Annotated in this window: 49 protein-coding genes and 1 tRNA gene (2 of these 50 only partly in view); 17 read left to right on the plus strand and 33 right to left on the minus strand. The window is 60.6% G+C overall.

Features of this window, described 5'->3' with window-relative positions:
* Positions 1–50, minus strand: partial view of a hypothetical protein gene (locus R3F07_13025; GenBank protein ID MEZ5277298.1) — the beginning only. It extends 619 nt beyond the left edge of the window; 50 of the gene's 669 nt are visible here — the first part of the coding sequence; it begins with the start codon at positions 48–50; its stop codon lies off the left edge, out of view.
* A gap of 260 nt (positions 51–310) precedes the next feature.
* On the opposite strand from R3F07_13025, the gene R3F07_13030 reads away from it, so the two are divergent.
* From R3F07_13030 to thrH, 4 genes are all read left to right on the plus strand, one after another.
* A complete protein-coding gene (locus tag R3F07_13030) occupies positions 311–724 on the plus strand; it encodes an RNA-binding protein (GenBank protein ID MEZ5277299.1) in 414 nt (137 codons plus the stop codon).
* Between the two features lie 200 nt (positions 725–924).
* Positions 925–3498, plus strand: coding sequence for a DUF3516 domain-containing protein (locus R3F07_13035; protein MEZ5277300.1), 2574 nt, complete (start codon positions 925–927; stop codon positions 3496–3498).
* A 121-nt stretch (positions 3499–3619) separates the two neighbouring features.
* Positions 3620–4426, plus strand: a complete 807-nt coding sequence (locus R3F07_13040; GenBank protein MEZ5277301.1) for a nitroreductase family protein — start codon at positions 3620–3622, stop codon at positions 4424–4426.
* Positions 4427–4577: 151 nt separating this feature from the next.
* On the plus strand, positions 4578–5189 hold the full coding sequence (gene thrH / locus R3F07_13045; GenBank protein ID MEZ5277302.1) for a bifunctional phosphoserine phosphatase/homoserine phosphotransferase ThrH: 612 nt from the start codon (positions 4578–4580) through the stop codon (positions 5187–5189).
* A gap of 121 nt (positions 5190–5310) precedes the next feature.
* Here thrH and R3F07_13050 read toward each other — a convergent pair whose 3' ends face one another.
* The 8 genes from R3F07_13050 to R3F07_13085 form a co-directional block, all read right to left on the minus strand.
* Entirely contained in the window at positions 5311–7629 is a 2319-nt protein-coding gene (locus tag R3F07_13050; protein ID MEZ5277303.1) for a VCBS repeat-containing protein, read from the minus strand.
* Positions 7630–7636: 7 nt separating this feature from the next.
* Positions 7637–9454: a DUF3352 domain-containing protein gene (locus R3F07_13055; GenBank protein ID MEZ5277304.1), complete on the minus strand. Its 1818-nt coding sequence runs from the start codon at positions 9452–9454 to the stop codon at positions 7637–7639.
* A gap of 56 nt (positions 9455–9510) precedes the next feature.
* Entirely contained in the window at positions 9511–10458 is a 948-nt protein-coding gene (locus tag R3F07_13060) for a trypsin-like peptidase domain-containing protein (protein ID MEZ5277305.1), read from the minus strand.
* A 97-nt stretch (positions 10459–10555) separates the two neighbouring features.
* A complete protein-coding gene (locus R3F07_13065) occupies positions 10556–11455 on the minus strand; it encodes an aldo/keto reductase (GenBank protein MEZ5277306.1) in 900 nt (299 codons plus the stop codon).
* 69 nt (positions 11456–11524) lie between these two features.
* Positions 11525–12220 (minus strand): energy transducer TonB, encoded by a 696-nt coding sequence (locus R3F07_13070; GenBank protein ID MEZ5277307.1) that lies wholly within the window; start codon positions 12218–12220, stop codon positions 11525–11527.
* Positions 12221–12396: 176 nt separating this feature from the next.
* Positions 12397–19332, minus strand: coding sequence for a hypothetical protein (locus R3F07_13075; GenBank protein ID MEZ5277308.1), 6936 nt, complete (start codon positions 19330–19332; stop codon positions 12397–12399).
* A gap of 153 nt (positions 19333–19485) precedes the next feature.
* Positions 19486–21807, minus strand: coding sequence for a von Willebrand factor type A domain-containing protein (locus tag R3F07_13080; protein MEZ5277309.1), 2322 nt, complete (start codon positions 21805–21807; stop codon positions 19486–19488).
* A gap of 2 nt (positions 21808–21809) precedes the next feature.
* Positions 21810–22328: a sigma-70 family RNA polymerase sigma factor gene (locus R3F07_13085; protein ID MEZ5277310.1), complete on the minus strand. Its 519-nt coding sequence runs from the start codon at positions 22326–22328 to the stop codon at positions 21810–21812.
* 410 nt (positions 22329–22738) lie between these two features.
* Between R3F07_13085 and R3F07_13090 the strand changes: the two genes are divergently transcribed.
* Together R3F07_13090 and R3F07_13095 are read left to right on the plus strand one after the other, a co-directional pair.
* Positions 22739–23737: a hypothetical protein gene (locus R3F07_13090; protein ID MEZ5277311.1), complete on the plus strand. Its 999-nt coding sequence runs from the start codon at positions 22739–22741 to the stop codon at positions 23735–23737.
* A gap of 92 nt (positions 23738–23829) precedes the next feature.
* The gene (locus R3F07_13095) at positions 23830–24366 is read left to right on the plus strand and encodes a GNAT family protein (GenBank protein MEZ5277312.1); all 537 of its coding nucleotides are present in this window, start codon (positions 23830–23832) and stop codon (positions 24364–24366) included.
* Between the two features lie 38 nt (positions 24367–24404).
* Here the strand turns inward: R3F07_13095 and R3F07_13100 are convergent, their stop codons facing one another.
* The 7 genes from R3F07_13100 to R3F07_13130 all read right to left on the minus strand — a co-directional run bounded on the left by R3F07_13100 (position 24405) and on the right by R3F07_13130 (position 28898).
* Positions 24405–24965, minus strand: a complete 561-nt coding sequence (locus tag R3F07_13100) for a flavodoxin family protein (protein MEZ5277313.1) — start codon at positions 24963–24965, stop codon at positions 24405–24407.
* A gap of 296 nt (positions 24966–25261) precedes the next feature.
* Positions 25262–26701 carry a cardiolipin synthase gene (gene cls / locus R3F07_13105; GenBank protein MEZ5277314.1) on the minus strand — a complete coding sequence of 480 codons (1440 nt, stop codon included), beginning with the start codon at positions 26699–26701 and terminating at the stop codon, positions 25262–25264.
* 125 nt (positions 26702–26826) lie between these two features.
* Positions 26827–27078: a type B 50S ribosomal protein L31 gene (locus R3F07_13110; protein ID MEZ5277315.1), complete on the minus strand. Its 252-nt coding sequence runs from the start codon at positions 27076–27078 to the stop codon at positions 26827–26829.
* A gap of 20 nt (positions 27079–27098) precedes the next feature.
* Positions 27099–27224: a type B 50S ribosomal protein L36 gene (gene ykgO / locus R3F07_13115; protein ID MEZ5277316.1), complete on the minus strand. Its 126-nt coding sequence runs from the start codon at positions 27222–27224 to the stop codon at positions 27099–27101.
* A 90-nt stretch (positions 27225–27314) separates the two neighbouring features.
* Positions 27315–27875, minus strand: a complete 561-nt coding sequence (locus tag R3F07_13120; protein MEZ5277317.1) for a YqgE/AlgH family protein — start codon at positions 27873–27875, stop codon at positions 27315–27317.
* Between the two features lie 2 nt (positions 27876–27877).
* Positions 27878–28351: a deaminase gene (locus R3F07_13125; GenBank protein MEZ5277318.1), complete on the minus strand. Its 474-nt coding sequence runs from the start codon at positions 28349–28351 to the stop codon at positions 27878–27880.
* Between the two features lie 88 nt (positions 28352–28439).
* Positions 28440–28898, minus strand: a complete 459-nt coding sequence (locus R3F07_13130) for a lytic transglycosylase domain-containing protein (protein ID MEZ5277319.1) — start codon at positions 28896–28898, stop codon at positions 28440–28442.
* A 321-nt stretch (positions 28899–29219) separates the two neighbouring features.
* Here R3F07_13130 and R3F07_13135 point away from each other — a divergent pair, with 321 nt between their 5' ends.
* Together R3F07_13135 and R3F07_13140 are read left to right on the plus strand one after the other, a co-directional pair.
* Positions 29220–29876: a hypothetical protein gene (locus R3F07_13135; protein ID MEZ5277320.1), complete on the plus strand. Its 657-nt coding sequence runs from the start codon at positions 29220–29222 to the stop codon at positions 29874–29876.
* Positions 29873–30886 carry an NAD(P)-binding protein gene (locus R3F07_13140; GenBank protein ID MEZ5277321.1) on the plus strand — a complete coding sequence of 338 codons (1014 nt, stop codon included), beginning with the start codon at positions 29873–29875 and terminating at the stop codon, positions 30884–30886. Before R3F07_13135 ends, R3F07_13140 begins: the two co-directional genes overlap by 4 nt.
* Positions 30887–30903: 17 nt before the next feature.
* Here R3F07_13140 and R3F07_13145 read toward each other — a convergent pair whose 3' ends face one another.
* The 10 genes from R3F07_13145 to R3F07_13190 all read right to left on the minus strand — a co-directional run bounded on the left by R3F07_13145 (position 30904) and on the right by R3F07_13190 (position 39702).
* Positions 30904–31338, minus strand: a complete 435-nt coding sequence (locus R3F07_13145) for a YbaY family lipoprotein (GenBank protein ID MEZ5277322.1) — start codon at positions 31336–31338, stop codon at positions 30904–30906.
* Positions 31339–31412: 74 nt separating this feature from the next.
* Positions 31413–31955: a CoA pyrophosphatase gene (locus tag R3F07_13150; protein MEZ5277323.1), complete on the minus strand. Its 543-nt coding sequence runs from the start codon at positions 31953–31955 to the stop codon at positions 31413–31415.
* Positions 31956–32262: 307 nt separating this feature from the next.
* Positions 32263–33051 (minus strand): glutamine amidotransferase, encoded by a 789-nt coding sequence (locus tag R3F07_13155; protein ID MEZ5277324.1) that lies wholly within the window; start codon positions 33049–33051, stop codon positions 32263–32265.
* A 64-nt stretch (positions 33052–33115) separates the two neighbouring features.
* A complete protein-coding gene (locus R3F07_13160) occupies positions 33116–33763 on the minus strand; it encodes a phosphoribosylanthranilate isomerase (protein ID MEZ5277325.1) in 648 nt (215 codons plus the stop codon).
* Positions 33764–34025: 262 nt separating this feature from the next.
* Entirely contained in the window at positions 34026–35120 is a 1095-nt protein-coding gene (locus R3F07_13165; protein ID MEZ5277326.1) for a DegT/DnrJ/EryC1/StrS family aminotransferase, read from the minus strand.
* Between the two features lie 277 nt (positions 35121–35397).
* A complete protein-coding gene (gene cobA, locus R3F07_13170) occupies positions 35398–36924 on the minus strand; it encodes a uroporphyrinogen-III C-methyltransferase (GenBank protein MEZ5277327.1) in 1527 nt (508 codons plus the stop codon).
* Positions 36924–37796: a hydroxymethylbilane synthase gene (gene hemC / locus R3F07_13175; GenBank protein MEZ5277328.1), complete on the minus strand. Its 873-nt coding sequence runs from the start codon at positions 37794–37796 to the stop codon at positions 36924–36926. The genes cobA and hemC overlap by 1 nt, the downstream gene beginning before the upstream one ends.
* Before the next feature lie 213 nt (positions 37797–38009).
* Positions 38010–39038: a ketol-acid reductoisomerase gene (gene ilvC, locus R3F07_13180; protein ID MEZ5277329.1), complete on the minus strand. Its 1029-nt coding sequence runs from the start codon at positions 39036–39038 to the stop codon at positions 38010–38012.
* A 96-nt stretch (positions 39039–39134) separates the two neighbouring features.
* Positions 39135–39605 carry an acetolactate synthase small subunit gene (ilvN, locus tag R3F07_13185; GenBank protein MEZ5277330.1) on the minus strand — a complete coding sequence of 157 codons (471 nt, stop codon included), beginning with the start codon at positions 39603–39605 and terminating at the stop codon, positions 39135–39137.
* A 20-nt stretch (positions 39606–39625) separates the two neighbouring features.
* Positions 39626–39702 (minus strand) — tRNA-Val (locus R3F07_13190).
* Between the two features lie 418 nt (positions 39703–40120).
* On the opposite strand from R3F07_13190, the gene R3F07_13195 reads away from it, so the two are divergent.
* The 3 genes from R3F07_13195 to R3F07_13205 are packed head-to-tail and all read left to right on the plus strand — an operon-like array spanning position 40121 to position 42981.
* A complete protein-coding gene (locus R3F07_13195; GenBank protein MEZ5277331.1) occupies positions 40121–40555 on the plus strand; it encodes an EamA family transporter in 435 nt (144 codons plus the stop codon).
* Between the two features lie 19 nt (positions 40556–40574).
* A complete protein-coding gene (locus R3F07_13200) occupies positions 40575–41825 on the plus strand; it encodes an NAD(P)/FAD-dependent oxidoreductase (protein ID MEZ5277332.1) in 1251 nt (416 codons plus the stop codon).
* 58 nt (positions 41826–41883) lie between these two features.
* Entirely contained in the window at positions 41884–42981 is a 1098-nt protein-coding gene (locus R3F07_13205; protein MEZ5277333.1) for an alpha/beta hydrolase family protein, read from the plus strand.
* 45 nt (positions 42982–43026) lie between these two features.
* Here the strand turns inward: R3F07_13205 and R3F07_13210 are convergent, their stop codons facing one another.
* Together R3F07_13210 and R3F07_13215 are read right to left on the minus strand one after the other, a co-directional pair.
* Positions 43027–43488: a copper-binding protein gene (locus tag R3F07_13210; protein ID MEZ5277334.1), complete on the minus strand. Its 462-nt coding sequence runs from the start codon at positions 43486–43488 to the stop codon at positions 43027–43029.
* A 160-nt stretch (positions 43489–43648) separates the two neighbouring features.
* Positions 43649–44983, minus strand: a complete 1335-nt coding sequence (locus R3F07_13215) for a DEAD/DEAH box helicase (protein ID MEZ5277335.1) — start codon at positions 44981–44983, stop codon at positions 43649–43651.
* 381 nt (positions 44984–45364) lie between these two features.
* Here R3F07_13215 and R3F07_13220 point away from each other — a divergent pair, with 381 nt between their 5' ends.
* Positions 45365–46105, plus strand: a complete 741-nt coding sequence (locus R3F07_13220; protein ID MEZ5277336.1) for a metallophosphoesterase — start codon at positions 45365–45367, stop codon at positions 46103–46105.
* Here the strand turns inward: R3F07_13220 and R3F07_13225 are convergent.
* The 3 genes from R3F07_13225 to R3F07_13235 all read right to left on the minus strand — a co-directional run bounded on the left by R3F07_13225 (position 46077) and on the right by R3F07_13235 (position 48823).
* Entirely contained in the window at positions 46077–46562 is a 486-nt protein-coding gene (locus R3F07_13225; GenBank protein ID MEZ5277337.1) for a cyclic nucleotide-binding domain-containing protein, read from the minus strand. The genes R3F07_13220 and R3F07_13225 overlap by 29 nt on opposite strands.
* Positions 46563–46631: 69 nt before the next feature.
* Positions 46632–47408, minus strand: a complete 777-nt coding sequence (locus R3F07_13230) for an aldolase/citrate lyase family protein (protein MEZ5277338.1) — start codon at positions 47406–47408, stop codon at positions 46632–46634.
* 128 nt (positions 47409–47536) lie between these two features.
* A complete protein-coding gene (locus R3F07_13235; protein ID MEZ5277339.1) occupies positions 47537–48823 on the minus strand; it encodes an enolase C-terminal domain-like protein in 1287 nt (428 codons plus the stop codon).
* A gap of 135 nt (positions 48824–48958) precedes the next feature.
* Between R3F07_13235 and R3F07_13240 the strand changes: the two genes are divergently transcribed.
* Positions 48959–49792, plus strand: a complete 834-nt coding sequence (locus tag R3F07_13240) for a sugar phosphate isomerase/epimerase (protein MEZ5277340.1) — start codon at positions 48959–48961, stop codon at positions 49790–49792.
* A 101-nt stretch (positions 49793–49893) separates the two neighbouring features.
* Positions 49894–50964, plus strand: a complete 1071-nt coding sequence (locus R3F07_13245) for a zinc-binding alcohol dehydrogenase (protein ID MEZ5277341.1) — start codon at positions 49894–49896, stop codon at positions 50962–50964.
* A gap of 47 nt (positions 50965–51011) precedes the next feature.
* Here R3F07_13245 and R3F07_13250 read toward each other — a convergent pair whose 3' ends face one another.
* Both R3F07_13250 and R3F07_13255 read right to left on the minus strand, forming a co-directional pair.
* The gene (locus tag R3F07_13250; protein MEZ5277342.1) at positions 51012–51773 is read right to left on the minus strand and encodes an SDR family oxidoreductase; all 762 of its coding nucleotides are present in this window, start codon (positions 51771–51773) and stop codon (positions 51012–51014) included.
* Positions 51774–51803: 30 nt separating this feature from the next.
* Positions 51804–52706, minus strand: a complete 903-nt coding sequence (locus R3F07_13255; GenBank protein MEZ5277343.1) for a hypothetical protein — start codon at positions 52704–52706, stop codon at positions 51804–51806.
* A 212-nt stretch (positions 52707–52918) separates the two neighbouring features.
* Here R3F07_13255 and R3F07_13260 point away from each other — a divergent pair, with 212 nt between their 5' ends.
* The 3 genes from R3F07_13260 to R3F07_13270 form a co-directional block, all read left to right on the plus strand.
* Positions 52919–54847: a Gfo/Idh/MocA family oxidoreductase gene (locus R3F07_13260; GenBank protein ID MEZ5277344.1), complete on the plus strand. Its 1929-nt coding sequence runs from the start codon at positions 52919–52921 to the stop codon at positions 54845–54847.
* Between the two features lie 169 nt (positions 54848–55016).
* A complete protein-coding gene (locus R3F07_13265) occupies positions 55017–56423 on the plus strand; it encodes an MFS transporter (protein ID MEZ5277345.1) in 1407 nt (468 codons plus the stop codon).
* A gap of 86 nt (positions 56424–56509) precedes the next feature.
* Positions 56510–57671 carry the 5' end (the start) of a heparinase II/III family protein gene (locus R3F07_13270; protein ID MEZ5277346.1) on the plus strand. Its footprint extends 1166 nt past the window's final position, so only the first 1162 of its 2328 coding nucleotides appear in the window; it begins with the start codon at positions 56510–56512; its stop codon lies beyond the right edge, outside the window.

The following is a 57671-nucleotide window of genomic DNA, read 5'->3' on the forward strand; positions in this document are numbered from 1 at the left end:
AGCTCGCGCAGCTGCCCGACCGTCGCTTTCCCTGTTTCTTTTCGAAGCATCCATTGAATATAGTGAACATCTGTTCACATTGTCAAACCCTGGTGGAAAAGATCGCCCGCTCAGGCGTGTAAAATTCAATGCTTGCACTCCCATCGGGACCTGTGCTTAGTGGGCCTCGCAAATTCAGAGCCCATGGGGGTATTGGTAGATTGCTAGTTGTGGTCAGAGGCGGAGAAACCCGCGGAAGTGCAGTGGCAATTTGAAATCCGACGGTCGGAAACAAGCTACACAAGAGCTCCGTAATTCGCAAAACTCAGTAATGTCTACGAAACTCTACGTTGGAAATCTTTCCTTCGATTCGACCGAACAGGATCTTCAGGATCTTTTTGCAGAAGCTGGTGCCGTCACCGATGTTGTCATCATTCAGGACAAGTTCACTGGCCGCTCGCGCGGCTTTGGCTTTGTCACCATGAGCAGCGCCGAAGAGGCCCAGAAAGCCGTGACCATGCTTCACGGTAAGAATGTTGGTGGCCGTGACCTGACCGTCAATGAAGCCCGTCCGCGCGAAGAACGCAGCGGTGGTGGTGGTGGCGGATACGGTGGCGGTGGTGGCGGCGGCCGTGGCTTCGGTGGTGGCGGTGGCGGCGGCCGTGGTGGCCGTGGCGGCCGCGGCGGCGACCGTGGCGATCGTCGCGGTGGCGGCGGCGGCGGCGGCGGCGGTGACCGCTGGTAGTCCAACCCATCCAGCTGATTCAGCTCTCAAGCGCCCGACCTTTCCGGTCGGGCGCTTTTTTTGTCCTGAAGGGGTCATTGCTTGACTCTTGACAAAAGCAGAATCGCTTTTGTCAAGAGTCAAGCAATGACCCCTTCTGCGTCCCCTGCTGCGTCGACCCTGAGCTTGTCAGTGGGGGCCACATGCGCCCTGCTATCTGCGTGACTTTCCACTCGCGATCCGACGCCCCTCTGGGGCCGCTCCCGGACCAGCCCCCACCCGATCTCGTCCTTGATCGCTTCATTGCCGTCATGGCGGAGCGGGGACTCGCCCTCTATCCCGAACAGGAGGAGGCGATTCTCGAGTTGTTTGCGGACCGCAATGTCATTCTCAATACACCGACCGGATCCGGAAAGTCCCTCGTCGCGGCCGCCTTCCATTTCAAGATGCTCTGCGCCGGTGAGCGCTCGATCTACACCTGTCCGATCAAGGCCCTGGTCAATGAGAAATTCCTCGCTCTCTGCCGCGACTTCGGTCCGGAGAATGTCGGCATGATGACTGGCGACGCCAGCGTCAATCCATCCGCGCCGATTCTCTGCTGCACCGCCGAGATCCTCGCCAATCTGGCCCTGGCCGGCGGAGACCGGGGCGATATCCGTGCCGTCATCATGGATGAATTTCACTATTATTCGGATCCGGAACGCGGGGTGGCCTGGCAGGTTCCGCTTCTCACCATGCCCCGCTCGCAGTTTCTTCTCATGTCGGCCACCCTGGGCTCGACAGCGGCAATCGAGAAGGACCTCGAACGTGTCACCGGCCGCACCACCCTGACCGTTCGAAGCGACCGCCGGCCGGTTCCGCTCGCCTTCGAGTATTCGGATACTCCCCTGACCGAAAGGGTCGCCGCCCTCGTCACGGAGGGCCGGGCCCCGGTCTATCTCGTCTTCTTCACCCAGCGCGCCGCCGCCGAGGCCGCCCAGAGCCTGATGAGCCTCAACGTCTCCTCCCGCGAGGAAAAGGCGGCCCTGGCCACCGCTCTTGAAGAGGTCCGTTTTACCAGTCCCTATGGAAAGGATATGCGCCGCTGGCTGCGCAGCGGAATCGGAGTCCACCATGCCGGGCTTCTCCCGCGTTACCGCATACTGGTCGAGCAATTGGCCCAGAAAGGTCTGCTTAAGTTGATCTGCGGAACGGATACCCTCGGGGTCGGCATCAACGTGCCCATCCGGACCGTTCTCTTCACCCAACTCTGGAAGTACGACGGGCGAAAGGCCGCCGTCCTGACCGTCCGCGATTTCCGACAGGTCGCCGGACGGGCCGGCCGGAAGGGTTTCGACGATCAGGGTTATGTCGTGGTCCAGGCGCCCGAGCATGTCATCGAGAACAAACGGGCCGAGGAAAAGGCGGCCAACGATCCGAAGAAGAAACGCAAACTGGTCAAGCGCCGCCCGCCCGACGGCAGCGTCAGCTGGGATTCCAAGACCCTTGAAAAGTTGCAGACAGCCGAGCCGGAAGGTCTCAATTCGCAGTTCTCCGTTTCTCACGGCATGCTCCTGCAGGTCCTCAGCCGGGAAGGTGACGGTTGTCGCGTCATGCGCGACCTGATCGCGGACTCCCACGAATCGGACATCTCGAAAAAGCGCCTTCGAACCCGGGCCTGGCAGCTCTTCCGCGCCCTTCTCGATCGGGAGATCGTGGCATGGATTCCGCCGGAACCGTCCGGCCGCAAGTTGCGGGTCAATGTCGACCTCCAGACCGATTTCTCCCTGCACCAGGCCCTGTCCCTCTTTCTGATCGATGTCATCGGGGAATTGGACCGGGAAAGCACCACCTACGCCCTCGATGTCCTCACGCTCTGCGAATCGATTGTCGAGGACCCCGAACCGATTCTCCGGCGCCAGGTGGACAAGCTGAAGACGGCCAAGCTCGAGGATATGAAGGTCGAGGGGATCGAATACGAGGAGCGGATGAGCCGCCTCGACCAGATCGAGCATCCCAAGCCAATGCGGGATCTGCTTTACGGCTTCTTCAACGCCTTTGCGGAAGCCCATCCCTGGGTCGGAGAAGACACCATCCGTCCGAAATCCATCGCCCGCGAGATGCTTGAGCGCGGCCAGTCCTTTGCCGAGTATGTCCGCGAATACGGCCTCCAGCGGATCGAGGGCCTGCTCCTGCGTCACCTTTCCCAGGTCTGGAAGGTGCTGGCCCAGACCGTTCCCGATAACGCCAAGACTGAACCGGTCGTCGAGATGGAGCTCACCCTGAAGGAGCTGATCCGCGGCATCGACTCGAGCCTGCTCGAGGAATGGGAGCGCCTGTTGCATCCCGAAGCCGTCCTTCCGGATCCACTGGAGTCGCCTCCGGTCCTCAAAGCGATGGATGTGACCGCGGATCCCGAAGCGTTCCGGCGCCTGGTCCGGGTGACCGTCTTCGGTTTCCTCCAGCAGGTGGCAACCGGCGATTGGGACAGCGCACTCGCGCTCCTGGAGACCGGCCAGGCCATTGGTGATGCGGAACCGGATACACTCTCGTCCGCCGGGCGCGATCTCAGGAGCGCCTTCGAGGCATTCTTTGAAGCTCGCCGGCGATTCGTGCTCGACGTTGAAGGTCGATCGAAGAAGCACTCCCATTGGATCGAGCAGGACGAACCCGGCCGACTCGGCCTGGCCCAGGTTCTCATCGATCCGGAGGCCAAAAATGACTGGGAAGTTCGGTTCACCGCCAACCTGCCTGAATCCCGCCAGGCCGGCCGGGCCATCGTCCGTTTTGTATCGGTCGGCCCGGTCGGTGGGTGAGGAAAATGCCCCCCGCCCGCCTGCCCCATCGTATTCGTCGAAAACGTGGGGATGACCGGATCCCTTCTTGAGCCGGAACGTGGTCTGAGGTTGGCTGGGCTCCTCTAAAACCCGATTGACCATGACAGACCCGGAAACCCCACCCTCCGCCTTCACCGAGTTGAAGCACCTCCTCCACCGCCGGCGTTCGATCCGAGCCTACAAGCCCGATCCCGTGGAGGATGCACTCGTGCAGGAAATCCTCGAGATGGGCATCCATACCTCGAGTTCGGGAAACATGCAGACCTACTCGATCATCGTGACCCGGGATCGCGCGATCCGCCAGGCCCTCTACGAACCGCATATGAACCAGAACATGGTTCTGGACGCTCCGGTCCTCCTGACCTTCTGCGCCGATTTTCACCGCATGCGCCGATGGGCGCTCCTCAGCGGTGCCGCCGACAGTTTTGACGACATGATGGGTTTCATGGTGGCCGCCATCGACGCGACCCTCGTCTCCCAATCCGTGGCCTTGGCGGCGGAGGCCCGGGGCCTGGGCATCTGCTATATGGGAAGCACCATCGCCAACTGCGACCGGATCGGGAAAATCCTGAAGCTTCCGAAGAACGTAGTCCCGGTCGTGGGTTTCTCACTCGGCTATCCGGCTGAGGACCCGGCCCCGCGCGATCGCCTTCCCTTGGACGGTTTGGTGCATCGGGATACCTACCGCGACTATTCGGACCAGGAAATACTCGATATTTACCGGGAACGCGAAACCAACGGGTGGAAGCGTTACATGGGATTCGAGAAGCTCCGGAAGATGATCGAGGAATCGGGAGTGACCAATCTGGCGCAGGTCTACACTCAGCTGAAGTACACAAAGAAGGAACACGCTGTCTTCTCGAAGCAGATCCTGGATTACCTGAGAGCGCAGGACTTCATGAACTGAACGGCCTCTTCCCGCACCTTCCTTCAATCGTGGGGATGCGCCGAGGTGCGCCCCACAAAAAAGCCTTCCCTGCCGGAAACGCTCAACGCGTTCAAAAATCTTCGCTTCCGGGCACCATCATCCTTGCCTCCCCCCCCGGATTGCCGATCACATGCTATCCGTGAAGCAGAGCATCGTCACCCTGGACATGGAGGGCGTCCTTACGCCGGAAATCTGGATCGCCGTCGCCGAACGCACCGGGATCGACGCCCTGCGACTGACGACCCGCGATGAGCCCGATTACGACAAACTGATGCGGCATCGGCTCAAACACCTCGCCGCCCATCAGATCACCCTCTCGCGAATCCAGGAAGTGATCGGCGGACTGGCTCCACTGGCCGGAGCGGTCGATTTTCTCGATTTCCTGCGCAGGGACACCCAGGTCATCATCCTCTCCGACACCTTCGAACAGTTCGCCCAACCCCTGATGCGGCAGCTCAATTGGCCCACCCTCTTCTGCCATCGCCTCATCGTCGAAGCAGATCGAATCACCGGTTACCAGCTGCGCATGCCCGATCAGAAGCGGCACTCCGTCCTCGCGCTGAAGCAGATCCATTTCAACGTCATCGCCGCAGGTGATTCCTTCAACGACACCACCATGCTGGCTGCCGCCGATCACGGTTTTCTCTTCAAGTCCCCGGACAATGTGGCCAAGGCGTTCCCCCAGTTTCCGGCCCTGGAAAAATACGAAGACCTGCTGAGCCGGATCCGGGCGTTGCTCTGAACCGGGTGTTTCGGGAGGGCGTGGCACCTGTCCCGGACGGCCAGATGACTTCGGGAAGCCCGGTCCCTGAAGAGTCTTCCACGTTTCCGTGCCTCTGTCAGAACCTCTCCCCTCGAAGCCTTCACTCCCCCTCGTTCGGGTAAAGAAGGACCCGGTCGTGGACCAGAAGCACCAGGTCTTTGCGGCCATCTCCAGTCAGATCGACCACGAGGGTTTCACGCGGCTCTCCCGATTGGCTGCCCCGGGCCTTGACATTGGGGTCACTCTCAAAAACCAGAAAATGAAGGGAACTCTCTACCCTGGACTCCACCCGGGTCAAAATCTCGATCAGATTGCGACGGGGATCAATCGCGACATAGTCATCGATCCCGTCGTTGTTCAGATCGCCGATCGCCACATCCCCATAACGCACATTTTCGATATCCGTTTCATAGGAAAAAACAACCTCTGCCCGCCGGCCGGGAACTCCCATCGGCAGGAGCCAGAAACGGTCCTTGCCGAGAAAAAAGAGATCCTCCCGTCCATCCCCGTCAAAATCCAGCTGGTGCCCCGCCACCAGGCTGATTGAGCCGACCGGCACAGCATCTGCATAGACGTAAACCCCGCGCTCATTTCGGCGGAGGACTTCGATTTCCCGATTACGCTGGTCAAAGAGGAGGATCTCGCGCTCGTTGTCTCCATCCAGATCGACCGCAAAGGCGGCCGATATCTCGGTTGTCGCCTCCCGGGCGTTGAACTGGTCAACCACCTGCAGAGCTCCCTCGTCGTCCACCTCGATGGCCCGTGCGAATCCCGGTCCGGATACCAGGATTGTTGACGACCCCAGACCATTGGTCCGGGCCATGGTCAGGGCGGAGGGATCGAGCTTGTCCACCAGGCCGCTGCGATAGCCCGGTCCGCGTGAGATGTCCACGAAAGTCCCGTCCTCCTGCTGGAGGAGGATTCGCAGCGCTTCGAACGGCACAAATACCGCCAGATCGTCGCGCCCATCGTGATTGGCATCGAGGAACCGGACGCATTTGGGATCGGTCCGAAGATTCTCCAACTCCAACGATTGCGTCGTGACCAGTGCGGCCCCGGACTTTTCCATGAACTGAATGCTCCGCTTCCCGCCGCTCTCGACCGCCACCGCGAGAAGAGGTCCGGATCCTTTGAGGCCGGGGCTGCCCGAGACCGCCAGCGGTTTGCCTTCGATTTCCACCGGCCGTGGAAAATGCAGGCGTCCCTCGTCCCCGAGAACCGTCGCCCCAAGAATGCGTTCCTTCGGACTGGCCAGGTAGATTTCAGCACGGTCCATGCCCTCCCAGGTCACCGCGGCAATCGACCGGCCGTCGGTCAGGGAGGGAAAACGCTGAGCCTCTCCCAATTGGCCGACTTCATCCTGGAAATAGCAGATTACCTGGGCCCCATCCGGGTCGGTCAGCGCCAGGTCCAGTCTCCCATCCCCATCGATGTCTCCAAAAGCGTAGTCCGGCGGATTGCGGGATCCGACTCCGGTCGAGTAAACCCGGGGGTTGATCGCGTCAACTCCACCGGCCACGGCCGGATCCTCCACCAGGGAAACGACCGTCAGGAGGGCTGTCCGACTCCGGATATGAGCCAACCCCGGCGGATTTCCCTCTCCAAAGTTGATCAGCTCCATTGATGTCATCGAATTCTCGATACGGTAGGGATTTTCCGGACCGAGACGCCCGGTCACGCCCTGGAAGCGGACCCGCAGCGAATCGCGGCTGTCCGATGCCAGATAGAGAACATCCTTGCGTCCGTCCTGATCGAGATCGGCGAGCCGAAGCGAGTGGTTGCTCCCGTCCGAGAAAGCGTATCGTTCGGGCGCTTCCAGTTTCCCGTCCCCATCCTGCCGGAGAACCACGAGGTCCTTGTCCAGGATGACAATGAGGTCGGCACGGTCATCGCCGTCGAGATCCTCGATCAGCAGGCAGGTGATATAGGGCGAGGGCGCACCGATATCGATGACCTGACTCTCTTCCCAGCCGCCGTCTTCGGATTGAAGTCGAATGGTCAGGGAATCGGGAATCCCCGTATAGGCCAGATCGGTCCGGCCATCTCCGTTGAGATCACCCGCGGCCAGGTCAAAAACCGTAATCCCGACAGTCAGGGGAAGCTTGTCAAATCGGGAATCCTCCAGCACCGGTTCCCATCGGTTGGTCTGCACGCGACGATTTGCCGGCGGAGTCCCCCGCGCGGGGTCCCGCTGAATGAGCATCTCGATCCGGGCCCGGTCATTGTTGATCAGTGCGAGATCCATCCGGCCGTCCTGGTTGAAGTCGGCCGGAACCAGTCGACGGGTGTTCCAGTCGAGTTTGATGATCTCCGGGCCGCCGAGAACCGGCGGCGATCCTTCATTCCCGGACAGCGGAGAGTGGACGGTCAGAGCGGCCACCAACGCCAGGGAGCAGCCCCATCGGAGAAACGCACGCATCAAGTGATTATTCCTCTTCGGGATCTCCATGAATGAGGTAGCCGACGCTCCGGACACCATCCGGATCGAAGTAGATTGCCGACGACATCGGCCCCCAATGACGGGACATGATTTCGGCCGAAGGCCTGGCACTCGGATCGAATAGAGGCTCCGCTTCTCCTTCTTCATCGGATCGGTTGAAACGACCGGCGGCCTGGATCAGTATATTGACCACCGCGACGATCATCTGCTTTGTGTCCTGATACGCGATGACGCTCTCGCCCGAAGGCAACCGGGAGAGTGCCTCCACCACCTTGGGACTTGACCAGATCGGATTCGAAGCCCCGCCCAATCCCTGGATGGCCGTCTCCACCATGGACGAATTTCCGACGCCAAAGAAGATGGCGCGGCTGGTGATGGCATAGGAGAAACCACTCGGCCGGGGCATATCGGGGAGGCTCGGGGGAACCAGGGAATAGATGGTCTCGCCGAGATACTCCCGACTGGTGATCGCCTCGCTCAATCCGGGTGCCATGGCCATGACCGCATCGATCATTCGCCGGGCGGTGTCGGCGTCATGGATCGAAACGGAGAAAAATTGGTTGGTCGGGGACGGGCTGGCACCCTCTGCTCCCGGCTCGATCAAAGTCTCCGCCTGAACGATCTGGTCGCCGAAATTGCCGATGAGATCCCTCTCGATATCGATCCCGAGCGCCTGGTTGATCTCCGCCGACCGCATCTCCAGAAGCGCGGACAGGGCCGGGCTGAGATTCCGCAGAATGTCCTTTAGGCCCTGATACGCATCACTCAGGCTGAACCGGGCGGTCGAAACGCTGACCCACGTATCCGGAATATACTCGGGCCTGGGAGCGGGGGGCGCCCCGTAGGCCAGCAGTCGCATCAGATCGGGACGCTCGGTCCACTTGAGACCGGAGACCGCCCGGGTCGACGTCTCCCCCATCTCCAGGATCCCGTAGGCCCAGGTGAGGTGGTGCAGGCCGAATGCCTGAATCAGGCCCTCAGGCGTCAGCCCCAGGGCCGCGAGAGCAGAAGGCCCTGCCGAGTCGCGCTCCGCTTCCGCCCGGTTCAACCCGCTGACGATGGATGGAACGATGGCCTGGAAATTCAGCATAAGGGACACCTGGCCGTCGGGGCTCTCCTGACGAATCGCCTCAAAACCTGATGAAGCGGCAAGCGAATCAGTCGCCCCGCCACGCTTCAGGTTATCGATCACCTGCTGGACCGCAGCCTTGGCCGCTCCCAGGATGAGAACCCGGTCAACCAGGGACCAGGTGACTGACGGGGTCGGTCCATCATCTTCATCGGAGAGCGATTCGACGATGCGCAGGGTTTCACCCTGAAATTCTTCCTCCCGGACCTGCTCGTCTTCATCGAGCAACCGTGCGAGAAGGGACTCCATTTTCGAGGTATCCTCCCCCAGCTCGGCGAGAACGACGATCGGCGCCTCAACGGCATCTTCATCGAGAAGCTGCTCGAGATCGAGCACTGCAAGAAGAACCTCGCCGGGAAGCAGATCGAGCAATTCAGAAAACGTCAGTCCGGTTTCCGAGCGGATCAGTTCGGTCAATCCACCGTCGTGCTCTTCCCGAAAACGCTCGATCGCCGGCGAAAAAAAGTCCTGCACCTCGGGCTCGGCCCAGGTCTGTGCCAACGGATTATGGGACCACTGCTCCCGCACCTCCGGGACACTGCGGACCCGCAGGATGACCGCGGTCTCCGCAGGAAGAACCCCGGTCAGATCAACCCGGCCTTCGCCGCGAGCCGGTGTTGAAAGGAGGACCGCGGCGAAGCCGGCGGCAATACTCAAAGCGCATGGAACATTCATGATAAAAGCAGTGGGTTGAACAAACCCCGAAGGGATCGTCATGATTTGAGAAAAGATTATCTCGCGTCGACTCCGTTGTCCGGTCGCGGTGGCTCGAGATAGCGAAAACCTGAGTTGGGATTCCGCTCGTCGAATGCAAAGGCGTCACGGTTTCGCAGAAAGGCTTTCAGGGTCGCCGATGGAATGGCAAAGCTGACGCCCTCGACTCCAACCATCATCGCCTTCATGTTGTTCACGCCCACCACCTCGCCCCGGAGATTGAAAAGAGGGCCTCCCGAATTGCCCGGATTGATTTGGGCAGTCGTCTGGGTGTAAAGGCGACCTCCCAATGAACGGTAGCGAAGACTGACGATTCCCTGTGAAACGGTACGCTCGAGACCCAAAGGGCTGCCGATGGCAAAGACGGTCTCGCCCCGCTCCAATTCGTCGGAATCCCCGATCGATACAGGGACAAAAGGGAATCCTCCCGAGGACTCGATCTTGAGCAGGGCAAGATCGATGGCGGGTTCAAAGGCGAGAATGCGGACATTATCGAAGGGCTTCTTTTCCAGGGAAGAACCCTTCTGCTCATAGACCGTCACGGTGATGGAGTATTCGCCCGCGATCACATGGGCATTGGTGACCACATAGCCCTCCGGATTGATGATGAAGCCGGAACCCAACCCCGTAGGAGTGCTTACCTGGACGACTGCGGAACCCAGTCGCGAAACGTTGGCCGCAACGCTGGAAAGGCGGTTTTCCCCACCGACGTGAAACAATTCATCACCAGTAACCGGCGCCGGCGTCCCGTCCTCCATCAACTCCGAAACATCGAGAACCTCCGCCATGGGAATGGACAGGACGGAATAGCCCAGATCGACCACGACCCGATCGGTGTTCCGGTCAATCAGATCGGCGGAAATCTCCGCCCCGCTGCGCAGGTGGACGGAGACGGGCTGGCCCGAAAGGACCGTCCCCAGCCCAATCAACCCGAGAAGCTGACCCGAGAAGCCAATGCACCGCATCCGCCTACACTTGCCGTCTCTCTCCCGGCGTCAAGAAAACCGCATTGGAATACGGCACGGTGAGCAAATCCCGCCTCGTTCTCCTGATGCAGTCGGACTACCGGCTCGAAAAGATCGGGGCCACTTCCCGAGCCGATTCGAGAAGGGCGGTTCTCTCGTCCGCCGACAGGGGCTCGAATGCCGCCGCCAGATCCGTGGCGAGGCGAAAGAGACGCTCCTCACCGGGCGGAAGAGCCGCCGTAATCGGTTCCGACAGGGTGAACCTCAGGGCCCGGGCCACCAGGTCGAGATCGTCGATCGGTCGATACCAGGTCTTCGGATAGACCCGTTCCTCCTCCTTCGCCCACGGCGTGTAGGCCAGCCCCTTGAGGGCGAGCCGGGCCACCCCCAATTCCCGGGCTTTCGCCACCACGGCCGGCCCGAAATCGCCCTGAGCGTAGCAGACGTAATTGATGGGGAAGAGAATCGAATCAAAGGGAAAACGGTCCAGCATGGCCAGCGCGGCTTCCTCGGAATGGGCGGAAAACCCCAGGTACCGCACCTTGCCGGATTCCCTCGCCGCCAGGTACGTCTCCATGGCGCCCCCCCTGGCAAAGATTTTCTCCACATCCTCCAGGGAGGTCACGGCGTGAAACTGATAGAGATCGAAGTGATCGGTCTTCAGCCTCTTCAGGGATTGCTCCAGCTCGAATCGGGCACCCTCGGCATCCCGTCGTCCCGTCTTGCAGGCGAGAAACGAGCGATCCCGAAAGGGTTGCAAGGCAATGCCCAGCTTGATCTCGGCCTCACCGGCATTGTAGCTGGGCGCCACATCAAAGTAATTGATCCCGCGATCAAAGGCCCGGGCCACCTCGTCATCGGCATCGCCCTGTTCCTGTCCGTTGACCACGATCCCGCCGAAACCCACAATGGACAGCTCGATCCCATCGCGATAGGCGCGTCGCGGGACGGGTCGGCTACGTCCCCTGGCCAAGAGGTTTTCTGCTTCGCTGGTCATGACCGATTGTCACCGAAAATCATGCGCTTCGTCGAGGGGATTTCCGCAATACCGGAAATCGTCCACGCCTCACCATTTGCGTGCGACCACCGCGAAGTTGAAAGGAATCTCCATCTGCACGCTGACTGTTTTCCCGTTCTTGATTCCGGGCTCAAATCGCCATTGGCGAAGAGCTCGAACGGCACTTTCAGCCAGTTTCACGTGGGGTGATGACTTGACATGGGCCAGGACCACGCGACCCCTGGGATCGCAGACAAAGGAGATGACGACTGATCCTTCAAACCCCGCTTCCTTGAGTTTGTAGGGATAAGCAGGGGCCACCTGGTATTTGACGCGGGGGATGCGGTCCACTTCATTCAGGTTGAAGATGACCTCGAGTTCATCGATCGATTCGACTTCAAAGTCCATCGAGAAGGCACCCGGATAGACACCGCCCGTTCCCGGATTCAGGGCCACTTCGATCTGGGACAGCGAGAGCCGGGCCAGCGTTTCCTGCAATTCGGGAGGTTCTTCCCGGTCCTCCTCTTCCGGAGGTGGTGGTTCCGCTTCCTCGATCATGGGCGGAGGCGGCAGCGACAATTCGGTGGTCATGACCTCCCGGACCGGATGCCAATACGCGGAAATCGATTCAAAGAAAGGAAGGGCAAGAAACAGCACGGTCGTCACGGCGATGCCCAGGATCCACGCGCCCACCCCACTGACTCGGGAAACCGCCTTGTGCCGGGCATCGCAATAGACCATTCTCGACTCGCTCTCAGGACGCATTCGATAAACGGATAACCAACCCCGTTCAGGCACCGGGATGGCACCTGACATCTCTTCGAACTGAAGGTCCCAGTATTTGCGATTCAACCCGGGAAACGCAAGCCGCAATCGGCAATCCGGAGGCAGGCACCCGAGGCCTGCCAATCGGATTGCCGCGGTGGCCCGATCGCGCAAAATCAGCCGATCCTTTTCTCTTTTCTTTCGGGAACCAGAACGAAGGCCAGGATGCCGATACCGATCAGGACGGCCGCGATTGCCAGGAATCCCGTGCGATCGGTCCGTTCGATATCCAGGCCCAGACTCAGAGGTGCGCTCCCATCGAACTGCAGACTGCGATTGAAGACAAGCACCCGACCACGTTCCGGCATGGTGACGTCGATCGCTACCGCTGTGGGCTCCGCCGCCAGCTGCTGTTCCACCAGTTTGGCCGCAATCCCGCGCAGCGCCGCATTCTCCTCCGCCGTATTGCCCATCAACAGTTGATCCACCTGGTTTGGGTCGAAATTGAGCCGACCCTGCATGAACGGATTGACCGTGGCAGCCTGCTCAAGCTGCTCGTTTCGTGCGGCATCCGTCCGATTGTCCAGATAGAGCTTCTGGCGTCGGGTATTTAGACCAAGCACCGCCTGCTGGGTCTTGAGAGCGCGCAGCTGGACACGGGCATCTTCATTCGAAGCCTCATCGAGTCCCTGCGCACTTGAAGCCCGCTGGAGGATTTCGCCGGCCTCCTGTTGACGGCCGCTCTGGAGCAGGCTGCTTGCCTGTTTCAGAAGCGCCACCCCTTCCTCCATCTCGGCAGACCGGGCTGAACTGGTGATGGCCTGGTACTTCTCCAGTCCATAACCACCCGTTTCATTGCCGCCCAGCAGGCGCAGCCCGCCTTCAAAATCATCCAGTTCGTAGCCGGGAGGAAGAACCACCCGCCAGGTCACGTTCTCAAGGGGAGAGCTCAGGCTCGGACCCGCCAACTCAATCCGCCCGGACTGAGGCTCGTTCAACGCATAGACAAAGTGGACAGTCGCACTCGAGTCGGATCCGGTCTTCGGGAAGACATGGAAGAGATGGGTGCCGTCGTTGAGAACCGGATCGGTCGAGGCACCGTTGACCGATACCGAAAAGAGTTGAGCGCCTTCCGGCAGCCTGAGCTCGAGAGTTCCTTTCTCCAGCACATCCAGTTGCAGATCCACCGCGGTCAAAAACGATCCGCCGACCGAAAACACCGTGGTCAATTGGGCCGCCGTCACCCGAAGTCTGAGCGCGTCCGCCACCTCGTGACGACTGGCTTGCAGGGTCACCCCTCCATCAGCCTCGGTCACCCGAAAAGCCAGGGCGGGAATGCTTCGATTCGTGCGGTCCTGAAGACCCGCCGGGATGGCCGCCCAATCTATCCGCTGCCACCCCTTGGGCAATCGACTCACCCCCAGTTCGAGCCGCCCACCCGCCCGCACCGCGACATAAAGTCCGCTCGTCCGCGAATCCGGAAATGCCGGAGTCATCACCTCGATACCTCCACCTCCGGTCGAACCGACCCCCTGGTACTCGACCTGCACATCGGTCTCACCGAAGATGCTCCGCTGAAACCGGATTTCCCAAAGGTCGGGAACCTCCGCGACCGCCACAAAATCCGCCACTGCTGATCCAGACATCCGCAGGGTACGCCGCTCGTCCGCACTCAAACCCGGCAGAATCAGGCGAACCTGCCTGACTGCGGCGTTCTCCACCTTGAACAGCAGACCGATCCGGGTCAGCGTCTGCCCTTCACGAACCGTGACATCCTGCAGGGCCTGCACCGTGACCCATGGGTCGAGGATCTCGATACCGATGCCGAGAAACCAATTCTTCTGAAGAAGCCGAAAGCCCAACGTTCCCGGCTGGAATCCGCCGATCGACCTGGGATCGAGAGGAGTGGCATCGCTGCGATCCACCGCACGAAGCCGGATACCCTTGCCGGGAACAATGAGGATTTCACCCGTCTGTCGGGTGGCTTCGCGAACAACCAGCCGGGGAACAGACCACGAAGCCTGGGCTGACGGAGCGGGACCGGAGAGCGAGAACGCAAAGGAATGCTCGCCGAGCGTCCTTCCGCGCAAATGCAGGGTCACTATCCGATGTCCAGCCTCTTCACTCTCCGTCCATTGGTGGAGAGCGGAACCGCTCAGGCTTTCCACTTCGAGCCCCTCCGGCAGTTCGAAACTCAGCCGGAAAAGGCCGACCCGTGCGATGTTCAGGTCGAGGGTCCCTGCCAGGACCATCCGATCATCGTCGATGGACAGGACCTGACGCCCGCCGATCCGCACTTCCGGCTCCACCGCCGCCGCGGTGAACTCGACCCGTCCGTCTTCATTCCCATAGCGCCAGACTCTCTGAATGGCGGCTGGCGGTCCTCCCTCAGGGTTCACGGGAACCGCCACCAGCTTGAAATCGTCGATGCTGATCGATGACAGACCCGTCGTCCGGACGTCTTCCGCCCGGGCGTCGTCACCGAAAGCAAGTGCGACCATGCCGACCTCACCTGCGGTGTCCTCAACCCGCAGCGGAACCAGGGACAGGTCAGCCGGAAGGGCCGGAGTCGCCATCTGGGCCTCGATGGAGAAGGCGAACGGATCCGCCTGCCGCGGTTCAATCGAGACCCGGAGAAGACGGCCGACCGGGTCGAAACTCCAGGCTCCGATGGGTCCATCCATGACATCACCCACGGTGAATCCCTCCGGGATTTTCACCCGGATTTCCGCTACACGCCCCTGGGATGGACGGATCAGGATGCGCGAACGCAGATCGACGGACCCGGGTCCCGGCAGGAACAGGTGGGCCGACTCGGCGAAGATGACTGCAGGGACATTGTCCTCATCCCGCTGTTTCGACCGGAGGCGGATCTCGGCATCCGCGCCTGGAGACAGAATCAGGACAGCCACGCTGTGATCCGGCGCGGCGGCCGCCTCCGTCGTCGCCACGACCGCCGAGGGCGAACTCATCTCCCATCCTCCCTCGTCGAGATCGACCCGGATTCTCTGCACGGCAGCCAGACCGGTCGGCACGACGAAACGGCCGGCTTTCACATCAACCGCCATCTCATAGCTCAGACGGGCGGTCCATTGGCCCGCTTTTTCCAAGGCGACACGGTAGCTGATCATGCCTTCATCCTCGGTCTTCAAAACCCGAAGTCCGTCTCCGGAAAACGAACTCAGGACCGCCGGCGACCGCAGGAGGACAAAGCTGTCGCCAACCACTCCCCTCGCCGTAATCGTGGCCTCGGCCCGCAAGCGTCCATCGACAATCCACCAATCCTGGTCGATCCGTTCGAGCGTGGCTCCCGCCCTCAATTCTGCAGGCGGGATCGCCGGCCTTTCCCGTGCGTCGAGATCCACCGGACCGAAGGCCGACCAGCCCATCCATCCCAAAACCAGGCTGGTGACAACAGTTGAGGGCATTGAACCCGGTCCTGAAGATGTACCCCTGCCTCGGTTTCGCAGCCATCCGACCAATCGCCCCAGCGCGATCAGCGCCAGGATGAGTGCGATCAGTCCGAAGAAAAGAACCGCACCCGATCCCTGCAGAAGCAGCCCGGTCGAACCGAGCACCCCGCCAAGGGCAATCACCAGTCGTGACCGACCCGCCCGCCTGAAGGCGTAGAGGATCACGACGGCGCCGGCAGCGATCAGGGCGATTCCGGGCCGGGAATAGACCATCTGCCCGGCTTCGACATTGGCCACGTGAATGGTCATCGGCTGACCCGGCGGAAGCACTGACGAGGTGTAGCTCAATACCGACGCCGCTCTGCCGCCAGTCAGTCCGGCTTCAGCCATGAGAATCAGTGCGGCAAAGCAGGCCAGACCGAGAACCAGGGTCCCGACCGGAACCCGCCAGCCGGATCGGGCCCGAAGAAGCAGACCACCGGACAAGGCGAGAGCAAACAGCAGCCCCACCCTGGTGGCCGCCCGGCCGGACATCCACCTGATCCCCCCTATCATCGGATTGGCACCGTTAAGGTCGGCATTTCCACCCAATGGAAGCAGGATGCGGTCCGGATCACCGCGAAGCGTCCATTCAACGATGACGGTGGATGCGAACAACTGCGGGGCGGTCAGCCGGACATCCGATCCGTCACCGCCTTGCTGTTCCTGACCGAACCGCATGGACACCTCAACCGAATCGTTCGGATTCAACCGTGCCGGCAGGGGAACGAGAATCTGCGCAGCGTCCGAACGCGCATTGACAATGGCTCCGTCCACCCGGGTTTCCCAAAGTTGCATGTCCTCCGGCATGAGGAGACGCAATGCCTTGCGTCCGCGTGTCTTTACAAAAAAACGCCCCTCGGTGACCACCTGACCGTCACGTGATATGACGCTCACAAAATCCGCGAAATCCACCACCTGTTCCACCGTCTCGGCCTGCGGATACCACTCCAGGTCAAGTTCCAGCTCAAACGGCCGGGCCGTGTACTGAAAGACGGCCAGGGACGGCGCATTGGTCAGCAAGCGGTATTCGGCCGGAAGCTCGAGAGGTTCTAGTTTGAGCAGTCCGCCTTCCATCCGTCGGACCTCGTCCTTCACCTGATGCGGACTGACCACCTGCACATAGCCCCTTTCCCCCTGAACACCGACCGGGCGGACCACACCGGGACTGAGACGGCCACCGAGCGCGCTCATCGATTCCTCGAACGTGAGAAGGAGCGTGGCCGCACCGAGAACCGGCTGATGGAGAGTCACGATGATCTCGTCGCCGTTCCGCCGCCAATCGCGGCGGACGTTCTGTCCGACAACATCGAGATTCCCCACTGTCCGGGGGACCGCGATCCGCCATTCCGACGCCGGTGCGCCGACCACGAAGTAGTTGATGAGGATACTGGCGTAGGCGACTCCATCCTTGATTGTATAGAGGTGAAAAACGTCCGCCTCGACGCTTTGTGCCATGGCTTCGATTCCGACCACTGCCGACCAGGCAGCGTCCCGGATCCGCCAAGCCTGCTGAAGTGCGGCGGATTGTCTCGGAAACTGGCTCAACGGGATTTCGACAAGATGGTCGGTCGACCCTGGATTCAAGCGGTATCCAGGCGTCGCCAACACGCCAATATGCCCGCGGACGGATTTGGCGTCGAAGAAACGGAGCGGCAAAAGAGTCCAGGCTTCCGCTGCGGCCGGAAGATTGCGCTCAAGACGCAATCGGACAAGCTGGCGGCCCTCCACCGCCGTGTGAAAGAGAACCTTCAACCGGCGGTAGCCGTCACTGACCACTGTCTCCAGTCCATAGTCTTCCACCGGTCCACCCATGACCGAAACAACGGCGTAGTCGGCCGGTATGCCCACCGACCATTCCCGCAGGGGCGCTTCCCGGATATCGAGCTCGAGATCCGCCAGGATGATCCGGTCGGTTTCCCCGATCTCATAGGTCACCACCTGGGACACACCGACTTCGGGCTGGATCTGTTCAGCGGCCATTCTGTATTCATAATCAGCCGACGGGAATCGATAGGCAAAGACCTGGCGCAAGCCTTTCTCCGGCTCACCACCGGCAAACTGTCCGGGGGCCAGCTGAAGCAACCCTCGCGATTCACTAACTTCAATCCGCACGGACCCGCTGTTGGCCAGGCGGATCATCCCGGAATGCCGGATGGTTCCTGCGGGCACCAGCCGCAGGCCTTCGACCTGGACCGGGAAGGCACCCAACGCCTCCTGGCTGCCGATGACCAGTTCACTTCTGCCCGCGATCGGTCGACTGAACTGGATTTCCAGGCGACGGCCATAGTCCGCTTCGACCACCTTCCATCCGAGTATGTCCTTACCCCCGACCGAAAGAATCTCCCCTCCGCCCCGCAACTCCAGCGACACCCGGGCCAACTCGCCCTGGAGAATGCGGATTTCAAAGCTCGATGATTGACGCAAAAGCCCCGGTCCGATTCGAACATCGGTCAGTTCGGTGCTGGAGAAAAAGAGCGCCTCTTTCTCCGCCCGGCGGCTCTCCTTCCAGGCGAGAGTGGCTTGCCCACCGGCCGGCAGATAACCCCGCCATTCTCTGTCCGCCGCCGCCGGCACGACTGAGCGATTCGGATCGAACTCGATTTCGCCCTTCAATCCGCGCAACTCCAACGGAACCACCGCCGCCGCCGGCATCCAGAGTCCGATCTTCCGCCAGTCTCCTTCTTCCTTCACGCCGACCGCAAACGCGAGATCAATGGGGAATTCACCCTCACGGTCCACGACCAGTTCATAGAAAAGTCCTGCGTCGCCTTGCCGCAGTTCGACCCGCCAGTCCCGACCGGCCGGAATCTCGGTCAGGCCGACTCCGCCTCCCAGAATGGGCAGGCGGGCCCCTCCAACCTTGCGGACCACAAACTGGCCCCGGAGCCGGAAACCGACACTGTGCCCGTCCGCAGCCACCGTGCCGGTCAATCCCGCACCCTGGAGCTCAGCCTCCGCGGGAATGCCGCCCCGAAGAGCCAGTTGCAGATGCAAAGCCGCCTCGCCCGAACCTGCCAATTGGATACTCCGGTCCCTGAGTTCTGTGCGGGTGACAGGCAGAAGACCGCTCAGCGAGGATACCCGGATATCGAGTCCATCGTCGGGGTTGACCCGGATGGTCGAAGCAAAGCCGATCGCCTCGCCCGGGGTGATCAGCAGAATCGCGGCCAATCCCGGGACCGCCGGTTCCCGTATTAGTGTATGGACGACAAGATTCAGAGGAGGCTGTGCTTCCCCTTCCGGCACCGGCACCGGGTGAAGATCCAGAAAACGGCGGCCATCGGTGAGTTCCCGGACAGCCCAGCTGAGAAGCCCGCCGCCCGAGACCGAGAACACCTCGCCGTCGCCGGAAAGGCCGAGGGACATGACTTCCGGCCTTCCCTGCACAACCTTGAGACGCACATCAATCTCACCGGCAATGGCATCGAGACCGATGGAGATCCGATGATCACACACTGCGGAAAAGAAAACCGGCACTTCCGGCCTGGCGTCCTCGACCTTGATGACCAGGCGGTTGCCGCCGCTCTCAGGAACCGCTGTCAGACGCCCTCCCTGCAGGGGAGCCCCGTTGAGTGATCCGGCCAGAAAAGCTGCCAGCGCCAGATGCGCCATCACCCCGAAGGTCGGCCTGAGTCGGGTCTTGGTTTGGTTTTTCATATCATTTCCTGTCTTAAGGTTTCTGTTTCATCTTCCAGGGGTGGGCCTTGATCCCCGTCGGAGCGGGCGGAGACCGCAGCCCGGGATCCGGACCGGAACTTTGCAGGAATCCACACCTTTCTCATGATACGTTCCGGTGGTTGTCCGCCGCTGCTATTGCATCCGATCGAGTTCTTCAATCATCCGGACTAGATCGCCGACCCGGCTCTCCGGCCCGAAATGCCGGCTGAGTTCGCGTGAGATGCGGAGGAACTCGTCCATATCAATCAGCTCGCCGACAGATCGTCCCGTCAATCCCTCCGCGAGAATCGCGGCCATCCCGGCCAATTGAATCCGGGCCGGTGCCAGATCAAAGGCTGGTGCCTGTGGATCAAACGGAATCGTCCAGGAACGCTCGACCATCCGCCCGCTCTCGTTGTCCCGGAACCGGACGAAGACCTCGCCGAGTTCCCCTTCACCCTCCGGAAGCGCTTCCACCTGGTAAACGGCAACGGCGCCCTCCTCGGCGGCCAGTTCGGCCGCGTCGACAGCGTCATTCCTGAAATCTTCCGCGTTGAGCCGGTGCTTCTCAAAGCCGATCAATCGGTAACCGCCAACCCGCGATGGATTGAAGCGGACCTGCACTTTCACGTTGGAAGCGGCCGGACGAAATGCCCCGGCCAGTTGCCGCGCGAATCCCTCACCCGCATCCTCCGGCCGATCGATCACGTAGTAGCGGCCGTCGCCCTTGCGGGTCAGCGCCTCGAGAACGGCGTCATTCAACCCATCCGTCCCAACCCCGCAGGCGTCGAAGGCGATTCCATGCTGCCGGGCGTCCTCAATCATCCCGGACAACATTTCGGGATCGGCGTTGCCGAGGTTGGCGGCCCCGTCGGTGATCAGGACGATGCGGTTCTGGGCCGAGGGGTCCCGATGGCGCTCGGCCAGCTCGCGGGCCAGGCGAAGGGCTTCCTCGAGGTTGGTTCCACCCTCCGACGGCGTCAGGGACGCCGTTTCCACCAACCGGGTTGCTTCATCACCCGGGACGGCCTCCTCAAGCAGGTGCGGTTGGCGGGCAAAACCGATCAGTGAGACGAGATCGTCCGGACCCAGAAGGGTTGCAAGAACCTGCAACGACGCCTCGACCGATGCCCTCCGGTCTTCCCGTTGCATGGATCCTGAAGTATCCAGAAGGACGGTCAGGTGGAGAGGCTGTCCGGCGCCACGACCGGTCGAGGCCAACTTGAGGGCAATCCGCACGAGGTTGCGCTGTTGCAAATAGGGATGGGCCGCCTGCTCGACCCGGCCCGTCACCTTTTCGCCCGCCATCGGCGCAGGGTCGCCGTAATCAAAGGCATTGTAGAATTCCTCCGGGCGGATGGTCGCTGGATCGGGATACTCTCCCCGGTCAATTGCCGCGAGAGCCAATCGGAAGGAGACATCACTTACATGCAGGGAAAAAGTGGATACCGGGTCCTCAACCGCCTGGACCTCGGGGAATTCCTCGGAAACGGATTTCAACTGTTCGATGGTTGCCCTAAATCCTTCCTGCTTCTCCTTGCTCAGAAGGCTCCCGTCCTTCTTGCCAGACCCAACCGGAGCGTCCAGGGGAACAGCCTCCTCCAAACGGTCCTTCATCCGGCTCCCCGCGATTGTATCGGTCGCGACATAGCCGGCCTCAAAGTCCCGCTCGACCTCAAACGGAGACAGCGTCAATGACTCATCGCTCGCAGATTGCGACTGCCGGTCACGCCGACTCTCTCGAGGCTGAGCCGCGGCTTCGTTGGATATCGAAGGACTTGGTTCGCTGAAATGGAAACTCGATGGTGCCGCCAGAACAACCTGCCCCTGCGGCGCACCATCGGATCCAGCCTGCCTATACTTTCCGCCCTGGATACGACCCGCGACTTGATCTTTATCAAGGTCGCTCAATCGAATCGATACCGGGCTGACCATTTTCGCATCGTCCACACCCCGCCCCTCAGCCTGGAAATCGCCAAAAAGCGACTTCGATTCGGGCACCGGCGGCGGTTCGGGCGATACGCCCGTCATTCCGATGTCGTCGTGGAAAACCGTATCAGGCTGATGCACGCTCATCCGGAGGAATCCAAAAATCAGGATAAAGGACGCCGCCACCGAAATCGCACCTGCCGGCACCCACTTGCGCCATCCTCCCAGAAGAGACCGGCGATAGACCAGTGGTCCCGCGGTTTCATTTTCCTCGGGCGGCGAATCGATCTGCTCGAGAAGAGCCTTCCGCCTCCCGGGAGTAAGCCGGAGAGACTCATCGGCATCTCCAACCGCCAAACCGGCCAGGCCATGGGCCTCCTCGATCCTTTTCTTGAACTGCTCGAGTTCCGGATCATTGCGGATTTCCAGCTTGAGTGCCTCGATCTCGGTATCGGTGGCTTCTCCGAGCACCCAGGCGACCACGCGCATCTCGAGTTCCGCTCTGGGTGATGATCCGAAATCAATGGGTCTGTCGTTGTCGCTCATGATTAACCTCGACTCCCTTCTATGCCGGCCTGTCTCAATCCATCGGCCAATCCGCTCAGCAAGTGGTGCAATCGGTAACCGACATTGCCGATGCTCATTCCGGTCCGCTCGCTGATCTCACGATACTTCAGGCCCTCTTCGTATTTCAGGCGGATGAGCTCACGGTCCTCGTCGTCCAGCTCAGCCATGAGCAGGCGCATCATGCCAACCGCTTCTCTCTGGCCGAGTTTCTCGTCGGGAAGGGCCGGCTCGTCCGTCCCCGCCTCGGTCTCTTCGTTGAGTTCGGTCTCCTCGCGTCGATCCCGCAGGTGATTGAGGGAAAGATTCCGCAGACAGCGGTAGAGCCAAGCCCGGGGATTTTCGACCTGCCGCCAGACCTGATGAAGGCGGACAAATGCTTCCTGAACCAGTTCCTCAGCCACCGCCCGACGACCGACAAGGCCGATCGCCAGACTCAAAACGCGCCCCTCCTCCGCTACAAAGAGGTCCTTCAGCGTCGTCTGGGGTGAATTCGAGGCCATAGGAAACAAAACCAGCTGGCTTCGACTATCGACTGAAACGGTCTCTGGGGACCTGGAAACCAGGGAGATCATGGCGTTTTAGATGGAAATTCATTCTCATTCCATCCCTGAAGACACGGAAACCGGAGTTTTCTTGGAAAATTCTCCAAACGAATCGCAGAACATCCTCCCGACCATCCGGAGCCCCCACCTCAGCCCAATTCCAATAGGTAGGGACGGACCGCCGGGCCGTCCGCGAAATGCAGGCCCCGTCGTAGCGGGTTTCCCACCAACCGAGAGTCTCAACCGGACAACATCCACCCACTCCTCACCGGAATCCTCCCACCGGAACTTCCGGGATTCACTCCCGGACGTCGGACCGGCAATCTCGTGTCATGCACTCATCTCCGCCCTGTGGATTCATCGGCTCCATGATTTCAATGCTTTTCTGCCTGGGAGCAGTCGCCGCTGAAGATCCCGCGATTACCAATTCCCCGGCCAGTCGTTCAATCGAAGCCCTCTGGTACGAGTCGGGCCCTTTCGTCGGCTACCTCTTTGCCCATATGACGACCGGTGACTATGGCCGGCTCTACTACGCCATCAGTGAAGATGGTTTGCATTTCCGACGGCTCAATGGCGGCAGGCGGGTCAACGACGACTATCAGGGCCATCCCTATATCACACACGGTCACGATGGGCGCTACTACCTGATCGGCGGGGGCTCTCCCATCACCTTCTGGGTTTCCAATGACCTGGTGACCTGGGAGAAATTCAGCGAGGCTTCGCCCGACGTCTTCAAGACCCCGGATTTCAAACCCGGACGCGACAGTCGCGGTGCCGCCAAGGTCTTCTGGGATCAACCCAACGAAACCTACATCGTGACCTGGCAGACCTCGCTCTATTCCAAGCGGACGGATTATCCCGGCATCGACGAACGTTATTGGGGCGGTCACCGTGCCCTCTATTCCCTGTCGAAGGATCTCAAGACCCTCAGTGATCCCCGCCTGCTCTTCCCCGACCAGGACCTGCCCGCCATCGATATCTTCGTCATGCGACTCGGTGGGAAATACTATTGTGTCTACAAGGACGAACGCTATCCACGTTACGACTGGCCCAACGGCAAGGCGATAAGGATCGCCTCAGCCGATCACCTGACCGGTCCCTACTCCAAACCCGGCCCACGCATCTCGGGCAATTTCCGTGAGGCCCCCAGCGTCGTTCCCAGACCGGATGGAACGGGCTACTACATGTACTTTGAACGTTACCCCGGAAACCAATACGAGATCGCCACCGCCGCCTCGATGGAGGGACCCTGGATCGACGTCTACAAGATGGAAACGACGATCCCCGATGACACTCGCCACGGCGTGGTCTTCCCCATCACCCGCGATCAGTGGGACGCCATCATCGCCGCCTACGGCAACAAGTGATTCAACCCACGCAATCTGGATGGCAATTTCGCTGATCTCTTCGACTTGCTACCGATCGGGCATCAGCGTTTTCTTCGTCGACTCAATTGCCGATGCCATCCGCCAGCGACGCCATTCCCGAAATCCTCATTCGCGAAGCCGATCCCGAGGACGCCGCCGCCATCCTTGCCTATATCGATGAGGTCGCGGGGGAGACTGACTTTCTCGGATTCGGCCGCGGCGAATTCGATCTGGATCTCGAGAAGGAAACCAAATACCTGGAGGAGCAAAGGGATTCCAACAACAGCGTTTATCTGCTGGCCATGATGGACGGGGAGATCGCCGGCACCCTGTCCTATACCGGCGGCCGTCGTGCGCGCACCCGGCACACCGGGGAGCTTGGGATCACGGTGCGACGTCGCTATTGGGGTCAGGGCATCGGTTCGCTTCTGATGGAAAGTCTCATCGCGTGGGCCCGATCTTCAGGCGTGGTCACCAAGCTCGATCTCCTGGTGCGAACGGACAACGAACGCGCCATTCAACTTTACGAGCGCATGGGATTCGAACGGGAGGGCCGTATCCGCCACGCCGTCCACATCGACGGTGTCTACCACGATGCGCTCTGTATGGGATTGATTCTCGATCAATAGCTATTGCTAGACCGCGAATACGCGGATCCCCGGGGATATCATTCCTTCCACGGGAACCGCTTCCTCTTGGCACCACAGGGGTGCTCTTCGGCTCGCCCGTCCACGTAAACCGCCACCCACTCGGCCAAACGTTGTCCCAACCGCAGACACGACTCGCGCTCCTTTTCCTCGCGCGGTTCTCCGGCCTGAATGGCACCGTAATGCAGGGTGAACTGATGCCCGGCATAGTCCGTCACTCCGAACACCAAGAATCCGAAATTCATCATCACGGTCATCAGAACCTGGCAGGTCAGCTCCGCTCCGCCGCCCCACCCACCCTGCGAACTGAAGGCACAGCCGATTTTCCCGTCGACGTCGGCCCAGACGGGACGAACCTCTTCGTCCCAGAACTTCTTCATCTCCCACGGGATGCTTCCCATATGGGTTGGGGCACCGAGAGCGAGTCCATCGCACCAGAGAATGTCTTCGCGGCTGGCCGCATCGATCGCTTTGACCCGGATATCCATCCCTGGAATCCGTTTGGCGCCTTCACCCACCAGATCCGCCATCTTTGCCGTGTTTCCGGTCGCGCTGTAGTGGAGAACGAGAATCTTTCCCATAGCTCGACATTTGAGCGACCTGATCGGGTTTTGCCGATCGAAATCAGCTCATGACCACAATCACCCACATCCGTCTTTTCCGCATCGCACCGCCGGTCTTCCAGAGGTTGTTATGCTCTTTGGATTCATGGTCATTTTCATAAGTCATTGCTGGTCTCGAGTAGCCACTTCGCTGTGCCGAAGTGTTTCCTGGCCTCAAGAACGCCAACACAGCGGCGTTGTTGCATTTCTTCGCATCTGACGCCTTGGCGGGCTCTTCGCACTGGGTGATCAAGGCTGAAATTGCATGACAGCCTCTAGAGAAACGGCGTGAAGAGACGGGCAATCCCATCCCGGAATTTCACGGGAAGCGGCCGGCTGTCTACAGACTCAAGCGAAACCGGACGAGCCGATTCAATCCGCTCGTCGACCATGCCGCTCAATTGCCGCGCCAGTTCGGTGTCGTAACACTCGATGTTGTATTCGAAATTCAGGCGAAGGCTTCGCGGATCCCAATTGGCCGATCCGATGAGCGACCACTGGTCATCGACGACCATGATCTTGGAATGATCGAAGACCCCGGAAGCCAGCCAGACCCGGCACCCATGCATCAAGACCTGCCAGAGAATCGCCATGGTGGCCCAATGCACGATCTTGAGATTGTTATTCTCGGGCAGGACGATGTCCACCGTGACGCCGCGCATCGCGGCCAGATTCAGAGTGGCGATCAGATCCTGGTCGGGAAGGAAATACGGGGTGACCACGCGAACGCTCTTGCGGGCGGCGGAAATGCCCGCCAGGAGGGCCCATTTCAGCCGGCCGACATCCGCGTCCGGGCCGTCGACGATGCTTCGTGCGACAACCGGACCCTCTTCCGCCACCGGGACGAACCATGGATGCCCGGCCAATTGTTCACCGGAGGCAAACTGCCAGTCGTCGGCAAACACCGCCTGCATGTTCGATACAATCGGTCCCGTCACCCTGAAATGCGTATCCCGAATCTTGAGGCCTCTGCCGGGTATCGAGCAATTGCCGTCCCGGATGTTCATTCCGCCGGTGAAACCGACCAAACCATCGACAATCAGGATTTTCCGGTGGTTTCGCAGATTGATCGTTATGTTCCTGAATGGTACCAGCGTCGGCAGGAATCGGGCCACCGGAACCCCTGCCTTCTTCAATGCATGCACAATTGTCGGGAAAGAATAACGGGCCCCGGCCGCATCAACCAGCACCCGCACCTGGACGCCACGGTTGACCGCCTGGCTGAGGGCCTCCAGGAACCGATGCCCCACCGGGTCCCGATCAAATATGTAGGTTGCGAGAGTGACCGATTGCCGGGCCGAAGCGATCGCATCAAGCATGATCGGAAAGGCTTCATCACCCGTTTGCAGAGGCTCGAAACGGTTGCCGGAAACCAGGGGCAGTCCTGTAACCGTCCCCATCAACTTGGACAGATTGGCGAACTGGTGCGAATGGGCGACCTCCTCGGCCCGTGTCCGCGATTTCGGATGCCGGCCGGTCGCGCGACCCGATCCCCTCAGCGATGATGCCCGTCGACGAATCCGGTTGATCCCGAAAAGAAAGTAGAAGATCGGTCCGGCGAGAGGCGCAAGAAGGATAAACGCCACCCAGAGCACTGCCGCCCGTGAATCACGTTTGTAGAGAACGGCGTGGATGAAGGCGGCGATCGCACCCAGAACCGTGACAATCGCCACGACCCACTTCCAGACCAGCGGGATCGCCGAGAAGATCTCCATCAGGATTGACGATGAGTCATTGGCGAACGGGCGACAATCCCGATTTCCCGATCGTCACCCATTCACAAAAAAAGGCCCTCCGCTGCGAGCAGAGAGCCTTTCAAAGGAAATAAATCCCGGACCGGTCAGCCGCCCCGCTTGCGGCGGAACTTCGTCTGGAACTTCTCCACGCGGCCGGCGGTATCCACGAAACGCTTCTCGCCGGTATAGGCGGGATGGGAATCCGAAGTCACATCACGGACGACCACAAAGTATTCAACACCATCAATCTTTTCCTTACGGTTCGACCGCATGGTCGAGCGTGTGAGAAACTTCTTGTTCGACGAAACGTCGATGAAGCAGACCGGATGGAAGGCGGGATGGATTTTATCTTTCACGACGGGAAAAACAGGTAAGATCAGCCCTGCCGCGCCTTGAAGCGCGGATTGGACTTGCAGATGACGTAGACACGACCCTTGCGCCGGACAACCTGACAATCAGGGTGACGGCCTTTGGCACTCTTGAGGGAGGAAACGACTTTCATAAACAGGCGAAAACAAACAACCCGACGGCCGCTGTCAATAACTTAGAATAAAAACGCCTGTTTCCGTGCCCATGATCATCCTCCACCGCCTCAATTGACTGAAGGATCATCCGGAGCGTCCGCCAGGAAACGCAGCTCAGGGCTGATCATCCCAAGCAGGGTCCGCCAGAGATCCACTCCGTCCAGGCGATCGACAAGGTCAGGAGCCACCGGACTGACAATCCAGGCATTCTGGGCCAATTCACCCTCCAATTGCCCCTCTCCCCACCCGGCATGCCCGGCAAAAGCCCTGACCTGGAGCCCTTCCGGATCGGCAAGTAGTTCAGTGGCTTTTTCGAGATCGATCCCGAAATACAGCCGGAACATCCCCATCACGCTCTCAGACTTCCAGGCCGAAATGATGATCTGCTTGTCGTTGACCGGTCCGCCTTCGAAAACCGGGACATCCGCAAGCAGGCCGTCGGCAAAATCCTCAGTGAAATCACCCAGTTTCCTCCCGATCGGCCTATTGATGACCACGCCAAGGGCGCCCTCTTCGCTGTGAGCGGAAAGCAGAACCACAGTCCGGCGGAAATTGGGATCCTGCATCGCCGGGTGGGCCAGCAGCAGAGAACCGGCCAGGCTCGATCTGGGTTCACTCCTTCGGCTCATCGCTAGAGTCTGATGATGGCCACTCCCGCCTCAACCAGGATATCCCGGACCAGCTCGTCGTTCCGGTAGTCCGTATGGTACTTGATCGTTCGAATCCCGGCTGCCGCGAGGATCTTGGCGCAATTGATGCAGGGGTAGTGGGTGATGTAGGCGACGCAACCCTCGAGACTGATGCCCCGCCGGGCGGCGTCGGCGATCGCATTCTGTTCGGCGTGCACCGTTGCCTGTTCATGACCGTCGCGGACCCGGGAATTATGGGGCGTGCTCGGGAGAAATCCGTTGTAGCCCGCCGCGACGATCCGGTTCTTCTGGTCGCCGGAAGTCACAATGACACAGCCGACCTGAAGTCGTTCGCAGATTGAACGGGTGGAGATGAGAAAGGCATTCGCCATGAAATACTCATCCCACGACGGACGGTAGGCGAATCCCGCCGTTGCCTCAATGATCTGCTCCAGCGGTGTCGGTTTCTTTTCCATGAATCAGCACATTGCCCACAACCGGAACAATGAGCCCGATCCCCCGCGATGTCGAGGCAGAGTCGAGCGGATCCCGCCCGCTCCCCCGTCACTTGTTCATGGCGAGCAACTGACGCTGGCTGTCAAAGACCAGGTTTGAAACCCGCTCGCCATAGCGCCGGGACATCGAAGGGGGCTTGCCTTTCGTGGTTCGCGAAAGCCCGGAATTCCAGGCGACCGCCAGCCAATAAGGGCTCGGCGGAAAGCCCCGCCTTGAGAGATTGCTGTAGAGCCAATCGTAATGCTTCTGCGCGATGATTCGGGAAAACTCCGGATCGTGGGCTTCGTAGTGGCTGTGCTTGGTGTGCTGCTGCCAGGTCGTCCGGGTGAACTGGTAGAGCCCGCGTTCGCCTTTGCTGCCGACCGCGCGTGGGTTGCCCCCGGTCTCAACAATGGCCACCGCGTCCAGAAAGACGTCGCGCTGGCGGTCGTAATTCATCGCTCCGGCATCGCTGACCAGGCCAAAGCCGAGAACCAGCGCACTGAAGGCAAGAAGACGCCCGGTCATCCGGGTCGTTTGTTTTTGGAGACGGCAAAGCCTCGATCGGGTGCAAGTCGTCGCATGCATAGTCGGAAAAACCTGGTTGGTGAAAAAGAAAAAGAGGACCGTTGATTACTCTCTAAATGCCGGAAAGCTTGGGCGGGCTTTCCCTGAAATCCTGCGGGCAGGACTCTCGGTTCGTTCTTTCTCCTGGTTCATGCGTGGGGTCCGTGATCGCCGAGATCCCCCCGTTTGTCAAGTTTGAGGGGTTTTTACGCGAGGGTCGGGTTTTTCCCTAGGGGCTTTCCGCATTTGCCAGTTCACCCATCCCGACATACCCTTTGGACCGTGCTCCGAATTGTAAAACCCGAGATCCTTGACCGCCTTTCTGCCGACGATCCCGCCGTGTCCCGTGCCCGCCGTGACCTGCAGATGATCAATGGTTTAATGGGCAATCACCGCTGGATTCTGCGTCAGCTCCAACCCCTTGTCCGATCCGGGGACCGTCTCGTCGAATGGGGCGGTGGGGACGGCTCCCTCGCCCGGATGATCGATGCCCGAAGGACTTCTCTTCCCGCGTTTTCATTGACAGTAATCGACCAGGCACCACCGCCTCCGGACCTGCCGGAGACGATTTCCTGGTCATCCCGCAACCTTCTCGACCGTCGTTCCCCCACACTCCGGGCGGCGATCGTGATAGCCAACCTGATCCTCCACCACTTTGAGCCGGACTCCCTCCGGCAACTGGGAGCGATGCTTCATCCCGAGTGTCGGACAATCATTGCCTGCGAACCCGTCCGCCGCCGCTGCCATCAATGGCAATTGCGGTTACTTCGCCTTCTCGGCATCCACCCGATCACCCGGCATGACGCCCACGTCAGCGTCGGCGCTGGATTTCGAGGGAACGAACTGGCGGAAGGTCTCGGGCTGCACCCATCGGATTGGACGGTCAGGATCCGGGAAACCGCACTCGGCGCCCATCGGCTTCTGGCCATCCGGAAATGAGACCAATCGAAATCGTCGGTGGCGGACTCGCCGGTCTTTCCCTCGGATGCGCCTTACAGGAATCCGGGGTCGAGACCACCATCATTGAAGCGGGGACCTACCCGCGACACCGGGTCTGCGGCGAGTTCATTTCCGGTCTGTCCCCCATCGATCGTGAACGATTGACCCTCGGTCCCGCTCTCGCCGATGCCCGCAAGCTCTCCTCGGTCAGCTGGCATCGAAAGGAACGCGAGGTCTGTCGGCACCAATTGCCTTCTCCCGCTCTCGGCATCTCCCGATTCACCCTGGACGCCCGGCTGGTCGAGCGGTTTACCGCTGCCGGAGGCAGACTGCGGACGCGCACCCGTGCCCGCACCACCCCGGGCAAACCCGGATCGGTCTGGACTGCCGGTCATCGAACCTCCCCCTCACCGTTCATCGGCCTGAAAGCCCATTTCAAGGGCTTGTCACTGGCCACCGACCTCGAGATGTATCTGGGCGACCAAGCCTATGTCGGGCTTTCACCGGTCGAAAATGGCGCCGCCAATCTCTGCGGTCTCTTCCGCCGAAGGTCAATCCGGGGAGAAATACCCGAAATGATCAACCAATACCTGGAGGCGTGCGGTCTCCGGGGTCTGAAGTCCCTTGTCGCACGAGCCTCGGTTGTGGCCGGTTCTCCCTGTGCGGTGGCCGGACTCGATTACGACTCGTCTCCCGATAACGGTCCGGGCCTATCCCTTGGCGACGCCCGTCAGCTCATCCCCCCGTTCACCGGCGCGGGTATGGCGACCGCCTTTGCCGCAGCCTCGGAAGCCCTACCCTCACTCGTTGCCTGGTCCCGGGATGAAATCGACTGGCCCCGTGTCGATCGGCAGATTCGAACCCGATTGCGTCTGCGGCTGAATCGCCGCCTCCGGGCATCCCGCTGGATTCATCCCTTTCTTCTTGAACCACGGCGTCAGTCACTCACCTCGACGCTCGCCCGACTCCACCTGCTCCCATTCAACCTCCTCTTTCACCTCCTGCATTAGGAGCCGCTAGAAGGCCTCTATTCTGCTCTCTGCAGAACGACCTCGAGCAACCCTTCGAGATTCTCAAGATCGATCCCCTGGGGGGCGGCCGTTCTGAAGAGCGCTCGGTCGCCATCGTAAATGGCCGCATTTACTGAATAGATGTGCCCATCTCCGAACTTTGCGGCATTGTAGGTAATGACGAAACCGATCGGCACCTGGCCCGCGTTTTCGACCACCGTGCGGCCAAGTATCTCCGGCGCAGAACCCGCGTTCGTCCTGTCCAGCAGCTCGACCTCAATCCGTGCCGACGGCGGAAGCGACATCTTCTCCCGGTAGGTGACAAATCCTTCGAGCTCGACCAGCTTGTCATCCACCTTGCCGGTTCCACAGCCCCCGACCAGGAAGACTGCCAGAAGACCCAATGCAACGATCATCAATTCACGGGAAAGAGGGAAACGTAAACGGCTCATGGCCAGAATAACTGAAGGCCTGGGCGCCCGATGGCAATCGTTCCTTGTATCGGTCAAGCCAACGCGATCGATCGTCACGCGATGGACCACTCTCCGGCCAAGAAGCGCTTGAGCAAAGGACGGGTGATCCGGAAACTCGCCCCCCAGAGCTTGTCCCCACCAACACGGTAAAAAGCAATCTGCTTGGGCGCATCCCAGTTGGGCGCCTGCTCAAGTCCGATCCTGAGAGCCTCCGGGCGCAGCAATTCGGTCAACGGGACTTCCAGCACTTCATCGACCTCGGTCGGCTGGAGGCGCCAGGTCCCCGGATGCTCGATCCGCGCAAGAAAAGGATGAATCCGGTAGCGGGTCACGATGGTCTCAACCGGCGGCAGGGGAGCCAAAACCTCGACCCGATCGCGGGACAGGCCGATTTCCTCCTCCGACTCCCGTAACGCCGTCTCCAGCATGGATCCGTCGACCGCCTCGGGCCGACCGCCGGGGAATGCCAACTGACCACCATGCAGACCCACCGCCGTCCGGCGAATAAGGACCAGGCGCAGTTGCCCGGCCTGATCCCTGAAAACGGGAACCAGCACCGCTGCATCCATCCGATCGCCCATCCGGAAACCACTCACAACCTCCCTATAGCACAATCAATGCCCCTGTCAGGTCATCAATTCGATCTCCAGGTGAATTCCCCGGACACCCTCTCGCTTCGGAAAATTCCCACCGCCCCGTGACCGCTCCCCCGCCGCCCCGGGCAACTCCATCCCCCACCCGATCGAACCCGCAACCCACCACTGCCAAGAGCCTTCAGGGCTCTCGAATTTGTAACGTATTATGTTACAAACGGGCGGAACCGGTTCGGAGGGATGTCTCCGTCGGATGGACTCTCGCGGGCCTCAGACCTCACTCGGACCACACGCGGGTCTCAAGTGGAGTTCAGGCGGTGAAGAGCTGGCGCCAGAACTGGCCGTACTGCGTCCACTTGACCAGGTTGATGCCCCAGTGGGGGCTGGCGCCCGTGGTCCAGGCGGATACGCGGCCGCTCCCCAAGGTCCGCTGGGCCAGCAGAGGAAACCACTGGTCCCAGTACTGGATCTCCAGGATGGTCTCCGCGTCGCTCCGACGCCGGGTTTCGTTGAAGCCGAGGAGCGGCGGTAATGCGTCCAGATTGATGCCCTTGAGGATGGGATGATCGCCGACCGGGCTTCGCACGGAAAAGCTCTCGGTCGATTCGATCAGGTCATCCCCTTCAATGCACGCGACGGGAAGGACGTCGCGGAAGAGACTGCGTCCCCAGCCGCCCTTGCCCATCTGGCCGCTGAAGCTGTACCAGCCTCCGTTCATGTGGAAATGCCCGCCCTCACTGATCCACTTCTTCAGGGTATTGAAGCGATCGGGAAAGGTAACGTAGTCACTCTCCCACTTCATCCGATTGAAGAAATCCGGATGAAGCATCAGGCACTTCGTCTCGACATCGCCGAATACGATGGTGCTGGCCCAATCCAGGCGCCGCTCGAAGTCATCCGGCGACATATTGTAGAGCTCCCACGAGGGCTGGGAAATGACTTCGGCCCCCTCAATCGCCTTCATCGCATTCACGACGGGCTGCGCATAGTTGAGGACCTCGACATTCTTCTTGGCCGAGAGAAAGGGTGACTCGATATATTCATTCCCGGTGTGAATACACCAGTTGCCCACATGCCAGATTCTCAGATTCCTGCTCATCGTTTCATCCTTGGTTTCCCTTTTCGCGCCATCGAGGCTCAACAGATTCTGAAAGTCGGTGCCCCTACCCACTTCCACCCATCGCTGTGGCCAGGGATTTGAGTTTCGCCGGGTCTTTGATGCCAGGGGACAGTTCGACGCCGCTGCTCAAGTCGACAAATCGGGCACCGGATTGTCTGATGGCCGCGGCGATATTTTCCGGATTGAGGCCGCCGGCCAGAATCCACTGCTTGCCGGGATGCTCCGTCGAGAGATCGTGGAACCGTCCCCAGTCACCGGTTGCACCGGTCCCGCCAAAAGCGTCCTGGCGGAAGGTGTCGATGAGGAAGGTATCGGCCAGGGACAGCAGCCAGTCGGGAAAGGGGTGATCGGGTGGAAGGTGCGGGACCAACCACAGACGGTCGACGCCGGCCACCTCACCCCAAGACTCGGCAAGTGCCTGATCCGTTTCCGGATCAACGTGCAGCTGAAAGAAATCAAAGCCGGAATCCGACACCACTCGCAGTTCCCCGGGGGTTGGTCTCACCATGACCGCCACCCGCCGGAGGTCAGGCAGATCGGCCCGAAGCCGGGAATACGCATCCAGTGACAGGAAGCGGGACGACTTTGGATACAGAATGAATCCGAGAAAATCAGCACCAATTCCAGCCGCGGCACCGGCGTCCGCCGCGGAAGTGAGTCCGCAGATCTTGAGTTGGATGCCGTTGATCATGACAGGTGACAGAACAGGGTCAGACTGGCGATGGACCGGATCCAATTTAGCCGCGCCGCTCTGTCGGCGCGTTCCCGAACGGCAGAGCGGCGGCAGAGCCATTCGACCAGCTCAGGCCGGGGCGGAGCGGCTACAACGGGACTGAGCGTAACCTTCGCCTGTAGGAGAGGCTTTACGCCTCGATTCTCCAGGGATGTCCGACGAATGGATCGAGGCGTAAAGCCTCTCCTACAGAATCCTCCAGCCGGTGCAGTCTGTGGCATCAGAAGCGGTTGAGGGTTTCGATGACGTGGTCGACCTGCGGGTCGGTCAGTTCCGGGAAGACGGGCAGGCTGAGGCAGGTGCTCGCGATGGCTTCGGCCACGGGGAAGGCGCCGACGCCGTAACCCAGTCCCGCAAAGCAGGGCTGCCGGTGGAGCGGGATCGGGTAGATGATATCCGTGCCGATTTCATGCCGGGTCAAGTGGGCGCGCAGGGCTTCCCGATCCGGATGCCGGATAGTGAATTGGTGGTAGACCGATTCGCCCCACTCCGGGACAACGGGCAGGGTGATGCCCGGATGCCGGATCCCTTCCAGGTAGCGGCGGGCGACGGACCGGCGTCGTTCGGTCCATCCCTCCAGGTACGGGAGTTTCACGTTGAGCGCGGCCGCCTGGAGTCCTTCCATCCGCATGTTGAATCCGACGCGCTCATGCAGATAGCGGGTGGCCGAGCCGTGGACCCGGAGGATTCGAACCGTATCCAGAACCTCCTTCCTCCGGGAAATGACCGCGCCACCCTCGCCGCAGCCACCGAGGTTCTTGGTCGGGTAGAAACTGAAGGTCCCTGCATCACCGATCAGGCCGACCGGATGGTCCCGGAACCGGGCAAGATGAGCCTGGGCGCAATCCTCAATGACCTCAAGCCCATGCCGCTCGGCCACATCCATCAGGGCGTCCATCTGCGCCGGTTGTCCAAAGAGGTGAACCACCACAACCGCCCGGGTCCGGGGGGTGATGGCCGCTTCAAGCGCGGCCGGATCCAGGCAGAAGGTGTCGGGATCGACATCGGCAAAAATCAATTTCGCCCCGAGGTAGCTGGCCGTCCAGGCACTCGCGATAAAGGTGAAGGCCGGGACGATGATCTCGTCTTCCGGACCCAGGTCCAGTGCCAGCGCGGCCAACTGCAGGGCGCTCGTTCCATTGTCGACCGCCACGGCATCGTCCGACCCGCAAGCCCGCGCAAAGCCCGCCTCGAAGTCCACCACGTCCTGACCAAGGCAGAAGCGCCCGGCATCAAGCGTTCGTGCCCAGGCCTCGAGGAGTTGCGAGCGAAGCGGCTGGTGCTGGAGAGAGAGATCGAGAAAAGGAACCTTCATGATGCGTTCCTATGGTTATGGGCCAGGGAATCTTCGACCGCAAGTGAGCAAAACGGCCCTTGATGCTTGGGGAACTTCGAAGAACCACAGGAAGGCGCTGAACGCTGGAGTCCTGGAGCTGAGCGTCCTTCTTCAGTCGGTATAGCCACTTCGCTGTGCCGAAGTGTATCCGAGTCCTGCGGGAACGCCGACACAGCGGCGCTGCTGCACATCATTGCCTCTGCCGCTCTGCGAATGTGACAGCTGCTGGATTGAATTGTTTGAGAGACACTGCCCTTCACCCCTTGGCAAACTTCGCAACAAGAGCGTCAACCAGCGCCTCAAGGCTCGACTCCCCGGCTTCGAAGTCAACCGGCATGCCGATCTCCCTCATCGTCGCCGAGGTGATCGGCCCGATGCTTCCGGCGATCGGGCGACACGCGCCCTTTTCCAGAACGAGGGAACCCGCCTGATCCACAAAGGACCTCACAGCTGAGGAACTCGTGAAGAGGATGGCATCGGCACCGTGCTTGCGGAAGTCCGCAGCCCCTGAGTGGTCAGACAGGTCCGCCGTTTCCGTGCGGTAAACCGGGAAGCGATCCACAATGGCCCGTGCCTCGTTCAATCGGTCGAAGAGAATATCACGATTCAGGTTTCCAGTGATGAGGAGCACCTTGGCGCTGTCCATGGATTCCCGCTCAATCAGTGCATCAGCCAGATCCTCGGCCGTCGCCCGGGTCGGCACCAGATCCACCCTCAGGTGATACTCCCGAATCGCTCTTGCGGTCGCCTCGCCAACCGCGGCAATTCGCAGAAGTCCGAGCGAGCGCAGATCCTCGAATCTTCTAAAGAAGAGATCGAAAAAGGCCCGAACCCCATTGACGCTCGAGAAAACGATCCATTCATAGCTGCCCAGTTCCTCGAATATCTCTTCCTCCACTTCGGGATCTGCTGCCGGCACAATGGATATCAATGGCAGCGAGACCACTTCCGCCCCGCGGGCTTCCAAGAGTCCAGCCACCTCTCCCACCCGTTCCCGGTTCCGGGTGACCGCAATCCGCCTCCCGAGAAGCGGGCGATTCTCAAACCAGGCAATTGATTCCCGGAATCGGACCACATCGCCGATGATGATGATGGCGGGCGAGGTCAGTCCTTCCGACACAACGACTTCCGACAGGGTTTCGACGGTAGCCACGCAGGTGCGCTGGCGGGACAACGACGCCCACTGGACGCAAGCCGCCGGCGTCGCCGGATCGAGTCCCCCACCGATCAACTCCCCACAGATCGCCGCCAGACGGCCCATTCCCATGTAAATGCAGAGGGTGGTCTCCTTTCGAGCCAGAGCCTTCCAGTCGACGCTGACCGCATCCTTGGACGGATCCTCATGCCCCGTCACAAAGACGACTGAAGAGGCCACTTCGCGATGGGTCAGCGGAATGCCCGCATAGGCCGCCGCCGCCAGGGAAGCCGAGATTCCCGGCACGATCTCAAAGTCAACCCCGTCCGCGGCCAGGCGCCGGGCTTCTTCGCCTCCCCGTCCGAAAACGAGGGGATCTCCCCCTTTCAGGCGGACAACGGTTTTTCCGGACCGCCAGTGCCGGACAAGTATGTCCTCTATTTCGTCCTGCGGCACCGCGTGAAAACCCGACTTCTTGCCGACAAAGACCTGTTCGCAACCGGCCCGACACCATTCGAGCAAACCCGGGTGGACAAGATAATCATAGACCAGGACATCCGCCTGCCCAATCAATTCCCGGGCACGCAGGGTGACCAGTCCGGGATCCCCCGGACCCGCCCCGACGAGATAGACTCTGCCCTTGCTCATCAGATCAGTCCCGCTTCCTGCAGAGCCATCCGGGCAATTCCCTCGGGAACCTGTCCGGCATCGTCGCCGGGAACCTGATAGACCCGGTGGCCGCATTTCTCATGGAACAAATGGACCTTGCCCCCCGTGTAGTGGACAGCGAATGCCGTCTGGCATCCGCCTTCCATGACCCTCAAGAAGGCGCGCTCCAGGCTGACCGCCACGCCGGTGCTTCCGTGGAGCAATCGACTGAACCGCTCCACCTCCCCTTCCCGACACTGCACCGCAATTGCGGCCTGGCCGGCCGCCGGAACACAATTCTCGATCGACAAGGGCACCAGGCGGACGCCAGGAAAGGAATGGATTCCAAGGCGCTTCAACCCGGCCGCGGCCAACACGGTTGCCCCGGCTTCGCCCTCGGCCACTTTGCGGAGGCGTGTTTCCACGTTCCCGCGAATCTCCGTGAAAGAGGCTTCGGGAAAGAGGCGGGCCAATTGCTGACGTCGCCGCGGGCTGCCGGTGGCAATGACCTCCGGGCGCTCCACGCCTTCCGGGAGAACAATGACATCATGGGCCACCTCGCGAGGGAGGAACCCGGCCAGAACGAGGCCCGCGCCCAGATCCGTCGGCAGATCCTTGCCGCTGTGCACGGCCAGGTCGGCTTCGCCGTCCACCAGAGCCCGCTCAAGTTCGCCCGTGAAGAGGCCCTTTCCGCCCTGCTTCTCCAGCGACCATTCGCGCTGACGATCGCCGGTCGTGACCAATTCGAGCAATTCAAACTCTGTATCCGCCAGGTGCTGACCCAGGTATTCGATGACCATCCGTGTCTGGGCCAGGGCCAGGGGGCTGCGGCGCGTGGCCAGGATGATCGGACGATCGGTGGATGAGGTCATGGGTACAGAGGAAACGGCGACACAGCGCCGTTGCTACACCGGACCTGCATCTTTCCAATTGCAGCCACTTCGCTGTGTCGAAGTGCCATATCGGTGGATGAGGTCATGGGTACAGAGGAAACGGCGACACAGCGCCGTTGCTACACCGGACCTGCATCTTTCCAATTGTAGCCACTTCGCTGTGTCGAAGTGCCATCATTCCTGTGAACCCGCTCAATTGTAGGCCGCCTGGACGCCGCCGATATTGCGCTTGGAAACCCAGGGCATGAGTCCGCGGAGTCGACGACCCGTCTTTTCGATCAGGTGGTTCTCATCAGCCTTCAGCAGGGCGTTGTAGTTCTTCAGGCCGCCCTTGTGCTCGGCGACCCAGGCCTTGGTGAACTTGCCGGTCTGGATCTCCTTCAGGAGCTTCTTCATCGCCTTCTTGGTCTGGGCGGTGATGATCTTCGGTCCCGACACCACGTCACCGTATTTGGCGGTCTCGGAGATTGAGAAACGCATGCCTGCGATGCCCGCCTCGTTGATCAGATCGACGATCAGCTTGAGCTCATGCAGGCACTCGAAATAGGCCATTTCCGGCTGGTAACCGGCTTCGACGAGGACTTCAAAGCCCGCCTTGATCAGGGCGGAAGTGCCGCCGCAGAGAACGGCCTGTTCGCCAAAGAGATCGGTTTCGGTCTCTTCCTTGAAGGTGGTCTCAATCACGCCGGCACGGGTTCCGCCCACGCCCTTGGCCCAGGCCAGGGCGTTCTTCTTGGCCTTGCGGCTCTTGTTCTGGTGGATCGCGATGAGCGCGGGGACTCCCTTGCCTTCCTTGAATTGGCTGCGGACAACATGGCCCGGCCCCTTCGGGGCGACCATGATGACATCGACATCGTCCGGAGGTGTGATCAACCCGTAGTGGATGGACAGGCCATGGCTGAAGAGCAGGGTCTTCCCCTTGGTCAGGTTGGGCTTGATGTCCTTTTCGTACACGGCGGCCTGGACCATGTCCGGCAGGGCGATCATGATGATGTCCGCCTTTTTGACGGCTTCGGCCGTATCGTAAACCTTCAGGCCGTGCTTTTGGGCGACTTCCCGCGACTTGCTTGTCGGATACAGGCCGATGATGACCTTGCAGCCGCTCTCCTTCAGGTTGAGCGCATGGGCATGGCCTTGGGAACCATAGCCGATGACGGCGAGTGTCTTTCCTTTGAACACGCCGAGATCGGCGTCCTTATCCGTGTATACTTTAGCAGGCATGATGGGTTGTTTGTATGATGGATTGTTCGTGAAAACGGTTGGTGTTCGTCAGGCATCCGAAAATGTCGGGGAGCCCGGACAAAATGAAGTGCCGGATCAGCGACGCATGGCCACTTTGCCCGTTCGCGCCTGCTCGATGATCCTGAATCCTTCGACCATTCCAAGAAAAGCGGTGATCTTTCCCTCGTCCCCGGTCAACTCGATGATGACCGATCCCGGCGAGACATTGATGATCTTGGCTCTGAAGATGTCGCAGATCTGGAGAATCTCCGAACGGGTCTGAGAATCGGCGGTCAGCTTGATCAGGAGCAGTTCCCGCTCCACCGCCTGGCCCAGCTGGAAATCGACAACCTCGATCACATTGATCAACTTGCGCAACTGCTTGTTGATCTGGTCGAGCACCGCATCGTCGCCCCGGAGAACCACGGTGATCCGCGACAGCGACGGCTCGTGAGTGGGCGCGACGTTGAGCGAATCGATATTGAAACCGCGTCCGCTGAACAGACCCGCGATGCGGGCCAGAACACCGAATTTGTTCTCTACGAGGACGGATATGGTATGCCTCATGGCAGATGGATTGGATGGAATGGTGGACGCCGAGGGACTCGAACCCCCGACCCCCTCGGTGTAAACGAGATGCTCTAACCAACTGAGCTAGGCGTCCGGGAAAGGGTCGTTTAAGCCGCAAAGGACAGGCGGGATCAAGAACGAATTCCCCCGCCTTTCCGGTTGCCGCTGAAGGGGTCATTGCTTGACTCTTGACAAAAGCAGGAGCGCTTTTGTCAAGAGTCAAGCAATGACCCCTTCAATATCCCGATGCTCCGTTTGCGGGAACTTGACTCAGGATCGCCGCTCCCGTGAGATTCAGAGCCGGCACTTGAGTAACCTCGCTCGCGGCATGATCCTTCATTCCAGAGGTTCCAACTTCCGGTGGCGAGTCATCGATCAGACTGATTCCAGAAACATGCTCAATCATGAGTGTCATCGTCATCACCGGCTGCCGTTCAGCATTCGGATTCGAAGTCAGCGGGCTGATTGATTCTTCCGGACTGAAAACCTCAACCTGAACCGGACTGTCCGAAATGGCCGCTTCCTCATCCTGGATCACCTGGGCCCTTCTCTCCGCGGTCTTTGCAGCGTTGACCGCGATTTTCGCCAAAGTCGGGATCCAGGGGGTCGACTCCGACCTCGCGACCCTCGTCCGAACGGCCATCATCATCGTGGTGCTTTCGGCGTTTGTCTGGCTTGCCGGAAAATGGAGCAATCCATTCCGGTTGCCGCCGCGAACCTGGATCTTCCTCGCGCTGTCGGCGTTCGCCACCGGAGCGTCATGGGTCTGCTACTTCCGGGCCCTTCAGGTCGGACCGGCCTCGAAGGTCGCGCCGATCGACAAGCTCAGCCTCGTCCTGGTCGCCGTCTTTGCCTTCGCCTTCCTGGGTGAGCGGCCGACCGGAAGGGATTGGACAGGTATTCTCCTTGTGGCGGTTGGGGTCCTTGTCCTGGCGACTCGACGCTGACCGGGTCGACCATGAACTCATGAAGACACATCCGCCGGCTGGTCCGAGATACACTGTCATCGTGATAGGTGGCGGAGCTGCCGGTTTCTTCGCGGCCATCACCTGCGCGGAGGTCAATCCGCGGGCACGGGTGCTCATCCTGGAAAAGACCCGACACCTTCTTTCCAAGGTCCGCATTTCCGGTGGAGGCCGCTGCAATGTCACCCACGCCTGCTTTGACCCGCAGGAATTGGTTCAACACTATCCGAGGGGGTCACGGGAATTGCTCGGGCCCTTTCATCTCTGGCAGCCGCGTGACACGATCGACTGGTTCGCCCAGCGGGGCGTGCCCCTCAAGACCGAGTCCGATGGACGGATGTTTCCCATCACCGATTCCTCCTCCACCATCATTGATTGCCTGCTCAATCGAACCCGCGAGCTGGGGATCGAGATACGTGAACAGGCCGAGGTTCAATCCGTCGTTCGATCGGAATCCGGTTCTTTTCGTCTCAGCCTGAAAGATTCCGGCAATCCCCTGGACTGCAACGCAGTCATCGTGGCCTCGGGTGGTGGGGTTCAGTCCGGCGGATTGAAGATCGCCCGGGACTTCGGGCATACCATCACCGAGCTCGCTCCTTCTCTCTTCACCTTCCACGTGGACGATCCCCGGATCAAGGACCTTCAAGGGCTGGCCGCTCTGAACACCCGTGTTTCCTGCAGGCAGATCGGTCTGCAACAGACTGGCCCGGTCCTCATCACACATTGGGGCCTAAGTGGACCCGCCATCCTGAGACTCTCCGCCTGGGGAGCCCGGGCCTTTGCCCAGCTTGGTTATTGCTTCGAAATTGAGATCAACTGGACCGGCCCATATTCTGCCGAGGATGTACGCACACGACTGAACGAGTTGAAATCCGGATCGGGAAAACGCCGGGTCAGCGCCCACTGTCCCTTCGAACTCCCCCGCCGCCTCTGGGAGCGGCTGCTGGATGCCGCCGAAATCGGTCCGGACTTTCAGTGGGCTCGCCTGAGCAAGGCCCAGATCCACACCCTCGCGACCGAGCTGGCCTCCGGCCGGTTCCAGGTCACGGGAAAGAGCCTGAATAAGGAGGAGTTCGTCACCTGTGGCGGAGTCGAACTGGCCGAAATCGACTTCAAGCGGATGGAGAGCAAGCGTGTTCCCGGCCTGTTCTTTGCCGGCGAGGTCCTCGACATCGACGGAGTGACCGGTGGTTTCAATTTCCAGGCCGCCTGGACGACCGGCCACATCGCCGGAACCAGCGCGGGACTTTGAAGTCGACGGGCAGGAATCTCCAACACAGTCACCCACCGGACAGATTCACCACACAATCATGACCACACGAAACCTCAGCCCGCAGCAGATGTTCATCCGGCTCGCCGGAGAACATGCCCCTCTCTGCCGATTTTCCGGAAGGAGCCGGCGTCAATTCAGCGCTTGGAAAAAATCGACTCTGCCGAAAGTCCTGGCGACTCTTGGAGACGCACCGCCCAAGGCTCCCCTTGATCCTGAATTGCTGGCTCAATGGGAAGAGAACGGACTGCTCAGGCAGCGTTGGATCATCGACGTCCAACAGCACCTGTCGGCGATCGTCCTGGTCAATATCCCACTGGGATTGGCCAGCAAGGAACGTCGCCCCGCCATCCTCTGCTGCCATGGTCACGGCGCTTTTGGAAAGGAACCCGTCATGGGCAATGACTCCAGCCCCGAATTGCGAGAGACGATCGACCTGCACCGCTACGATTACGGACGGGTCATGGCGCAGAAGGGATTCATCACCTATGCGATCGACTGGATCGGCTTCGGTGAACGAAACGACAACAACAAACCCAACTTCCGGGCCCTCGGCGACGGACGCGACTGGTGCAACATCTATTACCTGCACGCCACCATGTTCGGCATGACTTCGCTTTCCATCAATGTGGCCCACGGACGGGCAGCCACCGATTTTGTTGTCTCTCAGCCGCACGTCGACCCCGACCGGCTTGGGGTCATGGGCCTGAGCGGCGGTGGAACCATGACGGTATGGATGACCCTCTGCGATGGACGGTTCAAAGCAACCGAGATCATTTGCTACAGCGATTTGTGGTCTGCTTTCGGAATCCGCGACATCAACTACTGCGGCATGCAGGTGGCCCCGGGGCTATACAAACTCGTCGATCTACCCGATCTTCAAGGCCTGATCGCTCCACGTCCCCTTCTGATCGACATCGGGGCCCAGGACAGCTGCTTCAAGGTCGATACTGCCCTGAAGTGCCAGGAGCAGTTGACCAGGATCTACCGCGCCGCCGGAGCCGGGGATCGTCTCGAGCTCGACCTTCATCCCGGAGAGCACGGATGGGGCGGCAACAGATCCGAAGCCTTCTTCCGCAAGCATCTGGGGGGCGACTGGTCCTCGGAACAGCCCTGGTCGGCGGCAGCTGCTACCTGAACAGTGGCGAGCTGTCGAGGGTCAGGCCGCAGGGGTTCCCCTGGTTTACGCCTTCGGCGGGACCACCGTGATGAACTTGATCAGGAATCCGTTCTCGTCCCTGACCATGCGGGCATGAATCTGATCTCCCTTCTTCAGCGTCGAAAGATCGAAGGATTCCGGCACGGAAAAGCCCATCGTCATGGCAGCCATGACGCCTTCGATTTCCTCATGCTTGACCACCACCATGCGCTTATCGGGCATGACATTGGTGACTTCGCCGACCAGGGCATGCCCGGACTCGGCGCAGCACTCCATCTCACAGGAAGCAGAGCATTCCTTATCGGCATGCTCGGACTTGGCACAGCATTCCATCCTGCAGGACGCGCTGCATTCCTTATCAGCATGCTCTTCATTGGAAGCGGTGTCGCCAACCCCGCAGGACCCGCAGTGGGCGGAAACCTGGGAGACAGCGAAGAGAGAACCGGCCAGGAGGGCCAGGGCGAACGAGACAGTGGGAGTTTTCATAATTCAGTTACAGACGAAGATTCAACGCTCACTGTGGCACTTTCCCTTAAGAATTACGAATCTTCTTCGCCGCTTTGACGCAGCGGCTGATCGGGGGAGCGGATGCCCGATCCGTCAGAGGGACAGACCAGTGAAGGTCCGCCCTCGACTGCCGGGAGTCCTACCAACCGGAGCGTGTGGTGTGGCGTCGTCCTCTTCCGCCGCCACCAAAGGAACCCCCGCGGCGATTGGCCGGACGGGACGCGGTCTGAACCGACGGTCGATTTCCACCGGACACCTGGTTCGGGCTTCGACCGCCGCCGCTCCGCGGCTGGCTGCGTCTCAGCTCGCCCCGGACCGGCGGAACCACCGCAAAGGGATGGGTTTCGTGGACCGGAATGGTCAGACGAATCAGCTTTTCGATGCTCTGCAGGTAATCGCGCTCCGTGGCGTCGCAAAAAGAGACGGCCAAGCCTTCGCTTCCCGCCCGGGCGGTCCGCCCGATCCGGTGGACATAGGATTCCGGCTCGTTGGGAAGTTCAAAGTTGATGACCAGGTCGATGCCCCGCACGTCAATGCCCCGGGCGGCAATATCCGTGGCGATGAGGACCCGGGTCCTCTGCTGCTTGAAATCCTCGAGTACCCTCTGACGGGCTCCCTGGGACTTCCCGCCATGAATGGCGGCGGCTTCAATCCCGTCCCGGCTCAGCTTCTTGACCAGTTTGTCCGCCCCGTGCTTGGTCCTCGAGAAGACGAGGACCTGATGGGACGCATGCTCGCCCAGCGTATGGACGAGAAGACGCAGTTTGTCATCCTTTTCCACGTGATAGACCCGCTGGGTCACCTTCTCCGCCGTGCTCGCGACCGGAGCCACATCCACCCGCTTGGGGGACTTCATGAAGGACTCGGCCAGGCGACGGATTGCCTCGGGCATGGTGGCGGAAAAGAGCATCGATTGCTGGCCGCCCGGCAACTGTTTCAGGACCCGCTTCACATCCGGGGCAAAACCCATGTCGAGCATGCGGTCGGCCTCATCGAGGACGAAGATCTCGACCGCACTCATCGACAGGTGACCCTGTTCGAAGAGATCGAGAAGACGCCCCGGCGTCGCCACCACGATGTCAACGCCTTCGCGCAGGGCCCGAACCTGGGGCTGCTGGCCGACCCCTCCGTAAATGACGGCACAGCGCAGATTGGTGAACTGACCGTAGAAACGGAAATTCTCCTCCACCTGAAGGGCCAGTTCCCGGGTCGGGGCAAGGATGAGAGCCCGGGGCAGCCCGCGGGTGCGTCGGGCGGTCCGTCCGCCCAGGCGCTGGAGAATGGGAAGAGCGAACGCGGCAGTCTTGCCGGTTCCGGTCTGGGCGCACCCGATCAGATCCAGGCCGCTCAGAAGAGTCGGAATGGCTCCGGCCTGGATCGGCGAAGGATGCGTGTAGCCCCTCTGGTTGAGAGCACGCATGAGCGGCTCGTTCAAACCAAGTGAGAGAAAGGTAATGCTGGTATCTGTATTCATACGAACTGACAGCGCGGTCTTTCCGGGCGCAAAAAGGCCCGTGAGAACGCACATGATGGATACCCGGTCATGTTTCGGCGCAGCCATGAACTGCCGGCCGGAACTCCGGGCGAACTTCTGTTTTTTCTTAGATGAGCTGAAAGACCTCTGAACGGTCACTCATCTGTCAAACGTTCGAAGGAGGTCGTCGACATTGACATCTGAAACAGAAATCCGCCGTAGACCTGAAAGGGCGGAACGTTTCAGGGACCAACCCACCTGGCAAGCACCATTTTCACATCCGATCCATTCGACCTTCTCGCCAGAGAAAGGGAAATCATCCCCATTCTTGACTCGGCAACCTCATGAACGTTCTGTTTCGGCCCGACCCTCCTCCCCTCCATGCCGATCCTTTTCGTAGCCGATATCCACTATGCGCTGAAGCAATTCGACTGGCTGGTCAGCCAGGTGGATAGCTACGAGGCCATCATTATCGGTGGCGATCTCCTCGATCTCAGTTCGGCCCTCGACTTCGACATACAGATCGTCGTTGTCGAAAAATACCTCCACCAGCTGAGGCAAAAGACGCGTCTCTGCGTCTGCTCGGGCAATCACGACGGCGATGCCCGGAATTCAGCGGATGAATCGGTGGCCCAATGGCTGGTTCAGGCGAAGGCGGAGGGACTTCATGTCGACTTCGACCATCTGCGGATCAACGGGACGCTCATCACCATCTGTCCCTGGTGGGATGGGCCCCATGGTCGAGCCGAGTTGGAAGCCCTGCTCGAAGCCGGATCCCGCGAAGCACGGGAAAAATGGATCTGGATCCACCACGCCCCTCCGGATGCCTCTCCCGTCAGCTGGACCGGGAAGCGCTTTGTCGGTGATGCCTTCCTGGTTGACTCAATCCGCAGATATCAGCCCGATCTTGTCCTGTCCGGGCATGTCCACAATGCACCGTTCTACCCGGATGGATCGTGGATTGATCGGATCGGCAAGGCCTGGGTGATGAACCCGGGGCGACAAATTGGGGCGGTTCCGGCCTTCATTTCCCTCGATCTTGACGCGATGACCGCCGAATGGATTTCCATTCAGGACCGGGGGGCGCAGGACCTCACATCTCCTCTGGCGGCAGTGGATTGACCTTGCGTGTTCTTGGCTGACGAAGGATGAGGGATTCGAGGACCTGGTCGACCATGCCCAGATGGTCGTGCCCTTCATACTGCCGTTTCACGTCACCAAGGTAGCCGACAAGATTGTTGACCCGGCGGGCAAGAAGCTCGGAGACATGAAGGTGAAACTCCGGATGTTCCACCAGGAACTGGCGTGGATCCTCAATCACGAAGAGTCTCGAATCCGCCGCCGCCCGGACATCCGCTGAATGCCCAATGGAGAGGAGAGCGGCGATTTCACCGAAAACCGCTCCGGGCTCGGTGACATAGTCAATCCGGACATCTCCCTTGGCGACTTCGATTGCACCTTCTATCAGGACAAGAATCCTTCCGGATCGGGCCCCCTCAGCCATGATGACTTCGCCGGCCGAGAAGTGGCGGACCTCATGTTCGGCGAAAATCTCGAGTATGGGATTCGTTGACGGCATCTTTAGTCCGGTATGCGGCGGGTTGCTACCCGACGAGGAAAGTCAGATTGAAGAACCGTGCAAGAAGACTCATCCGCGAACCTTCCTTCCCCGCTCCACCAGCTTGGCGAAGGCCTGGGAGAGATAGCCCCCGTCGGATCCGACGGCCAGGAAGTTGAAGCCTTCTGCCGCCAGATTCGAAGTCTGCTCGGGGTCGAGTCCGAGGATGCCGGCTGCCTTGCCCGCCTTGGTGGCCGCGTCGACCACGCGCGCTTTCGCCGCAAGGAAATCCGGGTGGTTGTACTGTTGCGGGATCCCGAGACTGACGGATAGATCGAGTGGACCGACGAAAAGGACATCGATGCCTTCGACCGCCGCGATCGCATCGACGTTCTTCAGACCCGTGGCCGTTTCAATCTGCGCGATGACCAGAGTGGCTTCGTGACTGCGGGCGAGCCATTCCTCAAAGCAGGCCCCGAACTTCGCCGCCCGGTTGAATTTTGCAACCCCACGCACACCGCGCGGCGGGTAGCGGGAAAAACGAACCGCATCGGCCGCCTGTTCTGCTGTCTCGATATAGGGAACCATGACTCCGAGTGCGCCCATGTCGAAGGCTCGCTTGAACAGCTCCTGCCGAAGCTGGGGGATCCGCACCACCGGAACCGCACCCCGGCCGGTTGCCGCCATCAGGAGTGAGGGCAGCCGGTCCCAGTCGCCCATCCCGTGCTCCAGATCAATCAGAATCCAGTCGAGACCGGATTGGGCGGCCAGCTCGACCGCGATGGGCGAGCCGGTGTTGAGAAAGGTGCCGATCCGGGTCTTGCGCTCCAGGATCTCGCGTCGAAAATCAAAGTTGATCGTGTTCATGGTCGGTCAAAGGAGGGAATTCCGGGAACTTGCGGGTAGGAGAGGCTTACGACTCGATAGACCGTCGGATCGAGGCATAAAGCCTCTCCTACATATTCGGCAGGATAGGACGCATAAGTCATGGTATACTACCAACGTGTTTTCTGGAAGGTCCAACCGGGTTCGATTTTCTGCATCTCGATGGCGTCGTCACGGGCCGTCAATCCGCACTTTCGGTACTGCTGATGCAATCGCTCCAGCGCCTCCCGGTCCAGTTCCACCCCAAGCCCGGGTCCCTCCGGCACGTTGACGAATCCGCCGTCGAACTTGAGACGCCCTCCGATGATGACCTCTTCGCTCTGCCAGGGATAATGCGTATCGAGGGCGAAATCGAGATTCGGGATGAGCGATCCGAGATGAACCATGGCAGCCAGGGAGATACCTGCGTGCGAATTTGAATGCATGGAAACCCCGCGGCCAAAGACCCGGCAGATCCGGGCCAGCTCGATGCATGGCCGGATCCCTCCCCAGAAATGATGATCACTGAGGATGATATCCTCAGAACCAAGCCGCACACTCGACGGAAGATCCTCGAATGAGGTGGTGCACATATTGGTGGCGAGCGGTGTTTTCAGGGCTTTCCGGACCTCGGCCATACCCTCCTGGCCGCGAGTCGGGTCCTCGAAGTATTCAAGCACACCCTCCAGGGTCTTCCCGATCTCGATGGCTGTGGATACCTTCCAGATGCCATTGGGATCAATTCGCAGGGGCACGTCCGGACCGAAGGCATCCCGCAGGGCGAGGATCGCATCCCGTTCCTCCGCCGGAGGAACCACCCCGCCCTTGAGCTTGATCGAGGGGAATCCGAAGACCCCGCACATGGCCTTCGCCTGGGCCACGATTTCATCCGGAGTCATCGCGACTTTCTGGCGAGCCCCCGCCCAGCCCGTGGCGGCTGGGTCCGTCCCAAAACCAAGTTCCCCTCCTGCTCCAACATGTTTATAAAAGAGATAGGCGCCAAACGGAACCCGGTCGCGAACCCTTCCGCCAAGAAGATCGCCGAGCGAACGATCCAACTGTTTTCCGGCCAGATCCAGGCAAGCGACTTCGATCGCACTGAGCACATGAACCAGGACCCGTTGGTCCCAGGGCGCATCACCTCGCTGCCCGACCGTGGTGTGATCATGGCCCGCTTCAATCCTGCCGAGCAAAGGACCCATCCTGACGGGATCCGCACCGACCAGACGTCCGCAGGCCCCGTTCAGTGCCGACTCGATGGCCGGCGTACAGGGAGACTCGCTGATTCCCACCCGGCCGGATTCATCGATCAATTCGAGTATCAGGCGAAGGGCAAATGGCGCATGCAGGCCGGATGCCGCCAGCAGGGGGGGATCGGTCAGCGCAATGGGAGTAATCTTCCAGGAAGCGATTTTCATGGGACGTGGATGACTATTGTGTGGCCCTGGCCAAGTCGATCCCCAATGATCCTGACTCACCATAAAGCCGGCCGAATCGCGTTAAAATAACGGTCCCGCCCGACTTCTCCCCTCCGGCTTCATTGTCATCTCCCCATGTTCTCCCCGACCCTCTCCGTCTTCACGAAGCCCTGGCAGAGAGACTCCCTCGAGTCCCTGGCCGACCAGATTGCCGCCTGGGGCGTTCAGGGCATCGAATTCCCGGTCCGCAAGGGTTTCCAGGTCGAACCCGGGAACGCCCTTGACCGCCTGCCCGAGGCCGGGGCGGTTTTTCGGAAACGTGGATTGAGAATCATCAGCGTGGCCACCCATTTCGATGGGTCGATGATCCGGTCCTGTGCCGCGGCCGGCGTATCCATTCTTCGGATCATGCTGCCGGTAGATCCGTCGCTCGGCTACCGCGCGTCGGTCGACCGTTTCCAACGCACCGCCGATTCCCTGACCCCCCTGCTCCGGGAAACCGGCGTGGTCGTCGGCGTTCAGAATCATGCCGGCAATTTCGTGGGCAGCGCGGTCGGCCTGATGGAAGCGATGGCCCCACTCGACCCCGCCTGTTTCCAGGCGGTTCTCGACCTCGGCCACACCGCTCTCGCCGGCGAACCGGAGCCCATCGCCCTTGACCTGGCCGCTCCACGGCTCGCCATGGTCAACCTGAAGAACGCAGTCCGCCGTGAAACGGGACGCGACCGGACCGGTGCCTCCACCTGGGCGGTCCAGTGGACTGATGCCCGATCCGGCTACACCTCCTGGCCCACGGTGGTTCGGGAACTCCGGCGCCGCCGCTTTGAAGGCCCCATCTGCCTGACTGCGGAGTACAAGGACGAACGCGGCGATCCCCTGACCGGTCAAGACGTCAATCCACTCATCCGAGCCGATCTCGACTACATCAAATCGCTTTGGCTTGAACCCGAAAAGGAGATCCTCCAATGACCTCGGGCCTCAAGATTGGTGCCACTTCGCGGTGTTCTCTGTATCCCGTCGAACGCCGACACAGCGGCCTTGCTTCATCGCAATAAGTTTTTTCCTCTCTCATGAACTTCCCGACCACTCGAAAGGTCATCGCCGTCCATGGTGATGGACAACTGCGCCGTATTGAGAAGCCGATGCCCGAATTGAAACCGGGCAGCGTTCTGATTCGGGTCGGTGCTTCCCTCGTCAGCCCGGGAACCGAACTGGGTGGCGGCTGGAGAGCCCTTCGGGCACGCCAGGACAAGCCGGACCCGGAATTTCTGCCCAAACCGATCGGTTACTCAAATGCCGGTGTGGTGGTTGCCGTCGGTGACGGCGTTTCCAGGTTCGCGCCCGGCGACCGGGTGGCCGCCGTCGGCGCGGGATTCGCCCAACACGCCGATTTCGCGGTGGTCCCTCATCATCTCGTCGTTCCACTGCCCGACGCCCTCGACTTCGAACAGGGTGCCTACGCCATGCTTCTCGCGACCGCCCTGCAGGCCGTCCGTCGCGGCAAGATTGAATTGGGACACTATGCCGCCGTGGCCGGGCTCGGCCTGGTCGGCCAGCTGACCGGCCGAATGGCGCAACTGGCGGGTGCGTATGTCATCGGTTGGGACATGTTGCCGGCACGACTCGAAGCAGCCCGGGACCTTGGTTTCGATGCCACTCTCCAGGTCGGAGGCGACGACCTCGTGGCAAAGACCCGAGCGTTCTCCGGGGGTTCCGGCCTCGACCTGGGATTTCTCGCTCTGGGCGGCGACGCGGAGAAGCCGTTTGACGCGCTCGAGGCCAGCATGAAGATTTCTCCGGATACCCATCCGGAAGGCACCATCGTGGTGGTCGGCGGAGCGAAATTCCCCTACAAGGGGACATTGACCAATCTTGATATCCGACGATCGTCGAGGACCGGCCCCGGCTACCACGACCCTGATTGGGAGCATGGGCCCGACTATCCCACCGTTTTCATGCGCTGGACCACGCGGACAAACCTCGAGCTCTGTCTTCGGCTCGTGGCCGAGGGCAGGATTGACGTCAAACGACTGACCTCGCACCGCGTTCCATTTGAATCGGTTGAGGAACGAACCAGAGAGATCACCACCGAACCCGATGCCATTCTCGGGATGGTCTTTCAGATGGACGGCAGCGGTTGAACATCCTGTCCGCTCCCGGAATCTCCTCATCGGAGATCACCAGGCACTTACAGAAGGAGCCCCCCGTCGACGGGCAGGGCGTGTCCGGTCACAAAAGACGCGCCGTCGGAACAGAGCCAGACCACGGCCGCCGCCACCTCCTCCGGAGTCCCGATCCGGCCGATCGGGTGCTTGGCGACGGTGCGCTCAGCCAACGCGGCATCATGGAAAAACGACCGCTCGGCCATCTCCGTCTGGATGACGGCCGGGCAGACCGCGTTGATGCGAATTCCCTTGTCGGCATATTCCATCGCCGCCGCCTTCGTCAGGCCGATCACCCCATGCTTGCTCGCATAGTAAGCCGAGCCGATCCGTCCCCCTTTCAATCCCGCGACCGAAGATATGTTGACGATCGCCCCCCCGCCCGACCGAAGCATCTGTGGGATCTGGTATTTCATGCAGAGCCAGACACCCTTGAGATTGATGCCCAAGACCTGGTCCCAGACTTCCTCATCATAGTCCGCCGTCGGAACATACGGCGTGCCCTCGATTCCGGCGTTATTGAATGCAAAATCCAGACGGCCCAAACGCTCAACGCAAACGGCCACCATTCGTTCGACATCCCCCGCCAGCGAGACGTCGGTCCGGCAGAAGAAAGCCTCCCCTCCGAGCGCCCGAACGAGCTCCACGGTTTCCTCGCCCTCGGCCTCCCGGCGGGCAGCGATGGCGACCGCGCAACCTTCAGACGCAAACGCGAGCGCTGCGGCCCTCCCAATCCCCGAGCTGCCACCCGTGATCAATACGGTTTTCCCTTTCAATGATTGAGGCATGAATGTTCAGGGATTCGTCCACATCCCTCTCTACCTACCAACTCCGCCCGATGCGACGAGAGCCCGATGGGCGAATTCCCAATCCTCCAGGTGATTGAGCACGACCGCGGAAGTTGGACGGTCGGTTTCGGCCAGACCAAGAAAATCGCCGATCGATTTCTGTTTCTCCGGACCATGTTCGCGCTGCCGAAGATACCGGTTCCATTCTTCGATGGCAGGACGATCGAACGAGCCGCTCGTCTGCTTCCGGATCCATCGCTCAAAACCCATATATGAGGGGAGTTCCGTTTTCAGATAGGCAACCGTCTTTTCCCGGTCCAGATTCAGGACCTTCAAGACCTTCGCATCCAGTCCGTTGCCACAACCCGGATAATCCGGGTGTAACCAGCCCCGCGCCTCGAGGATGACTTTCAGCCAGGTCCGGGGAAGCTGGCAGACGCCAAGCCGTCCATAGTCCAATGTGCTGATCAAAGGTATCACCGTTCCGGACTTCCAATCGGTATTCCGGAAGTCCCGCACATAAAACCAATGCCAGTCCTCAAGGTGATTGAGGACGACCGCAGACATGAGATCCGGTGCAGCCTTCAAACCGATACTCTCGGGAAGGAAGTGGAACTTGGCCGGGCGATGGATGCGGGTCCGGATCAATTCGTTCCAGCAATCCCGAGTCAGCGCATCGGGCTTGCGACCGGCGTTTTCCGCCACCCACTTTTCACAGGCCAGATAATTGGGGCGTTCGGATGCGATGAAGCCAAGGAAGGATTCCTCCGGAATCTTCAGCCCCTCGAGCAACCAGCTGTCCAGCATCTGCGAGCAGGCCGGGTATTCCGGATCCAGGAGACCGTGAGCCTCCAGGAGTGCCTTCCACCAGAGTCGCGGCAACTGGCAATAACCGATCGGTCCGTAACACAGGCTGGAAATCAGGGGAATCATCGCGGGACGCAGGATAGGCATCGCCCGATCCGCGTCACTTCAAAACGATCTCACCACCGGAGATGCCGCCTGGCAAAAGAGTCGGGTGAAACCTGTCGTCGCCCACGAAAACCTCAATGGAATGTGCCTGGCAGTCTACAAGTGAATCGACTTCCGTCTTCCGTTCTTCGTTTCTTCGTAGTTTCCTCTCCTCCAGCTGCCAACAAATCATCATGTCCACCATCTCATTCATGTCCGCCAATTTCGTCGCCCGCGAAATCGGTTACCATATGTCCGAAGGCTGGGGTCAGGGGGACAAGGCCACCCAGGCCTGGTTCTCCCCCCTCAACACTTTCGAAGAACGATTCGGCGCGATGCTCGCCGAGGTGAGCGACCTGGGCTTCAAGGCCATCGATCTATGGATCGGCCATCTCCACTGGTCCTGGGCGACCCCCGCCCATCTGGAGATCGCCGCCCGACTCCTTGACGCTGCCGGACTTTCTCCGGTCAGCTATGCGGGTGGGTTCGGCGCGACTCCGTCTGAGTTCCGTGCTGCCTGCCTGGTCTGCGTGCGCCTCGGCATACCGGTTCTCGGCGGCGGCCTGCCCCTGCTTCAGACCGACCGTTCGACGGCGGTTTCCATCCTGCGCGAATACGGGTTGGTCTTCGGGTTGGAAAACCATCCGGAAAAGAACCCGGAGGAAGCCCTCGCCAAACTCGGCAAGGGCGACGAGGACGTCATTGGCATGGCAGTCGACACCGGCTGGTTCGCCACCCAGAAATACGATGCCCTCAAGGCGATCCAGGTTCTGGCGCCGCGGCTCAAACACATCCACCTCAAGGACGTCAAAGCACCGCGTTCCGAAAAGACCGGATTCATGTTCGTCGACATGGGCCACGAAACCTGCGCGCTCGGCGATGGGATCGTGCCGATCGAGGCCATCGTTCACGAACTGGTCAAACTCGGCTACCGGGGTCCACTCAGCATCGAGCATGAACCCGAGGAGTTCGATCCGCGGCCGGATGCCAAGCTGTCTCTCGACCGGTTGCAGGGATGGCTGAAATCGGGCATCGAGCGGATCACGCCACCCAATCCCCTGGGAGTTGCCATCGTGGGATGCGGCAACATCGCCGATGCCTACGCGAAGCAGATCAATTCGTATCCACATGTCGCCCTTCTCGGGGGGTTCGACCTCGACCGGTCACGGGCCGAAGCACTGACCGGAAACTACGGGGGAAAGGTCTATGCGACGCTTGAGGAAGTTCTGGCCGACCCCAAGGTTGAGATCGTGGTCAACCTGACCATTCACCATGCTCACGTGGAAGTCATCACCAAGTGCCTCGAAGCCGGGAAGCACGTCCATACCGAGAAGCCGCTGGCCTTCACCTACAAGGACGCCAAGGCCCTGAACGACCTGGCGGCCGGCAAGGGCCTGCGTTTGAGCAGTGCCCCGACCACCTGGCTCGGCGAAGCCCAATTGACCGCGTGGAAGGAAATCCGCGAAGGCCGGATCGGCACGCCGCGGGTTGCCTATGCGGAGGTCAATTGGGGGAGAATCGAAGCCTGGCACCCGAATCCCGGACCCTTTTACGACGTCGGGGTGGTCTATGATGTTGCCGTCTACCCGCTCACTCTGCTGACGGCCTGGTTTGGACCGGCCACCCGGGTCATCGCCGGCGGCGGCGTGGTGTATCCCGACCGGAAGACAAAGGACGGAACCCCTTTCTCCATCACCACTCCGGAATGGACCTGTGCGGTGGTCGACTTCGCAAACGGGGTCAAGGGCCGGATCACCTCCAGTTTCTACACCGGATGGAATACCCGGCAGCACGGGCTCGAAGTGCATGGCGACGATGGGATGATCGCACTCGACCGGTGGGATGCCTTCGACTCGCCCATTTATCATGCGGAAGCCGCCCATCACGGTGCCCCACATCGAATGGTGCCTCTTCGCCCGCCTTCTCCGGGAATCGAGTTCGCCCGCGGACTGAGCGACCTTGCCGAATCCATCCGGGAGAAGCGACTCCACCGGACCTCGGGTGAACACGCCGCCCATGTGGTCGAGATTGTCCAGGCCATCCACGCCTCCCTGAAATCCGGTCAATCGGTCGCTGTGACTTCGACCTTTCCCAAGTCGGATCCGTTGCCCTGGGCCAGGTAGCCGACCGGGTCGAGTCCGGATTCGCGGGTTCACTCGAAGCGCACCCCTTACCGGATCGTCAGGATAGTGCCTCGGCCTCACCGAATCCGTGAGTTGATCACTTGTAGATTGACCTTGTTCGCAACGGGCAGACGATGCGCATCACCCGTCCATCGGAGATACCCCGACTTTGAAGATACCCACCCCTGACACAATCGGCAGCCCGAATGCCCCCAAGAAGTGGAAGGCGGGAACGCTGACCTACACCTCGGCCGGACTGGCGGTTCTCTTCATCTGGCTGCTCTTCGGCGATTTTGCCTGGCAGCTCAAGGAGCGCTCGGTCACGGCCACAGCCCAACTCTTCCTCAAGCGGTTTGAGTCCAGTGATTTCTTTGTCGGCCTGCTCATCGGCTCGCTCCCCGCCGCCATGGGAATGATCATCGGGCCGATCATCTCGGTCCGGTCCGACCGGCACCGCGGGCGCTGGGGCCGCCGGATCCCCTACCTGCTGGTGCCACTGCCGTTTGTAACCGCATCGATGGTCGGGCTCGCCCTGTCCCCGCAGGTTGGCGGCTTCTTTCATCAACTGCTCGGAGACACGTCCCCGGGGCTAAACGCCTGCGTGCTTGGGGCGTTTGCCGGTTTCTGGGCGCTCTTCGAAGTCGCGACAGTCATCGCCAACGCGGTCTTCGGGGGCCTGATCAACGATGTCGTTCCCCAGGCGATCATCGGGCGGTTCTTCGCGCTTTTTCGCATCGTCAGCCTGATTGACGGCATCATTTTCAACTACTTCCTGATCAAACACGCCGAAGAGTACTTCGTCTGGATATTCATCGGGACCGGAGTCTTTTACGCGATTGGCTTCAGTCTGATGTGTTTCATGGTGAAGGAGGGCGAATACCCGCCGCCCGAACCTCTCAGTGAGACTGCCAAGCCCGGTCGGATGCAGGGACTGCGGTCGTATCTGCGCGAGTGTTTCGCCACCCCCTATTATCTCTGGATCTTCGTGGCCCTGACCCTGTGCATGCTGTCTTTCGGGCCGGTCAATTCCTTCAGCATCTTCTATGCAAAGAGCCTGGACATGAGCATGCAGACCTACGGTCGCTACATCGCCGCTTCCTACGCCTGTTCGATCATCCTGGCCTATTTTCTCGGCTCACTGGCCGATCGTTTCCATCCACTTCGCATGGCGATCGCCACCATTGGTCTCTACGCCGGGTTCATGCTCTGGGGTGCAGGGTTTGCCACGGACTCACCCCGCTTCGGGGTCGCCTTCATCGCGCATACCGTCATCTCCGGGGCCTATTTCACCTCGACCGCATCGATCGGTCAGCGTCTCTACCCGAAGATGAAGTTCGCCCAGTTCGCCTCCGCCGCCGGCATCCTGATCGCCGCAACCGCCGCGGTGCTTCCCCCGACAGTCGGACTCATCCTCGACGCAAGCGGCCACCAATACCGACTCACTTTCCTCATGGGCGGTATCCTCGCCTCGACCGGTCTGCTCATTCTGCTCGTGGTCCACCACAAGTTCATGAAGCTGGGCGGTCCCAAGAACTACAAGGCGCCCCATGCCGATCCGGTGGCCGAGGTTGCCTGATTCATTGGCCGTCAAGCCGGCGCAAAACCGTTCGCTTCCCTGGGTCCGGGCTTGTCCAACAAAGGACATTCGGTTCTCCTCGAGGCTTGCACATCACCCCGATCAATAGTGCGGAAGCTGTCTTTGCCCCGTTCTTTGATGAGAACCTCGGAGAGCTCTCACATTGGACCTGTGACGCACCCGGTGCCGTTGGCCTCAGACTGACCCAGAGTTGGGCCTTCGTCATCGTCAATTGGGAACGGCCGGCAGCTGACGGTCTTGTCCTTCGCCTGCAGCGCAACTTTGATGGATTTGACTGCTCTGCCTACAACCGTCTGATCGTCAGCATCAACCTGCCGGAGGGCAGCATCATCCGCCTGAGGGCCGAAACCGATGCCGGACCCGTCGAAAGAACCGGGCCGCCTTCCGGGACCACCCGCCGGGAAGAGTGGCTCGACCTTGGCGGCGCACATCAGATCCAGTCCCTTCGGGTGGAAGTCCGGACCGACCACCTCTCGGCCGGTTCCGGCTGGCTTCTCTGGTTCGGACTCCAGGATACCGGCCGGCTCCCCTTCCATCTCGCCCAATGGGAAGGTTACGATGAGCGGTGGGAGGCGTATCTTCAGCCCCCCGACTTCGAACCGGAGTTCAAACCCACCTACGGTTTGATGATCAACGCGGATGAACTGGATGACATCCGCAGACGCTTCGCCTCGACCCACGCCATGGATGAGCTGCGAACGGCGGCCGGCATGGCCAGGGAGGTCCGGCCGGAGAGCCTGATCGGGGAAAACATCAATTTCTGGAATTTCAACGGCTTCCGCCGCGAGCGGGAAATGGGCCGCATGCTTCCCCTCCATGGACCTTACGCGGCCCAGGCCGGCGTGCTCTGGCGCGACAAGGACCTCTGCCGCCTCGCCGCCCGTTTTGCCCTGAGCATGGTGCACTGCGACCATTGGGAAGATGTCTTCTTCGCCTTTTTCCGCGGAAGCAACTGGGATCAACGCGGATTCGTCCAATCCATTGCGACCTGGGACTGCGCGGTCATCCTCGATCTCTGCGGCGAATGGTTCACTCCGCTGGGCCGGGAGCTGATCCTGCGGCGGATCTCCACCGAAGCCCATGGAGCGATGTGTCATGCGTCTTGGTGGTGGGAATACATGTACCACACCAACCAGATGGCGTGGATTTCTCCCGCCCGGCTTTATGGTCTCCTCATCCTGGAGCAGACCATGCCCGCACGTTGCGGGAACCACCCGAAGCCGCCGT

The sequence above is a fragment of the Opitutaceae bacterium genome, from assembly GCA_041395105.1.
Lineage (GTDB): Bacteria > Verrucomicrobiota > Verrucomicrobiia > Opitutales > Opitutaceae > B12-G4.

Bases quoted from the DNA above. Each gene is read 5' to 3' on its own strand.
- R3F07_13125 (MEZ5277318.1), bottom strand. From the start codon at position 28,351: ATGGAAAAGAAACCGACACCGCTGGAGCAGATCATTGAGGCAACGGCG.
- R3F07_13250 (MEZ5277342.1), bottom strand. From the start codon at position 51,773: ATGCCTCAATCATTGAAAGGGAAAACCGTATTGATCACGGGTGGCAGC.
- R3F07_13160 (MEZ5277325.1), bottom strand. From the start codon at position 33,763: ATGATCAACGGCATCCAACTCAAGATCTGCGGACTCACTTCCGCGGCG.
- R3F07_13095 (MEZ5277312.1), top strand. From the start codon at position 23,830: ATGCCATCCGCCAGCGACGCCATTCCCGAAATCCTCATTCGCGAAGCC.
- R3F07_13200 (MEZ5277332.1), top strand. From the start codon at position 40,575: ATGAAGACACATCCGCCGGCTGGTCCGAGATACACTGTCATCGTGATA.
- R3F07_13085 (MEZ5277310.1), bottom strand. From the start codon at position 22,328: ATGGCCTCGAATTCACCCCAGACGACGCTGAAGGACCTCTTTGTAGCG.
- R3F07_13075 (MEZ5277308.1), bottom strand. From the start codon at position 19,332: ATGAAAAACCAAACCAAGACCCGACTCAGGCCGACCTTCGGGGTGATG.
- R3F07_13090 (MEZ5277311.1), top strand. From the start codon at position 22,739: ATGATTTCAATGCTTTTCTGCCTGGGAGCAGTCGCCGCTGAAGATCCC.
- R3F07_13260 (MEZ5277344.1), top strand. From the start codon at position 52,919: ATGTCCACCATCTCATTCATGTCCGCCAATTTCGTCGCCCGCGAAATC.
- R3F07_13240 (MEZ5277340.1), top strand. From the start codon at position 48,959: ATGTTCTCCCCGACCCTCTCCGTCTTCACGAAGCCCTGGCAGAGAGAC.
- R3F07_13255 (MEZ5277343.1), bottom strand. From the start codon at position 52,706: ATGATTCCCCTGATTTCCAGCCTGTGTTACGGACCGATCGGTTATTGC.
- ilvC (MEZ5277329.1), bottom strand. From the start codon at position 39,038: ATGCCTGCTAAAGTATACACGGATAAGGACGCCGATCTCGGCGTGTTC.
- R3F07_13215 (MEZ5277335.1), bottom strand. From the start codon at position 44,983: ATGAATACAGATACCAGCATTACCTTTCTCTCACTTGGTTTGAACGAG.
- R3F07_13120 (MEZ5277317.1), bottom strand. From the start codon at position 27,875: ATGAGCCGAAGGAGTGAACCCAGATCGAGCCTGGCCGGTTCTCTGCTG.
- R3F07_13030 (MEZ5277299.1), top strand. From the start codon at position 311: ATGTCTACGAAACTCTACGTTGGAAATCTTTCCTTCGATTCGACCGAA.
- R3F07_13165 (MEZ5277326.1), bottom strand. From the start codon at position 35,120: ATGAAGGTTCCTTTTCTCGATCTCTCTCTCCAGCACCAGCCGCTTCGC.
- R3F07_13245 (MEZ5277341.1), top strand. From the start codon at position 49,894: ATGAACTTCCCGACCACTCGAAAGGTCATCGCCGTCCATGGTGATGGA.
- hemC (MEZ5277328.1), bottom strand. From the start codon at position 37,796: ATGACCTCATCCACCGATCGTCCGATCATCCTGGCCACGCGCCGCAGC.
- R3F07_13230 (MEZ5277338.1), bottom strand. From the start codon at position 47,408: ATGAACACGATCAACTTTGATTTTCGACGCGAGATCCTGGAGCGCAAG.
- R3F07_13195 (MEZ5277331.1), top strand. From the start codon at position 40,121: ATGGCCGCTTCCTCATCCTGGATCACCTGGGCCCTTCTCTCCGCGGTC.
- R3F07_13040 (MEZ5277301.1), top strand. From the start codon at position 3,620: ATGACAGACCCGGAAACCCCACCCTCCGCCTTCACCGAGTTGAAGCAC.
- thrH (MEZ5277302.1), top strand. From the start codon at position 4,578: ATGCTATCCGTGAAGCAGAGCATCGTCACCCTGGACATGGAGGGCGTC.
- ilvN (MEZ5277330.1), bottom strand. From the start codon at position 39,605: ATGAGGCATACCATATCCGTCCTCGTAGAGAACAAATTCGGTGTTCTG.
- R3F07_13055 (MEZ5277304.1), bottom strand. From the start codon at position 9,454: ATGAATGTTCCATGCGCTTTGAGTATTGCCGCCGGCTTCGCCGCGGTC.
- R3F07_13130 (MEZ5277319.1), bottom strand. From the start codon at position 28,898: ATGACCGGGCGTCTTCTTGCCTTCAGTGCGCTGGTTCTCGGCTTTGGC.
- R3F07_13070 (MEZ5277307.1), bottom strand. From the start codon at position 12,220: ATGCGTCCTGAGAGCGAGTCGAGAATGGTCTATTGCGATGCCCGGCAC.
- cobA (MEZ5277327.1), bottom strand. From the start codon at position 36,924: ATGAGCAAGGGCAGAGTCTATCTCGTCGGGGCGGGTCCGGGGGATCCC.
- R3F07_13080 (MEZ5277309.1), bottom strand. From the start codon at position 21,807: ATGAGCGACAACGACAGACCCATTGATTTCGGATCATCACCCAGAGCG.
- R3F07_13210 (MEZ5277334.1), bottom strand. From the start codon at position 43,488: ATGAAAACTCCCACTGTCTCGTTCGCCCTGGCCCTCCTGGCCGGTTCT.
- R3F07_13060 (MEZ5277305.1), bottom strand. From the start codon at position 10,458: ATGCGGTGCATTGGCTTCTCGGGTCAGCTTCTCGGGTTGATTGGGCTG.
- R3F07_13145 (MEZ5277322.1), bottom strand. From the start codon at position 31,338: ATGAGCCGTTTACGTTTCCCTCTTTCCCGTGAATTGATGATCGTTGCA.
- ykgO (MEZ5277316.1), bottom strand. From the start codon at position 27,224: ATGAAAGTCGTTTCCTCCCTCAAGAGTGCCAAAGGCCGTCACCCTGAT.
- R3F07_13140 (MEZ5277321.1), top strand. From the start codon at position 29,873: ATGAGACCAATCGAAATCGTCGGTGGCGGACTCGCCGGTCTTTCCCTC.
- R3F07_13100 (MEZ5277313.1), bottom strand. From the start codon at position 24,965: ATGGGAAAGATTCTCGTTCTCCACTACAGCGCGACCGGAAACACGGCA.
- cls (MEZ5277314.1), bottom strand. From the start codon at position 26,701: ATGGAGATCTTCTCGGCGATCCCGCTGGTCTGGAAGTGGGTCGTGGCG.
- R3F07_13065 (MEZ5277306.1), bottom strand. From the start codon at position 11,455: ATGACCAGCGAAGCAGAAAACCTCTTGGCCAGGGGACGTAGCCGACCC.
- R3F07_13225 (MEZ5277337.1), bottom strand. From the start codon at position 46,562: ATGCCGTCAACGAATCCCATACTCGAGATTTTCGCCGAACATGAGGTC.
- R3F07_13155 (MEZ5277324.1), bottom strand. From the start codon at position 33,051: ATGAGCAGGAATCTGAGAATCTGGCATGTGGGCAACTGGTGTATTCAC.
- R3F07_13205 (MEZ5277333.1), top strand. From the start codon at position 41,884: ATGACCACACGAAACCTCAGCCCGCAGCAGATGTTCATCCGGCTCGCC.
- R3F07_13220 (MEZ5277336.1), top strand. From the start codon at position 45,365: ATGCCGATCCTTTTCGTAGCCGATATCCACTATGCGCTGAAGCAATTC.
- R3F07_13050 (MEZ5277303.1), bottom strand. From the start codon at position 7,629: ATGCGTGCGTTTCTCCGATGGGGCTGCTCCCTGGCGTTGGTGGCCGCT.
- R3F07_13235 (MEZ5277339.1), bottom strand. From the start codon at position 48,823: ATGAAAATCGCTTCCTGGAAGATTACTCCCATTGCGCTGACCGATCCC.